Origin of the sequence: Rhodanobacter sp. ANJX3 (genome assembly GCF_014200755.1) — a bacterium.
Classification (GTDB): domain Bacteria; phylum Pseudomonadota; class Gammaproteobacteria; order Xanthomonadales; family Rhodanobacteraceae; genus Rhodanobacter.
In genome coordinates this window covers 742,425-796,848 of sequence record NZ_JACHCM010000002.1, presented here as the reverse complement: position 1 = coordinate 796,848, position 54,424 = coordinate 742,425, and the positions used below count along the sequence as shown (strand labels likewise).

At 63.4% G+C, this 54,424-nt stretch carries 60 protein-coding genes and 1 riboswitch (2 of these 61 only partly in view); of the genes, 30 read left to right on the top strand and 30 right to left on the bottom strand.

The genetic code is table 11. The features are described 5' to 3' along the window. Positions 1–218, bottom strand: the 5' portion of a protein-coding gene (crcB, locus tag HDE76_RS08310; protein WP_184506596.1) for a fluoride efflux transporter CrcB. The gene continues 169 nt to the left of window position 1, outside the view; 218 of the gene's 387 nt are visible here — the first part of the coding sequence; the start codon lies at positions 216–218; its stop codon lies off the left edge, out of view. Positions 219–292: 74 nt separating this feature from the next. Continuing rightward, positions 293–415: riboswitch (Fluoride riboswitch) on the bottom strand. Between the two features lie 113 nt (positions 416–528). Here crcB and HDE76_RS08305 point away from each other — a divergent pair. Beyond that, positions 529–1,797 carry a multidrug effflux MFS transporter gene (locus HDE76_RS08305; protein ID WP_184506594.1) on the top strand — a complete coding sequence of 423 codons (1,269 nt, stop codon included), beginning with the start codon at positions 529–531 and terminating at the stop codon, positions 1,795–1,797. A 54-nt stretch (positions 1,798–1,851) separates the two neighbouring features. On the opposite strand, the gene HDE76_RS08300 is transcribed toward HDE76_RS08305, so the two are convergent. The 6 genes from HDE76_RS08300 to HDE76_RS08275 form a co-directional block, all read right to left on the bottom strand. Then, positions 1,852–3,633 carry a DUF885 domain-containing protein gene (locus HDE76_RS08300; RefSeq protein ID WP_221262332.1) on the bottom strand — a complete coding sequence of 594 codons (1,782 nt, stop codon included), beginning with the start codon at positions 3,631–3,633 and terminating at the stop codon, positions 1,852–1,854. Between the two features lie 110 nt (positions 3,634–3,743). Further along, the gene (locus tag HDE76_RS08295; RefSeq protein ID WP_255481481.1) at positions 3,744–4,259 is read right to left on the bottom strand and encodes a hypothetical protein; all 516 of its coding nucleotides are present in this window, start codon (positions 4,257–4,259) and stop codon (positions 3,744–3,746) included. Positions 4,260–4,315: 56 nt separating this feature from the next. Then, positions 4,316–4,600, bottom strand: a complete 285-nt coding sequence (minE, locus tag HDE76_RS08290) for a cell division topological specificity factor MinE (RefSeq protein ID WP_179477337.1) — start codon at positions 4,598–4,600, stop codon at positions 4,316–4,318. 5 nt (positions 4,601–4,605) lie between these two features. Next, positions 4,606–5,421 carry a septum site-determining protein MinD gene (gene minD / locus HDE76_RS08285; RefSeq protein ID WP_179477336.1) on the bottom strand — a complete coding sequence of 272 codons (816 nt, stop codon included), beginning with the start codon at positions 5,419–5,421 and terminating at the stop codon, positions 4,606–4,608. 73 nt (positions 5,422–5,494) lie between these two features. Then, positions 5,495–6,289: a septum site-determining protein MinC gene (minC, locus tag HDE76_RS08280; protein WP_184506590.1), complete on the bottom strand. Its 795-nt coding sequence runs from the start codon at positions 6,287–6,289 to the stop codon at positions 5,495–5,497. Next, positions 6,289–6,915, bottom strand: a complete 627-nt coding sequence (locus HDE76_RS08275) for a GNAT family N-acetyltransferase (protein WP_179477334.1) — start codon at positions 6,913–6,915, stop codon at positions 6,289–6,291. Before HDE76_RS08275 ends, minC begins: the two co-directional genes overlap by 1 nt. A 215-nt stretch (positions 6,916–7,130) precedes the next feature. On the opposite strand from HDE76_RS08275, the gene HDE76_RS08270 reads away from it, so the two are divergent. The 7 genes from HDE76_RS08270 (at position 7,131) to HDE76_RS08240 (ending at position 15,740) form a co-directional block, all read left to right on the top strand. Further along, positions 7,131–8,354, top strand: a complete 1,224-nt coding sequence (locus tag HDE76_RS08270) for a sensor histidine kinase (protein ID WP_184506588.1) — start codon at positions 7,131–7,133, stop codon at positions 8,352–8,354. Between the two features lie 154 nt (positions 8,355–8,508). Then, positions 8,509–9,150, top strand: a complete 642-nt coding sequence (locus tag HDE76_RS08265) for a response regulator transcription factor (protein WP_179477332.1) — start codon at positions 8,509–8,511, stop codon at positions 9,148–9,150. Between the two features lie 437 nt (positions 9,151–9,587). Then, positions 9,588–10,940, top strand: coding sequence for a polyketide cyclase (locus HDE76_RS08260; RefSeq protein ID WP_179477331.1), 1,353 nt, complete (start codon positions 9,588–9,590; stop codon positions 10,938–10,940). Positions 10,941–11,174: 234 nt separating this feature from the next. After that, positions 11,175–12,134, top strand: coding sequence for an ABC transporter ATP-binding protein (locus tag HDE76_RS08255; protein WP_184506586.1), 960 nt, complete (start codon positions 11,175–11,177; stop codon positions 12,132–12,134). Next, positions 12,131–12,865, top strand: a complete 735-nt coding sequence (locus tag HDE76_RS08250; RefSeq protein WP_184506583.1) for an ABC transporter permease subunit — start codon at positions 12,131–12,133, stop codon at positions 12,863–12,865. The genes HDE76_RS08255 and HDE76_RS08250 overlap by 4 nt, the downstream gene beginning before the upstream one ends. A 3-nt stretch (positions 12,866–12,868) precedes the next feature. Further along, complete coding sequence (locus HDE76_RS08245) at positions 12,869–14,836, top strand: Gldg family protein (RefSeq protein ID WP_184506581.1); 1,968 nt, start codon at positions 12,869–12,871, stop codon at positions 14,834–14,836. Between the two features lie 28 nt (positions 14,837–14,864). Further along, entirely contained in the window at positions 14,865–15,740 is an 876-nt protein-coding gene (locus HDE76_RS08240) for a cytochrome c oxidase assembly protein (protein ID WP_184506580.1), read from the top strand. A gap of 11 nt (positions 15,741–15,751) precedes the next feature. Here the strand turns inward: HDE76_RS08240 and HDE76_RS08235 are convergent, their stop codons facing one another. Together HDE76_RS08235 and HDE76_RS08230 are read right to left on the bottom strand one after the other, a co-directional pair. Further along, entirely contained in the window at positions 15,752–16,204 is a 453-nt protein-coding gene (locus HDE76_RS08235; protein WP_179477326.1) for a copper chaperone PCu(A)C, read from the bottom strand. After that, on the bottom strand, positions 16,201–16,815 hold the full coding sequence (locus HDE76_RS08230; RefSeq protein WP_184506578.1) for an SCO family protein: 615 nt from the start codon (positions 16,813–16,815) through the stop codon (positions 16,201–16,203). Before HDE76_RS08230 ends, HDE76_RS08235 begins: the two co-directional genes overlap by 4 nt. Positions 16,816–16,897: 82 nt before the next feature. Here HDE76_RS08230 and HDE76_RS08225 point away from each other — a divergent pair, with 82 nt between their 5' ends. Both HDE76_RS08225 and HDE76_RS08220 read left to right on the top strand, forming a co-directional pair. Further along, positions 16,898–17,275 carry a DUF423 domain-containing protein gene (locus tag HDE76_RS08225; protein WP_179477324.1) on the top strand — a complete coding sequence of 126 codons (378 nt, stop codon included), beginning with the start codon at positions 16,898–16,900 and terminating at the stop codon, positions 17,273–17,275. Positions 17,276–17,339: 64 nt separating this feature from the next. Beyond that, positions 17,340–17,726, top strand: a complete 387-nt coding sequence (locus tag HDE76_RS08220; RefSeq protein ID WP_179477323.1) for a hypothetical protein — start codon at positions 17,340–17,342, stop codon at positions 17,724–17,726. A gap of 7 nt (positions 17,727–17,733) precedes the next feature. Here HDE76_RS08220 and HDE76_RS08215 read toward each other — a convergent pair whose 3' ends face one another. The 5 genes from HDE76_RS08215 to HDE76_RS08195 all read right to left on the bottom strand — a co-directional run bounded on the left by HDE76_RS08215 (position 17,734) and on the right by HDE76_RS08195 (position 20,385). Continuing rightward, the gene (locus tag HDE76_RS08215) at positions 17,734–18,519 is read right to left on the bottom strand and encodes a CPBP family glutamic-type intramembrane protease (RefSeq protein ID WP_184506576.1); all 786 of its coding nucleotides are present in this window, start codon (positions 18,517–18,519) and stop codon (positions 17,734–17,736) included. 11 nt (positions 18,520–18,530) lie between these two features. Next, positions 18,531–18,821, bottom strand: coding sequence for a DUF3887 domain-containing protein (locus tag HDE76_RS08210; protein WP_184506574.1), 291 nt, complete (start codon positions 18,819–18,821; stop codon positions 18,531–18,533). A gap of 151 nt (positions 18,822–18,972) precedes the next feature. Further along, the gene (locus HDE76_RS08205) at positions 18,973–19,161 is read right to left on the bottom strand and encodes an Arc family DNA binding domain-containing protein (protein ID WP_179477320.1); all 189 of its coding nucleotides are present in this window, start codon (positions 19,159–19,161) and stop codon (positions 18,973–18,975) included. Then, entirely contained in the window at positions 19,151–19,504 is a 354-nt protein-coding gene (locus HDE76_RS08200; protein WP_184506572.1) for a hypothetical protein, read from the bottom strand. Before HDE76_RS08200 ends, HDE76_RS08205 begins: the two co-directional genes overlap by 11 nt. 11 nt (positions 19,505–19,515) lie before the next feature. Continuing rightward, complete coding sequence (locus HDE76_RS08195) at positions 19,516–20,385, bottom strand: SPFH domain-containing protein (protein ID WP_179477318.1); 870 nt, start codon at positions 20,383–20,385, stop codon at positions 19,516–19,518. Positions 20,386–20,558: 173 nt separating this feature from the next. Here HDE76_RS08195 and purT point away from each other — a divergent pair, with 173 nt between their 5' ends. Both purT and HDE76_RS08185 read left to right on the top strand, forming a co-directional pair. Next, positions 20,559–21,740, top strand: a complete 1,182-nt coding sequence (purT, locus tag HDE76_RS08190) for a formate-dependent phosphoribosylglycinamide formyltransferase (protein ID WP_184506570.1) — start codon at positions 20,559–20,561, stop codon at positions 21,738–21,740. An 84-nt stretch (positions 21,741–21,824) separates the two neighbouring features. Continuing rightward, complete coding sequence (locus HDE76_RS08185; protein ID WP_184506568.1) at positions 21,825–23,345, top strand: FMN-binding glutamate synthase family protein; 1,521 nt, start codon at positions 21,825–21,827, stop codon at positions 23,343–23,345. 89 nt (positions 23,346–23,434) lie between these two features. Here HDE76_RS08185 and HDE76_RS08180 read toward each other — a convergent pair whose 3' ends face one another. The 4 genes from HDE76_RS08180 to HDE76_RS08165 form a co-directional block, all read right to left on the bottom strand. Next, a complete protein-coding gene (locus tag HDE76_RS08180) occupies positions 23,435–24,148 on the bottom strand; it encodes an arginyltransferase (protein WP_184506566.1) in 714 nt (237 codons plus the stop codon). Between the two features lie 74 nt (positions 24,149–24,222). Then, on the bottom strand, positions 24,223–24,615 hold the full coding sequence (locus tag HDE76_RS08175; RefSeq protein WP_179477314.1) for a hypothetical protein: 393 nt from the start codon (positions 24,613–24,615) through the stop codon (positions 24,223–24,225). Positions 24,616–24,627: 12 nt separating this feature from the next. Beyond that, positions 24,628–25,494 carry an acyl-CoA thioesterase II gene (gene tesB / locus HDE76_RS08170; RefSeq protein ID WP_179477313.1) on the bottom strand — a complete coding sequence of 289 codons (867 nt, stop codon included), beginning with the start codon at positions 25,492–25,494 and terminating at the stop codon, positions 24,628–24,630. An 82-nt stretch (positions 25,495–25,576) separates the two neighbouring features. Next, positions 25,577–26,131, bottom strand: a complete 555-nt coding sequence (locus tag HDE76_RS08165) for an N-acetylmuramoyl-L-alanine amidase (protein ID WP_184506564.1) — start codon at positions 26,129–26,131, stop codon at positions 25,577–25,579. A gap of 72 nt (positions 26,132–26,203) precedes the next feature. On the opposite strand from HDE76_RS08165, the gene HDE76_RS08160 reads away from it, so the two are divergent. From HDE76_RS08160 to egtD, 5 genes are all read left to right on the top strand, one after another. Beyond that, positions 26,204–26,731, top strand: coding sequence for an alpha/beta hydrolase (locus HDE76_RS08160; protein ID WP_184506562.1), 528 nt, complete (start codon positions 26,204–26,206; stop codon positions 26,729–26,731). After that, the gene (gene rlmKL, locus HDE76_RS08155; protein ID WP_184506560.1) at positions 26,728–28,914 is read left to right on the top strand and encodes a bifunctional 23S rRNA (guanine(2069)-N(7))-methyltransferase RlmK/23S rRNA (guanine(2445)-N(2))-methyltransferase RlmL; all 2,187 of its coding nucleotides are present in this window, start codon (positions 26,728–26,730) and stop codon (positions 28,912–28,914) included. The genes HDE76_RS08160 and rlmKL overlap by 4 nt, the downstream gene beginning before the upstream one ends. 86 nt (positions 28,915–29,000) lie before the next feature. After that, the gene (locus HDE76_RS08150) at positions 29,001–29,393 is read left to right on the top strand and encodes a hypothetical protein (RefSeq protein WP_184506558.1); all 393 of its coding nucleotides are present in this window, start codon (positions 29,001–29,003) and stop codon (positions 29,391–29,393) included. 246 nt (positions 29,394–29,639) lie between these two features. Next, positions 29,640–30,890: an ergothioneine biosynthesis protein EgtB gene (gene egtB / locus HDE76_RS08145; RefSeq protein ID WP_184506556.1), complete on the top strand. Its 1,251-nt coding sequence runs from the start codon at positions 29,640–29,642 to the stop codon at positions 30,888–30,890. Next, positions 30,887–31,873 (top strand): L-histidine N(alpha)-methyltransferase, encoded by a 987-nt coding sequence (gene egtD / locus HDE76_RS08140; protein WP_184506554.1) that lies wholly within the window; start codon positions 30,887–30,889, stop codon positions 31,871–31,873. The genes egtB and egtD overlap by 4 nt, the downstream gene beginning before the upstream one ends. A gap of 97 nt (positions 31,874–31,970) precedes the next feature. Here the strand turns inward: egtD and HDE76_RS08135 are convergent, their stop codons facing one another. The 5 genes from HDE76_RS08135 to HDE76_RS08115 form a co-directional block, all read right to left on the bottom strand. Next, on the bottom strand, positions 31,971–32,654 hold the full coding sequence (locus tag HDE76_RS08135; protein WP_184506552.1) for an SH3 domain-containing protein: 684 nt from the start codon (positions 32,652–32,654) through the stop codon (positions 31,971–31,973). Positions 32,655–32,837: 183 nt separating this feature from the next. Further along, positions 32,838–34,349: a peptidase S10 gene (locus HDE76_RS08130; RefSeq protein WP_184506551.1), complete on the bottom strand. Its 1,512-nt coding sequence runs from the start codon at positions 34,347–34,349 to the stop codon at positions 32,838–32,840. Between the two features lie 198 nt (positions 34,350–34,547). After that, the gene (locus HDE76_RS08125) at positions 34,548–35,399 is read right to left on the bottom strand and encodes an SH3 domain-containing protein (RefSeq protein WP_184506549.1); all 852 of its coding nucleotides are present in this window, start codon (positions 35,397–35,399) and stop codon (positions 34,548–34,550) included. Positions 35,400–35,513: 114 nt separating this feature from the next. Further along, entirely contained in the window at positions 35,514–36,128 is a 615-nt protein-coding gene (msrB, locus tag HDE76_RS08120) for a peptide-methionine (R)-S-oxide reductase MsrB (RefSeq protein ID WP_184506547.1), read from the bottom strand. 105 nt (positions 36,129–36,233) lie between these two features. Then, entirely contained in the window at positions 36,234–37,955 is a 1,722-nt protein-coding gene (locus tag HDE76_RS08115; protein WP_184506545.1) for a cytochrome c biogenesis protein DipZ, read from the bottom strand. A gap of 185 nt (positions 37,956–38,140) precedes the next feature. Here HDE76_RS08115 and HDE76_RS08110 point away from each other — a divergent pair, with 185 nt between their 5' ends. After that, the gene (locus HDE76_RS08110) at positions 38,141–38,806 is read left to right on the top strand and encodes a sigma-70 family RNA polymerase sigma factor (RefSeq protein WP_343205678.1); all 666 of its coding nucleotides are present in this window, start codon (positions 38,141–38,143) and stop codon (positions 38,804–38,806) included. Positions 38,807–38,811: 5 nt separating this feature from the next. Continuing rightward, entirely contained in the window at positions 38,812–39,495 is a 684-nt protein-coding gene (locus HDE76_RS08105) for an NrsF family protein (protein WP_179477561.1), read from the top strand. A 51-nt stretch (positions 39,496–39,546) separates the two neighbouring features. Here the strand turns inward: HDE76_RS08105 and HDE76_RS08100 are convergent, their stop codons facing one another. Then, entirely contained in the window at positions 39,547–40,029 is a 483-nt protein-coding gene (locus HDE76_RS08100; protein ID WP_184506544.1) for a YajQ family cyclic di-GMP-binding protein, read from the bottom strand. 153 nt (positions 40,030–40,182) lie between these two features. On the opposite strand from HDE76_RS08100, the gene HDE76_RS08095 reads away from it, so the two are divergent. Continuing rightward, a complete protein-coding gene (locus HDE76_RS08095) occupies positions 40,183–41,361 on the top strand; it encodes an NAD(P)/FAD-dependent oxidoreductase (protein ID WP_343205680.1) in 1,179 nt (392 codons plus the stop codon). 83 nt (positions 41,362–41,444) lie between these two features. Next, positions 41,445–42,329, top strand: coding sequence for an NAD(P)-dependent oxidoreductase (locus HDE76_RS08090; RefSeq protein WP_179477299.1), 885 nt, complete (start codon positions 41,445–41,447; stop codon positions 42,327–42,329). A gap of 51 nt (positions 42,330–42,380) precedes the next feature. On the opposite strand, the gene HDE76_RS08085 is transcribed toward HDE76_RS08090, so the two are convergent. Beyond that, the gene (locus HDE76_RS08085) at positions 42,381–43,265 is read right to left on the bottom strand and encodes a PhzF family phenazine biosynthesis protein (RefSeq protein ID WP_184506540.1); all 885 of its coding nucleotides are present in this window, start codon (positions 43,263–43,265) and stop codon (positions 42,381–42,383) included. A gap of 167 nt (positions 43,266–43,432) precedes the next feature. On the opposite strand from HDE76_RS08085, the gene HDE76_RS08080 reads away from it, so the two are divergent. Beyond that, positions 43,433–44,038, top strand: coding sequence for a rhomboid family intramembrane serine protease (locus HDE76_RS08080; RefSeq protein WP_179477297.1), 606 nt, complete (start codon positions 43,433–43,435; stop codon positions 44,036–44,038). 130 nt (positions 44,039–44,168) lie between these two features. On the opposite strand, the gene HDE76_RS20745 is transcribed toward HDE76_RS08080, so the two are convergent. Further along, on the bottom strand, positions 44,169–44,657 hold the full coding sequence (locus HDE76_RS20745) for a hypothetical protein (protein ID WP_255481478.1): 489 nt from the start codon (positions 44,655–44,657) through the stop codon (positions 44,169–44,171). Between the two features lie 4 nt (positions 44,658–44,661). Between HDE76_RS20745 and HDE76_RS20740 the strand changes: the two genes are divergently transcribed. From HDE76_RS20740 to pncB, 5 genes are all read left to right on the top strand, one after another. Continuing rightward, positions 44,662–44,934, top strand: coding sequence for a hypothetical protein (locus HDE76_RS20740; protein WP_255481477.1), 273 nt, complete (start codon positions 44,662–44,664; stop codon positions 44,932–44,934). Between the two features lie 155 nt (positions 44,935–45,089). Beyond that, positions 45,090–45,509: a hypothetical protein gene (locus tag HDE76_RS08070; RefSeq protein WP_184506538.1), complete on the top strand. Its 420-nt coding sequence runs from the start codon at positions 45,090–45,092 to the stop codon at positions 45,507–45,509. Positions 45,510–45,605: 96 nt separating this feature from the next. Then, positions 45,606–46,619 carry an aminopeptidase gene (locus tag HDE76_RS08065; protein WP_184506537.1) on the top strand — a complete coding sequence of 338 codons (1,014 nt, stop codon included), beginning with the start codon at positions 45,606–45,608 and terminating at the stop codon, positions 46,617–46,619. 83 nt (positions 46,620–46,702) lie between these two features. Beyond that, positions 46,703–47,083: a thioredoxin family protein gene (locus tag HDE76_RS08060; protein ID WP_184506535.1), complete on the top strand. Its 381-nt coding sequence runs from the start codon at positions 46,703–46,705 to the stop codon at positions 47,081–47,083. Positions 47,084–47,628: 545 nt separating this feature from the next. Next, positions 47,629–48,816: a nicotinate phosphoribosyltransferase gene (gene pncB / locus HDE76_RS08055; RefSeq protein ID WP_184506533.1), complete on the top strand. Its 1,188-nt coding sequence runs from the start codon at positions 47,629–47,631 to the stop codon at positions 48,814–48,816. Between the two features lie 24 nt (positions 48,817–48,840). Here pncB and HDE76_RS08050 read toward each other — a convergent pair whose 3' ends face one another. The 3 genes from HDE76_RS08050 to HDE76_RS08040 form a co-directional block, all read right to left on the bottom strand. Next, the gene (locus HDE76_RS08050) at positions 48,841–49,644 is read right to left on the bottom strand and encodes a MetQ/NlpA family ABC transporter substrate-binding protein (protein ID WP_184506531.1); all 804 of its coding nucleotides are present in this window, start codon (positions 49,642–49,644) and stop codon (positions 48,841–48,843) included. Positions 49,645–49,714: 70 nt separating this feature from the next. Next, positions 49,715–50,416 carry a methionine ABC transporter permease gene (locus tag HDE76_RS08045; RefSeq protein WP_179477292.1) on the bottom strand — a complete coding sequence of 234 codons (702 nt, stop codon included), beginning with the start codon at positions 50,414–50,416 and terminating at the stop codon, positions 49,715–49,717. Next, positions 50,413–51,423 carry a methionine ABC transporter ATP-binding protein gene (locus tag HDE76_RS08040; protein WP_179477291.1) on the bottom strand — a complete coding sequence of 337 codons (1,011 nt, stop codon included), beginning with the start codon at positions 51,421–51,423 and terminating at the stop codon, positions 50,413–50,415. The genes HDE76_RS08045 and HDE76_RS08040 overlap by 4 nt, the downstream gene beginning before the upstream one ends. Positions 51,424–51,525: 102 nt before the next feature. Between HDE76_RS08040 and HDE76_RS08035 the strand changes: the two genes are divergently transcribed. After that, entirely contained in the window at positions 51,526–52,011 is a 486-nt protein-coding gene (locus tag HDE76_RS08035; RefSeq protein WP_179477290.1) for a glutathione peroxidase, read from the top strand. Between the two features lie 35 nt (positions 52,012–52,046). On the opposite strand, the gene dacB is transcribed toward HDE76_RS08035, so the two are convergent. After that, positions 52,047–53,588 (bottom strand): D-alanyl-D-alanine carboxypeptidase/D-alanyl-D-alanine-endopeptidase, encoded by a 1,542-nt coding sequence (gene dacB / locus HDE76_RS08030; RefSeq protein ID WP_184506529.1) that lies wholly within the window; start codon positions 53,586–53,588, stop codon positions 52,047–52,049. 118 nt (positions 53,589–53,706) lie between these two features. Here dacB and HDE76_RS08025 point away from each other — a divergent pair, with 118 nt between their 5' ends. Further along, positions 53,707–54,189: a peptidylprolyl isomerase gene (locus tag HDE76_RS08025; RefSeq protein ID WP_179477288.1), complete on the top strand. Its 483-nt coding sequence runs from the start codon at positions 53,707–53,709 to the stop codon at positions 54,187–54,189. Positions 54,190–54,222: 33 nt separating this feature from the next. Then, positions 54,223–54,424, top strand: the beginning of a protein-coding gene (locus tag HDE76_RS08020) for an NAD(P)/FAD-dependent oxidoreductase (protein WP_184506526.1). It continues 983 nt past the right edge of the window; only the first 202 of its 1,185 coding nucleotides appear in the window; it begins with the start codon at positions 54,223–54,225; the stop codon falls past the right edge of the window.

Here is a 54,424-nt window from a genome sequence, read left to right as displayed (position 1 = left end):
CCGGTCATCACGAACAGCCGCACGGCGACTGGCAGCGCCTGGAATTGATCGAGTACACCCAGCATGCAGCCCATGATCAGGGCGCCGATAAGATTCGCCGCCAGCGTGCCGGGCGGCAAGGTGGGGAATAGCTGATTGAGAAAGCTGCCCAGAACCCAGCGCAGCCAGCAGCCGAGGGCGCCGCCCACGCCGACTGCAACAAATCCGGTGAACCCCATGACGCGTCTCCTGACAAAAAAAGCCAAAGTGTCCGGTTGCCGCGATCACAGGCACGCCTGCGCCGCCGGAAACCGGTGGTGCAGGCATCATCAACCTCGTCGCTGCCCTTGTTCGCCAAGGATCGGGCGTGAGGTGGTTCGTTCTGCCGCTGCCCGAGGCGGACCAGAACGGGAGGTATGCCATCTCCCGGGATCGATGCCTTGATCCGTTCCTTATCCTAGTCGATTTGGGCAGCGCCTCGTCAAGCGAGTTGGCCGCCAGGGCTCGATATACTGGGCGCTGTTTTCCCTGCGCGCGGCCCCTTTCGCCATGAACTCTACCCATCGCACCGTGCGACGTAGCCTGCCGTGGCTGCTTGCCGCGCTGTCGATGATCGGCCCATTCTCGATCGACGCGGTGTTTCCGGCCTTTCCGCTGATCGGCGCGCATTTCCGGGTGAATGATGCAGCGCTGCAGCAGCTGATCAGCGTGTATCTGGTCATGTACGCGTCGATGAGCCTGTTTCACGGCGCCATTTCCGACGCGATCGGCCGCAAGCCGGTGATCGCTACCGGCATGCTGGTGTATGCGTTCGCCTCGGCCGGCGCGGCGATGTCCACATCGTTTCCCATGCTGCTGGCCTGTCGCGGCCTGCAGGGCATGTGCGCCGGCGCGGGACTGGTGGTGGGACGCGCGCTCATCCGTGACAGCCTCGAAGGCGCCGACGCGCAGCGGCTGATGTCGCGGGTGATGATGATTTTCGGCGTGGCGCCGGTGATCGCGCCGATGATCGGCGCCCTGCTGCTGACCTTCGACGGCTGGCATGGCATCTTCTGGGTGCTGACCGTGTTTACGGCGCTGCTGTCGCTGGCGCTGTTGCTGCTGCTGGAAGAGACCCATCCGCCCTCGCGGCGCACGTCGTTTTCGCCCAAGACGTTGCTAGCCGGCTACGCCTCCTTCAGCCGCGATCGCGCGTTCTGGCCGCTGCTGATTTCCAGTTCGGTCAATTTCGCCGCGCTGTTTCTGTACATTTCGTCGGCGCCGCGGATCGTGCGCGAGCTGCTGCATCTTTCGGCGGCGGGATTCCCCTGGCTGTTCATGCCGGTGGTCTTCGGGCTGGTCGGTGGCGCCTGGCTGTCGGGGCGCATGGCCGAACGGCGCAGCGCGCGTTTTACGGTCAACCTGGGCTATGCCGCGATGCTGTCGGCGTGCGCATTGCATCTCGCGTTTGCGCTGGTGTTCCCTGCGCCAAAACTGCCGTGGTCGATGCTGCCACTGACCCTGGAAGGCATCGGCGTGCAGCTGGCGTTTCCGACCCTGACCCTGCTGTTGCTGGACCGCTTTTCGAGCCAGCGCGGCGGCATTTCGTCGGTGCAGGCCTTTGCCAGCCTGATACTTTGCAGCGTTGTAGCCGGCGTGCTCTCGCCGATGCTCTCCGGCAGCATGCTGCCGCTGGCCTTGGGGGCATCGGCGCTGAGCGTCGCCGGCATGCTGTCGTGGTGGTGGTATGGAAGCATCAGCAGACGTTTGGCCGGACCTCCGCTGGCAACCGCGGACGCGAGCGTCACCCTGCAGGCGGAAATCGCCGAGCCGATGTAAGCGGCCGGCGCGCGGGGCGGAAGTCCGGCCCTACCTCCGGCACAATGGCGAACGTCAGAGCGTCGGCGACGTGTCGTGCAGCATCGCCTCGCGCACGATGGCGATCGGCGCGAAACCCTGCTGCATGAAGCGGTCGTGGAACTGCTGCAGGTTGAAGTTCTTGCCTTCTTTGGCGGCAACATCCTGGCGCAGCTTCAGGATCTGCAGCTTGCCCAGGGTGTAGTAGAGATACGTCGGGTCGGAGGTGCCGCGCTTGGTTTCCACTTCGCCGACGGCGCGCGACTGGTAGCCCTGCTTGACGAAGAAATCGACCGCCTGATCCATCGTCATCTGGCCGGTATGCAGCTTGATGCCGACGACGAAGCGGGCGTTGCGCAGCAGCGCATCCTGCAACTGGCCCAGGCGCAACAGCAGCTGCTGACGCTTGTGGTTCGGATAGACATACGCGGCCAGGCCTTCATCGAGCATCATCTGTTCGCAGTAATGTGCCCAGCCTTCCACGTTGGTGGTGGCGCCCAGCAGCTTGCGCGTGCGGTCGTCCAACTTGTGCATCCACAGAAACTGGATGTAGTGGCCCGGATAGGCCTCGTGCGTGGCGACGGCAGAGATTACCGGATAGCTGAACTGCGCCATGAACTCCTTCGTACGCTGCGCGCTCCAGTCGGGCTCGGGCAGGGTGACGTTGAAATAGGCTTCCTTGGCCACGGTTTCGTAAGGTCCGGGCGTGTCCATCGAGGCGAAGGTCGTCGCGCGCATGAAGGGCGGGGTTTCCTCCACGATCGGGCGCACGTCGGAGGGAATGGTGATGATCTGCTTGAGCTCGATAAAGCCGATCAGCTTGTCGAACGTGCCGCGGAAAGTATCGAGGATCTTGTCCGCGGCCGGATAGTCCGAGCCCAGCTCGGCCAGCACCTGCTGCGGCGTCTTGCTGGGGTCGAGCTGCTTGGCGACGTCGGCGAACGCCTGCTGGTTCTGTTTCATATTGGCCATGTCGATGGCGAGTAGCTGATCCAACGGGATGTCGACCATCTCGTCGTACTTGAGCTTGTCGCGGAACGCCGCAGCGCCAATGCGGAAGTCGCCGTGCGAGCGCGGCAGCAAGTCGGTCTTCAGCCAGCTTTGATAATCCTGCAGCGACTGGATCACTGCGGCATTGCTGTCGGCGAACTGTTTTTTCAGCGCCGAGTCGCTGACGTCGGTGAAGGCCGATGGCACGTCTTTCTGGAAGAACTGCACCAGGCCGGGCAACTGCTGCAGCGCGATCTGTGTGTAGATCAGCGGCGGGTTGTCCAGATTTTTTCGCGCTTCGGCGAGCACGGCGGGCATCAGCTTTTCGCGGGCGACCAGATCGCGCAGGCGCGTTTCCGGCGGCGCAAACTTGCGCTCCATCAGGGTGAAGGCGCTGTTGGTGATGCCACTGGAATAGACGTCCGGATTTTTCTGCCACGGTTTTATCGTTCGCAGCGTCAGCAGGGTGCTGCGGATATTGTTCAACACCAGCTCGCGGTCGCCGCGCACGCGCTCGCCGAGTTTCGAGGCGTCCACCGCAGCCACTTTCGCCTGCCACTGCTGCAGCGTTTTGATATTGGCGTCGACGCCAGCGCGCGAATAATCCTCCAGCTTGGTGTCGAAGTCGTGCAGGCCGTCTGCGGTGGCCATGGTCGGGTTGGTGGGAAAGTAGTAACTATCGAAATAGCTGTCGGACAGACGAGTGAACGCCTGGTCGGCGGCCGCCGAGGACAATGCCGCGGCGGGCGTGGTCTGCGCTGCCGCGACGCTATTTCCAAAGGCCGCGACGGCAAGCGCGCCGACGAGCGCGTACGAAAGTCTGTTCATCATTTCTTTCCCCGGACAAATGCGCTAATCAGCGCAGTGACAAAATCAGCGTCCAACATTAGCAGCTCGCGGGTCGCCTTTTGTATTCCGACGGTTGCCGAGGCTGCTGCTCAGCAGGGTAGGCCGCGTTCGGCGAGAAAATCGCGCGCGTTGCCCGCATCGTGTTCGAACCACGCGCGCGTCGAGCCCAGCCGGAATGAGTAGCCCCAAGCATCCATATCGGCCATCAGTCGTTCACGCCCGACGCCGGGCAGGCGGTCGGCCAGCACGATCTGCAGATAGCAGGTGGCGTCTTCTTCCTCGATCGAATCGGTGGCGTCGGTATGGACGTCTGGACGTCTTTCGGGAGATAAGACGATCAGATGTCCCGCTTCGTGCAGCAGCGAGTGCACTGGCGTGTCGTCGCGGGCATAGACCGTGGTGCCGATGATGCCGGCTTCCTCGTCGCCCCAGAAGCTGCCGGGGATCGGCGTGCCGTCGGCCACGCGTTCAAGCGTCAGGCCAAAGCTGGCGAGCAGGGCCGCGGGCGCGTCGAAGCCAAGCTGACCCAGCCGCAGTACAGTATTGGCCGGATCGCCTTCGATCAGCTGGCCCGTCGACGGGCTGGCATGAATTTGAGGATGCATGAGGTTTTTCAGATCAGACCGCTGGCCAGATATCCGCGCTCCGGCAACGCGTGGGTTCAGCCGGCCGCCGTGTCGCTCTTCGCCGGCGCCTTGCCGTCCGGCAACGCCACGGAAAGCTCGAGAATTTCGTGGCCGCTGTCCTGCTCCAGCTTGATGCTGATCGCCTCGATATCGACGTGGACGTATTTCTTGATCACCTCGAGCAGCTCGCTACGCATCATCGGCAGATAGTCGGGCGCACCGCGGTTGGAGCGTTCCTGCGCCACGATGATGCGCAGACGTTCGCGGGCCACGTTGGCGGTGGGTTCGCCCTTGCGCTTCAGGAAATCCAGAATGCCCATCGTGATCAACCTCCGAATACGCGCTGGAGAAAGCCTTTCTTCGGCACGTCGATAAAGCGCAGCGGCCGCTCTTCGCCAAGGATGCGCGCTACCGTGTCGCTATAGGCCTGGCCGGCCAGCGAGTTGGAGTCCACGATCACCGGAATGCCGTTGTTCGACGCGGTCAGCACGTTTTCCGATTCCGGAATCACGCCGACCACGCTGATGCCGAGAATCTCCTCCACGTCCTTGACGCTGAGCATCTCGCCGATGGCGACGCGGGCCGGGTTGTAGCGGGTCAGCAGCAGGTGCTGGGTCACCGGCTTTTCGCCGCGCTCGGCACGACGCGTCTTGCTGGCGAGTAGGCCGAGGATACGGTCGGAGTCGCGCACCGAGGATACTTCCGGGTTGACCACCACCACCGCGTGATCGGCGAAATACATCGCCAGATGCGCGCCCTTTTCGATGCCGGCCGGGGAGTCGCACACGACGTAGTCGAAGCCGTCTTCGGACAGGCCTTCGAGCACTTTCTCGACGCCTTCCTGGGTCAGCGCGTCCTTGTCGCGGGTCTGGCTGGCGGCCAGCACGAACAGGTTTTCGTGGCGCTTGTCCTTGATCAGCGACTGCTTGAGCGTGGCTTCGCCGTGCACGACGTTGACGAAGTCGTACACCACGCGCCGCTCGCAGCCCATGATCAGGTCGAGGTTGCGCAGGCCGACGTCGAAGTCGATGACGGCGACTTTCTTGCCCGCCATGGCTAGGCCGGTGGCGAGGGAGGCGCTGGTGGTCGTCTTGCCGACGCCGCCTTTGCCGGAAGTGACGACGATAATCTCAGCAGTCAATGGCTCATCTCCGGAATATTTTTATAGTTTGTTGTTGGCGTTAGTTTGCGGTCGGGGCATCGCACCCGGTTTGTCACAGTTTGGCGATCAGCAGCTTTTCACCGTCGAGCCAGCATTGCACGGACTGGCCCTTGAGGTCGTCAGGAATTTGTTCAAAGACCCGATATTGCCCGGCAATCGCCACCAGCTCGGCACGAAAGTCCGAGATGTAGATGCGTGCTTTCTCGTCGCCCTGCGCGCCGGCCATGGCGCGGCCGCGCAGACTGCCGTAGATGTGGATATGGCCGTCGGCGATGACCTCGGCGCCGTTGGCGACCGCGCCGGTGACGATCAGGTCGCGGTCGCGCGCGTAAATCTGCTGGCCGGAGCGTACCGCGCCCAGGTGATGCTGGGCGCCGATCGACGTGCCGGCGGCCGACGCCGACAGAATCGGCTCGCGCAGATCCGGTTCGGCCGGGGCGGACTCTCGCGATTTCGCCTTGCCGCTGGGTGCCGGCTCGTCAGCCGGCGCCGGGCCGCCTGCGGCCGGTTCGTAGGCTGCGCGAAATTTGGCGATCAGTGGCAGGCCCATGCGTTTGGCCAGCGCTTCGGTCTCGCTGGTGCCGTAAGCCAGGCCGACCGGCAGCATGCCGGCAGTACGCACCGCTTCGAGCAGGGCGTCGACAGCGCCGTCGTCGGGCAGATTGAGCAGGTGGCTGAGGTCCAGCACCACGGCGGCGCGTGCGAACATCGCCGGCGCGGCCCGAACTCGGCGCTCCAGCTCCTCGCACAGGGCAGCCGCATCGACGCGGCGCACGCGCACGCAGGCTATGCCGACCTGACCGAAACGCAGGTCGCAGGCGTCGGACGTTTCCGCTTTGGCGTTCATCAGCGGGGCTCTCCGGACGATGATTTGGCAAGGTGTGAAAGATCGATGGGGGACATCAGGCGCGGGCTTTCGGCCAGCCACGGCACGTCGGGCAGGCCGCCGTGGTCGAGCCAGGTTTCGCGCACATAGGTGTAACTGGGCAGGTCCTTGGCCAGCAAGCTGACCTGCGGACCGTCCTCGCCCATGCGCTGCTGGCCGACTTCCTGAAAACCGTAGGTGCCGTGGAACAGCACGACCACGTCGTCGCGCGGCTCCAGAAACACTTCGCAGGTCATCAGTGGCACGCGCACTTCGGCGTAGCTGTTGACGTCGGAATAGAAGATGCGGCCCAGGCCGTGGCGACGGTAGGCGTTGGCGATGACGATGCGGTCGATATAGACGAACTGCGGGTAATGCGCGGCAAACCAGCGGTAGTTGGTGCTTTCGTAATCGCCACCCTCGCGCAGGGCGATGACGAAGCCGGCCAGATTGCCGTCGATCTCCGCCACGCGGAAATATTCGGCGTGATCGTGGAAGTAGCGCAGGCGGCTGGCGTCCAGGGCGAGGATGGAGCGACCGGCGGTGTTGTTGAGTGCCAGTACGGCGTCCAGGTCGTGCTCGTGCACGTCGCGGATGGCAAGAGCCATGCGTTGCTCCGCAATGATGGGGTCGATAACGAGGTCGGTTCCGCGCCTCGTGCAAGCCGCCATTATGGCATGCGGATGCGGGCCTTACATCCCGCGCCGCGGCAGCGATCCGCCAAGGTGGACGCTTCTCGCGTCGTGATGCGGTGATATTTTACGTGCTAGGGCATGACTTTTTGCGCATTGCGCAAAACCGCATCACGTCCAATGATGCCGGCATGCGCTGGCCTTTTTTCAACCACACCCGACTGCTTCGCTACGCGGGTTTTTTTACCTATCTGTCGGTGGGTACGCCGCTGATCACGAACTGGGCGACCGAGCGGCTGAATCAGCTGCAGCGGCCGAATTTTGCGCTGCTGCTGTGGACACTGTGCTATCTCGTCTTCGGGCTGATGTACTGGCTGCTCACCAGCAACCTCGGCTCGCGTCGGCATCCCGTGCTGAAACTGCTCGGCCTGACCCTGATGACGGCGGTGGCGGTGGCGGTGGGCTGGTACAGCCACAGCGGCCTGTCGGCGATGCTGATGGTGGTGGCCTCGCTGGTGCTGCCCTGGCTGCTGCCGTTCTGGCTGGGCGTGTCCTGGCTGGTGCTGCAGCAGCTGAGCCTGGTGGCGATCTTCGTCACCTTTCCCGAATACGACCACAGCATCGCGCTGAGCCTGCTGCAGGCGAGCATCTATTTAGGTATTTCGGTCCTGGTGTTCGTCACTTCCACCGTGGCCAGCCAGCAGGCGGAGCAGCGCGACGTGCAGCGGCGGCTCAATTCCGAGCTGCGCGCCACCCGCGCGCTGCTGGCCGAATCCAGCCGCATCGCCGAGCGCATGCGCATCGCCCGCGACCTGCACGATCTTATCGGGCACCACCTCACCGCGCTGAGCCTGAATCTGGAAGTGGCCAGCCACCTCAGCAACGAGGCGGCCGGTGCGCATGTGCGCAAGGCGCAGAGCACGGCCAAGCATCTGCTGGCCGACGTGCGCGAGGCGGTCAGCGAGCTGCGCCAGGACGATGCCATCGATCTGACCCAGGCGCTGCGCAGCCTCACCGACGGCGTGCCGGGCCTGAGTATCCATGTCGCCATGCCGCCGCGTTTCAGCATGGAAGACCCCCGGCGCGCGCAGGTGCTGCTGCGCTGTGCCCAGGAAATCATCACCAATGCCGCCAAGCACGCCGCCGCGCGCAACCTGTGGCTCAATTTTGCCTACGCCGATGCCAGCCTGCTCGGGCTGCACGCGCGCGACGACGGTCGTGGCGCCGAGCAGATCGAGCCGGGCAACGGCCTTTCGGGCATGCGCGAGAGGCTGGCCGAATTCGGCGGCAGTCTGACTCTGGAAACCGGCATGAGCCAGGGTTTCGCGCTGACCATACGGCTGCCGCTGGGCGAGCACAGCGCGCTGGCGCACGCGCCGACCCGCTTCGAGCCGCCGGCGTTGAGCGTGTCGTGACCGCCGGCCTCGGTGGTCGTGCAAGAATGGGCACTGTCGGCTGGGGCAGGGTCGCCGCACGCGTTGCGTCTATCGAGCATCGGTCCACTCGTTGTATGGCGGGCTGCTTTCGCCGAGCTCATGACTGTCTGAAACGTTTGTCCGAGGATTCGCGATGATTTCCGTTTGTCTCGTCGACGACCAGAATCTGGTGCGCCAAGGCGTGCGTTCGCTGCTCGATCTTTCCGAAGATATTCGGGTGATCGCCGAGTGCGCCGACGGCGCCCAGGCGGTAGTGGATATTCCGCGTATCAAGCCCGACGTGGTACTGCTGGATCTGCGTATGCCCAATATGAGCGGGCTCGAGGTGCTGCAGGCGCTGTCGGCGCGTAACGAGCTGCCGCCCACGATCATCCTGACCACCTTCGACGACGATCAGCTGGTGCTGCAGGGGCTCAAGGCCGGCGCGCGCGGTTATCTGCTGAAGGATGTGTCGCTGGAACAGCTGGTCGAGGCGGTGCGCACGGTGGCCGGCGGCGGCTCGCTGGTGGCGCCGATGGTGACGCAGCGGCTGATGGCCGGCGTGTCGCGCATGCATAACCAGTTCACCAGCCTGGAGCAGCCCGATCCGCTGACCGAGCGCGAGACCGAGATTCTGCGCCTGCTGTCCGGTGGCTACAGCAACAAGGAAATCGCCAACTCGCTGAAAGTGGCCGAAGGCACGGTCAAGAACCACGTCTCCAACATCCTTTCCAAGCTGGGCGTGCGCGACCGCACCCGCGCGGTGCTGAAGGCGCTGGAACTGGGCATCGTCTAAGAGCCTGTTCAAAGTCTCCACGTAGCTCGCGCCGGGAGCTGTTTGCCCGCCATCCGGCGTCATCACTCGGTCGTGGACGGACGTCCACTCCCTCGTTCTTCCTTGGCCTGCGTGCAAACAGCTCCCGGTGCGGGCCACGCGGAGACTTTGAACAGGCTCTAAGTTTTTGCGTCGGTGAACAGCTCCGCTTTTGACCGGGATTTTGTTGCGACGCGACGAAATTTGCGCTGGGTCGACGAGGTGGGCACGGGCGCTGCAGCTGGGTTTGCGCGTTTTGTCGAGCCCGGGAAAACGTCGTGGCGTTCAAGCGCGCGAGCAAGTAACATCCGTAAGCTCGGCATGTGCCGGACCTCGTCGTCACTGTGGCCCAACGGGTGCTACAGCCGGCAACCCCTCTTTAGTTAGGTATGGCGTAGAGACGCTCGGAGAACTCTGGAATGATGCGCGCCCTTGAATTTCTTGTAGCCCTGGTCATCGTCGCCGTACTCGGTGTGCTGGCTGCGGTGGTCATGCCAGGTAGTGGTCATATCGACCGCTCGCTGGTTATCGGCAAGGACATGCGTCAGGTCTACGACGTGCTCGACAACTTCCACCGCTTCCCGGATTACTCGGTACTGCACACCTACGATCCGCAGATGGAGTTCAAGTTCTCCGGCAAGGCCTACGGCCCCGGTTCGGAAGTCAGCTGGGAGAGCGCCGATCCGAAAGTCGGCAACGGCGGCCTGACCATTGCCAGCGCCACCCCGAACTTCGACAAGATCGACAGCAACACCAAGGACGCGTCCATTGTCTGGAACGTCGACAACAGCTGGCGCGGTCTGGACAAGCACTTCACCCTCGATCTGCACCGCCAGGGCAACCGTGGCCAGCTGACCGACGTGAAGTGGTCGTACGACGTGAAGTACGGTTGGAACCTGATCAACCGCATGGCCAACCTCTACATCCACGGCGATCCCGACTCGTTCATCCAGTTCAGTCTGAACAACCTGCAGAACGTGCTGGCGGCGGTGCCGAACATCGACTACAGCAAGCTGATTCCGTTCATTGCGCAGACCCAACAGGCGCCTGTGCTGCTCGTTTCCACCCAGATTGCCCGCAAGGACGGTCTGGACGGCCTGGATGACGCCACCAAGAAGGCCATCGGCCAGATTCAGGCCGCGGCCAAGAAGCTCGGCGTCAACGTCACCGGCCCGCGCGTGCTGATCACCACCAACTACGGCGATGAGACATTTACCTTCGACATTGCGATGGCGATCGACTCCAGTACGCTGACCGTCGCCGGCCAGAGCCAGCAGCTCACCGCCGCCACGACACCTTCGCTGGACGCGCCGGCCGCATCGAGCACGGCCGCGGCGCCGGCTACGGACAACGCCGCTCCCGGCAGCCGCGACCGCTTCGGTCGCCTCGTGATCGACGGCAACGTGCGCGCCGAACTGGCGTTCGGCGGCTCCGCGCTCAAGGGCGTCTGGAACGGCACCTTCGCCGGCGTGCCGCAGGTGCGCGACATGCTGAAGGCGTACGCTCAGACGCACGGTTACAAGTTCGACGACGTCGTCAATCGTTCGTACGACATCCTGGTCACGCCTGAAGTGAAGGACGCCGGCGGTAACGTCACCACCTATGCCAAGTACGAGGTCTACCTGCCGGTGACCAACGCGCCGCAGCAGACGCCGGAGCAGGAAGCCGGCATGCAGCCGCCGTCGCCGGATAGCGATTCCCCGGCTGCCGCCGCTCCGGCTGCTGCCGGCACCGCCGCCGCTCCCGCGCAGGCAGCCAGCGTCGGCAAGTAAGGCCGCCGCGGTCGATCATCGAAAGGCTCTTCCGCTCAGGGAGAGCCTTTTGTTTTTATCGACGGGCCTATCGGGGATTGGCGGCCGCCGGCAACGCGGTCCGATGCTGAGGCCTCTTACGCCACATGGCCGTGGCCATGATTGAAACCGGCGGCGTTGAAGCGGCTCATGGCGCGCCGCTGATCGTTATCACGGGCATGCGATGATTCGCTTAGCACCTCTTTTTTCGCGGATATGATCGAAACCGACCAGCTCACCCGATGCTATGGCCACTTGACCGCCGTCGATGCGCTGAGCATTCGCGTCGAGCCCGGCCAGGTGCTGGGCCTGCTCGGTCCCAATGGCGCCGGCAAGTCCACCGCCATGCGCATGATTGCCGGCTTCCTGATTCCCACCTCGGGCACCGCCCGCGTGTGTGGCTACGACGTGGCTCGCGAGCCGCTGAAGGCCAAGCGCGCGCTCGGCTATCTGCCCGAAGGTGCGCCAAGCTATGGCGAAATGACGGTGCGCGAGTTCCTGCAGTTCATCGTGCGCATGCGCGGACTGAAGGCGGATGCCGCGTACCGCCGGTTTGACGAGGTAGTGCAGCGGCTGCAGTTGGAGGACGTACTCGGGCTGTGCATCGATACGTTGTCCAAAGGCCTGCGGCGGCGCGTGGGTCTGGCCCAGGCGATCCTGCACGATCCGCCGGTGCTGATGCTGGACGAGCCCACCGACGGCCTCGACCCGAATCAGAAGCATGCGGTGCGTCAGCTGATCGACACGATGGCGCGCGAGCGCACGATTCTGATTTCCACGCATCTGCTGGAAGAAGTGCATGCGCTGTGCAATCGCGTGGTGATCATCGCCCGCGGCAAGCTGCTGGCTGACGCCACGCCGGCCGAGCTGGAGCAGCGCTCGCGCTATCACGGCGCGGTGTCGTTCAGTGCACCGGGCAGCGGCATGTCGCAGGAAATGCTTGGCCGCCTGCCGCAGGTGGCCTCGATCGAGGTCGATCCGCTGGATGGGCGCATCACGGTGTTTCCTAAAGTCGGCGAACGCATTCTGGAGCCGGTGGAAAGGCTGCTGCGCGAGCAGGGTCTGGAGGTGTCGGAGATCCAGCTGGAGCGTGGCCGCCTGGATGAAGTGTTCCGTCAGATCACCACGCAGGAAACCGACGGCGCACGCGACGCGGTAGCCGGAGTGAACGCATGAGTCCGATCGCCGCCGTGATGCGGCGCGAGCTGCGCAGCTATTTCGTCACGCCCGTAGCGTACGTGTTTCTGGTGATTTTTCTGGTGCTGGCGGGCACGCTCACCTTCTACGCCGGCGACTTCTACGAGCGCGAACAGGCCGACCTGCAGCCGTTCTTTGTGATGCATCCGTGGCTATACCTGATCCTGGTACCGGCGATCACCATGCGCATGTGGGCGGAGGAAGCCAAGGGCGGCACGCTGGAGCTGTTGCTGACCCTGCCGTTGACATTGTGGCAGGCCATGCTGGGCAAGTTTCTGGCGGCGTGGCTATTTATCGGGCTGGCGCTGGGGCTGACTTTTCCGATCTGGATCACCGTCGATTATCTGGGCGCCCCCGACAACGGCGTGATCGCCGCCGGCTATCTGGGCAGCTGGCTGATGGCTGGTACCTTCATTGCCATCGGCGCCTGCCTGTCGGCGCTGACGCGCAGCCAGGTGGTGGCGTTCATCCTCACCGCGCTGGTCTGCGTACTGTTGATACTGGCCGGGCAGCCGCAGGTGCTGGACTTTTTTCAGGGCGCGCTGCCGCGCAAGCTGGTGCACGCCATCGCGCATCTGAGCATGCTGCAGCATTTCGATGCGATCTCGCGCGGCGTGCTCGATGTGCGTGACCTGCTGTATTTCCTGATCAGCATGATCGGCTGGCTGATCGCCGGCGTGCTGCTGCTCGACCTGAAGCGGACGCGCTGAGCCATGGTCGAATCGCCCTCCATTCGCCAGCGTTTGCGCCATGCGTTTTCGACACTGCTGCGGCCAAGTCGGCGCACCGTGTTGTACGGCCTGCTGATCGTGCTGATGCTGATTTTTGCGTCGCTGATCGTCACGACCAGCCGTTGGCTGCGTGCCTCGCGCATCGATCTCACCACCGACCAGCTGTACACCCTCACCCCTGGCGCGCTGCACATCATCGATACGCTGCAGCGTCCGCTGAAAATCACCCTGTATTTTTCCGACCACGCGGCACGCGATCTGCCGCAGCTGCGCAGCTACGAGCAGCGCGTCAGCGAAATGCTGCAGGAAATGGTGGCGCGTTCGCACGGGCGTATACAGCTGCAGATCGTCGACCCGGTGCCTTACTCCGACGACGAGGCCAGCGCGGAAGGCAGTGGCCTCACCGCGGCCAGCGGCGGCACCAACGGCGAGCGGATGTTTTTCGGCCTCGCCGGCACCGCGGTGGCCGCCACCAACGACGGCGCGCCTGCAGATGCCGCGGCAGCGGATGGCGATGCAACCGAAGATCGGCCGGTGGAGCGGGCGTTGTCGATCCCGTTTTTCGATCCGGCCCGCGAGGCGTTTCTCGAATACGACGTGGCCAAGCTGCTGTATGAGCTGAACCAGACCAGCAAGCCGGAGATCGGCGTGATCAGCTTGCTGCCGATCGACGGTAACCCCGTACTGGGCGAGCAGCCGTGGGCGGTGCTGCAGCAGCTCGGGCAGCTGTTCGATGTCAAAAGACTGGATGCGGACAAGCTCAAGCAGGTCGATGAAAAGATCAAGGTATTGCTGCTGATCCAGCCGCGCCACCTGTCGGCCGACGCGCAGTATGCGATCGACCAGTACGTGCTCCGCGGCGGGCATCTGGCGGTTTTTGTGGATCCTGACGCCGAACTTGACACCGGCACCGATGCATCCAGCTTGGTTGGCGGCGGCCAGCCCGATCAGAGCTCGGATCTGCCGCGCCTGTTCGCGGCGTGGGGTGTGCTTTTCGATCCGACAAAGGTCGTGCTGGACCGCGCGCGCATGCTGTCGATCGAGCAGGGCGGCAATAGCTTCAATCATCCGGCCATGCTCGGGCTGGGCTCGCAGGAGCTCAACCGCAACGATGTCATCACCGCCAGCCTGCAGCGCATCGACGTATCCAATGCCGGTCATTTCGATCTGGCGCCGAATGCGCGCACGCGCCTGATTCCGCTGTTCCAGAGCAGCGCCGAAGCCGAACTGGTGTCGACCCAGCGGGTGATGGCGGCAAGCAACGATCCGACCCAGCTGCTGCAGGGCTACAAGCCGGACAATGCGCACTACGTACTGGCGGCGCGGCTGCGCGGCCCGTTCGATTCGGCGTTTCCCGAACGCGCCGGTAAGGCGGGGCATCTTTCGGTGTCCGTGCCGAATGCCGAGGTGGTGTTGGTGGCCGATACCGACATGCTGAGCGACCGGCTGTGGGTCGAGCCGCAGAATATTCTGGGTCAAACGATGCTGAGGGTGTTCGCCAACAACGGCGATTTCGTCACCAACCTGGTCGACAATCTCAGCGGATCGTCGGCGCTGCTTTCGATACGCGGGCGTTCGACCTCGCAGCGGCCGTTTACCCGCGTGCAGGCGCTGCGCAACGTGGCCGATCAGAAGTTTCTGCAGAAAGAGCACGAGCTGGAACAGCAGCTGGCCGAGACGCGTCGCCGCCTGGAAGAGCTGCAGCCGGCCAAGAGCAGCCAGCCCAGCACCGCCAGTACCGAGCAGCGGCGCGAGATCGAGCAGTTCCGGCAGCGTCAGCTGGCCATCAACAAGGAGCTGCGCGACGTGCAGCACCAGCTCAACGCGGAGATCGACCGGCTGGGCTTCCGCCTGAAGTTCATCAATATCGTGCTGGTGCCGATACTGGTGATTGCGTTTGGACTGCTATACGGCTGGCGTCGATCCCGGCGCAGTCGCGAGCGCCGCTGATGGCGCCGACCTTGGGCCAGGTGCTTGAGTGATCGCCACGCTGCTGAAATGGGTGGTGCCGTGGGAGTTTTCGTGGGTTTTTCTCGCGGTTTTTCTCGCCACCTGCGTGCTGTACGTGCGCGGCAGCCGTCGGCTGACGGTGAGCTTCAGCCGGCAGCTGGTGTTCTGGATCGGCATGGCGATCATCTACCTGTCGCTGCAGACGTATCTGGACTATTACGCCGAGCACGAGTTCTTCATGCACCGCATCCAGCAGGTGCTGCTGCATCATCTGGCGCCGCTGCTGATCGTCACGGCGTATCCGGCCAGCGTGCTGCGCGCCGGTCTGCCGCTGGCGTTTCGCGTACGTGTGCTGCGGCCGCTGCAGCGATCGTGGCCGTGGCGCTTGGTGATGGGCGTGCTGCTGAATCCGGCGGTGGCGACGGTGATGTTCATCGGCTTCATCCTGATCTGGCTGATCCCGTCGCTGCAGACCACGGCCATGCTGGACTGGCGCGTGTACCGTTTCATGAACTGGACGATGCTGATCAGCGGCTTCGCCTACTGGTCGCTGGTGCTCGACCACCGGCCGCATCCGCCCGGCCGCATGATCGCCGGGCTGCGCGTGCTGTCGCCGGCGATCACCATGACGCCGCAGATTCTGGCCGGCGCCATCGTCACGTTTTCGAAAACCGACCTTTATCCCATCTTCGAAATCTGCGGGCGCGCGTTTACCTTCAACGTGCTGACCGGTCAGCTGATCGGCGGCGTGATCACCTGGGTGCCGGCAGCGCTGATCGAATCCATCGGCGGACTGATGGCCCTGCGACAGTGGCTGTGGCTGTCGCGCCACGGCCGCCTGCCGCGCCGCGTACCTCGGCAGGCGATCGTTCGCTCATCCAGCGGCACCGTATTGAACAAGTAATCCGGAAGGCTTTAGCTACCGGCATCCACCGCATTGGCGGGGCGGGCCACGAAATCGGTAACCAGCGTGCTGCCATCGGCGAATTTCAAGTTCATGCGAACCGTGTCGCCGGGCTTCACCGGATGCGTCGACTTCATCAGCATGAGGTGGTAGCCGGCCGGCGCCAGTGTGGCTGTGCCGTGCGCCGGTACGGTCACCGAGTCGACCATGGCCATGCGGCTCATGCCGCCCTCGCTGGAACTTTGGTGCAACATCACGTCGGCGTAAGCGTCGCTACTGGCGCCTTTCAGGGCGACCGGCTGATCGCCGCTATTTTCCAGCGTGACATACGCGCCGGCGGGCAGCTCGCCCGGCAGCACGCGCAGCCATGCGTGGCTGGCTCGAACGTGTTCGGCCTCAGTGGCCTGGGCAGCGCCGGTCAGCAGCAATCCGGTCACGAGAAACAGCAGTGCCTGTGGCTTCATGATGGGTTTCCGTTGTCGAGCAGCAGGTGCAGATCGTGCACCAGATCATCCTGGGAGTCGGCCGGTGTGGCCAGCACGCGCGCCGCGCCCTTGCTGTCGAAGACGTACATGGCCGAGCTGTGGCTGACTTCGTAATTGCCGTCCTTGCCGTCCGGCTCGCGCGTATACGCCGAGCGATAGCGCTTGCTCAGCGCTTCGATGTCGCGCGGATCACCGGTCAGGCCGACGGCGCGTGGGTCGAACGCATTCACGTAGGCATGCATCACGGGCGGCGTGTCGCGCGTCGGATCGACGCTGACGAACAAGATCCGTGCCTTGTCCGCCAGCGGCCCCAGCCGCTGCATCACCACGTGCAACTGCGCCATGGTCAGCGGGCAGACGTCGGGGCAGTGGGTGTAGCCGAAATACAGCACCACGACCTTGCCGCGATAATCCGTGCCGGTGACCGGCTTGCCGTGATCGTCGGTGAGCTTGAAATCGAGGTCGGGCATGTGGCCGCTGACGTCGGTCAGCCGGAACGGCAGCTTCTCGTCGCGATGACATCCCACCAGCGTCCCCAGCGCGAGCAGAAGGAAGAGCAGGGCGAGGTGCTTGGGATGAAGGAGCTTCATGCGAGAATCCAGACGGTTCATCCCATCAAGCATACGACACCGGCCCCGAGTCGGCGTTGATCCATTCGAAAGGCCGCTCATCATGCGTCAGCTCGTCAGTACCCGAACCGCCCTGCTGGCTGGAACGGCGGGCGCCAGCGCGGTATTGCTCGGTGCCTTCGGTGCGCATGCGCTGCAGAAGGTGCTCGACGCACACAGCCTCGAGCTGTGGCATACGGCGGTGAACTATCACGTCTGGCACGCGCTGGCGCTGGCTCTTGCGGTAGGCCTGGGCGCGGGCCGCAGTCGACGGGTGGCGATCATGGCCTTCGCTCTCGGCATCGTGTTGTTCAGCGGCAGCATCTACGCACTCGCCTTGGGCGCGCCGCGCTGGACCGGGATCATCACGCCGTTCGGCGGCCTGGCTTTCATCATCGGCTGGATGGCGCTCGGACTGTCGTTGCGCTGGCGTCGCGACTGACGCCGAAGCCGGTGTCAACCGGCTGCGTCATCCCCGTGTCATGCAGCGGCGTCAGCATGCCGCTATGGACATGCTCACCCGCTCGCGCATTTTAGCCTGGATTCTGGCTCCGGCCTCGCTGGCAGCGCTCGTCGTCGTGGTGATGAGCGGCTTCGGTCTGAATCACGCGGCGCCGCTGGCCGGCGTGACACCGGCCACGCCGACGACGCTGGTTCATTGGCACGATGCCAGCCGCGACTGGCTGCTTGTCGGCGACGGCGCGAGCGACCGGTTGAGCATCTACAACGCCATCGACGGTAGTCTGGTACGGCGCGTTGCCGTGCGGCACGGCCTCAACGACGCCAACGCACTCGCCCAGCGCGACGGTCGCCTGTTCGTTGTCGGCGATGATGGAAAGCTCGGTGAATTGAGCTTGCCGCAGCTGCAGATGGTCGCCGCCAACCGGCCCTGAATCGTCCCTACAGGCTGCCGGCCAGGGGCCACGCCACGTGCAGTACAAGGTCGGCACCGAAGTGCGCAAGCATCGCGTGTTCTAGTCCCCATTTCCAGAACAGCCCACCGGTGACGGCGCCTACCAGCGCGTTCAGCAGAATGATCCGCGAGATGGGCAAAAACGCGGGCTTCATGCCCGCGACAAACGCCGCCGGCAGATGGCCTGCGCCGAACAGCAGCGCCGCCAGCGCGATCGCAGCGACGAACGTCCACGGTCGGGCTCTTCGCCGATTGAGTCGTGCCAGCAGCCATACGAATAGGCTGGCGAGGAATAGCCGGCATTCCACCTCTTCCACGAAGCCGCCATAAAACGATGCCAGCGCACCGCGCCATGCCCAGCCCAGCGACGGTGCTGCCGCTGTGGCCGCAGGGTGAGGCAGCAGCCGGCTGATGGCGATGACGAGCCATCCCGCCAGCATGCCCAGCGCGAGGCCGATGAACCAGTGCGGTCGCGCTGCGGGATCGCGCGGTTGGCGATAAACCCAGGCACGCAGCCATGGTGCATCCAGTCCGTACCGCGTTCCCAGAACCAGGCCGATCCAGCCCAGCAGCAGGCACAGCACGCCGGACTGCGCCGATTGCAGCAGCATCACGATCCACCAGGGTTGCCGCAGCATGGCGAATTTCAGCGGCATCATCGCGAGCAGGTAGGGAAACAGCAGCAGGGTTGCGATAACGCCGGCGACGCCGAAACACAGGGCAAGTTTCAGGTGCGGCCCGCGTCCTGGCATTGGCTGCGATAGTTCAGACATGGTCGTAGCGATTACGGCTGCAGAAACACGTGGAAGCCCGAAATCTGGCCAGCGGGCGTACAGACCACCACGGCGTTGGCGACCTTGTCGCCGAAATGCAGCGGTGTCACCACGATGTCGTTGCCGTCTTTTTGCACGAGCCGGGCGTTATCGCGGGCGCCGAGGGCGCCCCACCGTTCCGGAAGTTTTTCCCAAAAACTTTGCAGCCTTTCCGGGGTGAGTACCTTCATTTTTGTGTCGAAGTCGGCGCCAGCGGCGGCGTATTGGCCGTGATCGAGATCGTCCAGCAGCTTGCTGGACATGGCTTTGCAATCAGCCGCCTGGGCGGAGAGTGCGCTTGCGGCTGAAAGAAAAAAGAGTGTCGCGACAAGCCATGGGCGATGTTTCATCGAAAGCTCCTTTTGAATGCATCAGATTCAGGCGAATGCTCAGTTTTTTGGCGTCGCGGGTAGATCAGCCGGCCTCTTCGTCGGTATCGGACGGCTTGCCGCCCTTCATTCGCCCCGCCTTGCGCAGCGCTTCCCGCAGCACGTATTCGATCTGCGCATTGACGCTGCGCAACTCGTCGTCAGACCACTGCTGCATGGCCTTCAGCACATCGGCGCCGATGCGCAGCGGATAGGCTTTTTTCTCAGCGGCCATGCGTTCGCTTGGTTTCCCGCAGGTGCAGCAGCATGAAGAGCATTAGCAGCACTAGAGCGCAGAGTCCGCCGATAAAGATTACGTGGGCCAGATTGTTGCTGGCTTGGTCGTAGCCGCCCTGATAGCGGAACACGGCGAATCCGAACATCCATGTCGCCATCGCAAAAAAGACATTGCCTATATCCCGGCCGGCGCGCCGGCGTTTTGCCTCATCGACTTTGTTCCAGTCGACGACGCCATGCACCAGCCCCTGCGGGCCGCGAGTGCGAATCGTCCAGCCCACGACCGCCACTACGGCGGCGGTGAACAGATGGATCAGCAGTTCGGAAAGTGGTGTGGACATGGCGGAACTCCTCAGCCGCTGTAGAGCGAGCCGGTATTCACCACTGGCTGGGTGCCGCGCTCACCGCACAGCACCACGAGAAGATTGCTGACCATCGACGCCTTGCGCTCCTCGTCGAGTTGCACCACGCCGCGTTTGGAGAGCTGATCGAGCGCCATCTCGACCATGCTCACCGCGCCCTCGACGATCTGCGTGCGTGCCGCGATGATGGCGCCGGCTTGCTGCCGCTGCAGCATGGCCTGGGCAATTTCCTGCGCGTAGGCGAGGTGGCTGATGCGCGCCTCGACCACTTGCACGCCGGCCTTGCCTAACCGGGTCTGGATTTCGTCGCGCAGGTGCGAGTTGATCACCTCACCGTGGCTGCGCAGCGAGGCCTTGCTGTCGTCATGCGCATCGTAGGGATAACTCTGCGCCATCTGCCGCAGCGCTGATTCGCTCTGAATATGCACATAGTTTTCGTAATCGTCGACGCAGAACACCGCTTCGGCGGTATCGACCACCTGCCAGACAACGATCGCGCCGATCTCGATCGGATTGCCGTCGCTGTCGTTGACCTTCAGCTTGCCGCTTTCGAAGTTGCGCACGCGCAGCGACACGCGCTGCTTGCTGTAGAACGGATTGGTCCAGCGCAAGCCCTCCAGGCGTACCGTGCCGGCGTACTTGCCGAATAGTTGCAGTACCTGCCCCTCGTTCGGCGCCACCTGGAAAAAGCCCTTCGCCAGAAACACGGCGGTGGCGACCATCGGCGCGGCAATGGCAGGAAGCCATAGCGGCAGGCCGTTATTGGCATGGGTGACGATGCCAAATCCCATAGCCAGAAGCGCCACGCAGACGACGATAAGTGGAATGCCGGCGATCGAAAAACCCTTGCGTTCGTTCATGAGTACAAGCCCTCCCTTGGTGAGAAAATTAGATATCAAAGTGATATCTATCTGCAAGTGCCTCTAGCGATGGTCATCGGGCAAGGCTCGACCGCAAGGGGCCGCTACGGCCACACCATCGGCCGATCGCCGTGGCCTCGCTTTACAATGCCGGTTTGCCCCCGGAGCACCCGATGAAACCGTTCGGCACCCCTCATTCCCCTCATGCGTTTCGCGTGCTTTTGCTGGGTTCCGGCGAGCTGGGTAAGGAAGTCGCCATCGAGTTGCAGCGTTTTGCGGTCGAGGTAATCGCGGTCGATCGCTACGCCAACGCCCCGGCGATGCAGATCGCCCACCGCAGCCACGTCATCGACATGCTCGACGGCGACGCGCTGCGCGCGCTGATCGAGCGGGAGCGGCCCGATCTGGTGGTGCCGGAGATCGAGGCGATCCATACGCCGACCCTGATCGCGATGGAAAAGGACGGCTTGCACGTGATTCCCACCGCGCGTGCTGCGTGGCTGACGATGGATCGCGAAGGTATCCGCCGGCTCGCTGCCGAAGAGCTGAAGCTGCCGACCTCGCCGTATCGTTTTTGCGACGACGAACGACAATATCGCGACGCCGTGGCGTCCATCGGTCTGCCGTTCGTGATCAAGCCGGTGATGAGTTCCTCGGGCAAGGGCCAGAGCGTGGTCAAGCGCGAGGACCAGCTGCAGGCGGCGTGGGATTACGCGCAGTCCGGTGGCCGCGCCGGCAAGGGGCGCGCCATCGTCGAGGGCTTTGTGGCCTTCGATTACGAGATCACCTTGCTCACCGTCCGCCACAAGGCGGGCGTGAGTTTCTGTGCACCGATCGGCCATCGCCAGGAAGACGGCGATTACCGCGAATCGTGGCAACCGCAGGCGATGAGCGATATTGCGCTGGCCGAGGCGCAGCGTCAGGCCGAAGCGATCACCGGCGCGCTGGGCGGCTGGGGCGTGTTCGGCGTGGAGTTTTTCGTCAAGGGCGATGCGGTGATTTTTTCCGAAGTCAGCCCGCGGCCGCACGATACGGGACTGGTGACGCTGATCTCGCAGGATCTGTCCGAATTTGCGCTGCACGCGCGCGCCATTCTCGGTTTGCCGATTCCGTTGATTCACCAGGCAGGGCCATCGGCGTCGTGCGCGGTGCTGGTGGAAGGCGATGGCGAAGCGCCGCGTTATCACGGGGTGGCCGAAGCGTTGGCCGAGCCAGACACGCAGCTGCGCATCTTCGGCAAGCCGACCGTCAAGGGTCGCCGCCGTATGGGCGTGACGCTGGCACGCGCCGAAACGGTGGAGGCGGCGATAGCGAAGGCCAAGCGCGCGGCCGGCTGCCTGCGCATCGAGCTGTAATCTAGACGTTGCATCGATCGGGTTCCACACGAAACGACAAATCTCCGCGTCGTTCGCACGACGCCAACTTGATAAGGGACGGCTATGCAATCGACGGGCTTCGCACACTGGCTGATCGTGGTGGTGGAGATCGGCGCGGCCATCGCGCTGATCGTTCTGGCGCTGGGCGTGCTGGTCATCGCGTCGATGTGGTTTATCGACAGGAACCAGAAGGCCAACTCGGTGTTGCGCAATTTTCCGGTAGTCGGCCACTTCCGCTACTGGTTTCTGCATCTGGGCGAGTTCTTTCGCCAATACCTGTATTCCAGCGACCGCGAGGAAATGCCGTTCAATCGGGCTGAACGCACCTGGGTTTATCGCGCGGCCAAGAATGTGGAGAACACGGCGGCGTTCGGCTCCAGCCGCGACCTTCGCGCCGAAGGCGTGCCGTTTTTCGTCAACGCGCCGTTTCCCGATCTCGGCCAGGAGCATATCGAACCGGTGCCGGTGACGATCGGTCCGTACGCGCGTGAGCCTTACAGCCATTCGGCGTTTTTCAATATCTCAGCGATGAGCTTCGGTGCGCTGTCGGCGCCGGCCGTGCGGGCGCTGTCGCGCGGCGCGGCCAAGGCCGGCATCTGGATGGATACCGGCGAGGGTGGCCTGGCGCCTTACCACCTCGAAGGCGGCTGCGATATCGTGTTCGAGATCGGCACCGCGAAATATGGCGTGCGCACGCCCGACGGCGAACTCGACGACGCCAAGCTGCTGGCGATCTGCGCGCACAAGCAGGTGAAGATGGTCAGCATCAAGCTCGGGCAGGGCGCCAAGCCGGGCATGGGTGGGTTGCTGCCCGGGGCCAAGGTCACCCCGGAGATCGCCGAGATTCGCGGCATTCCGGTCGGCAAGGATTCGCAGAGCCCGAATCGCCATCTGGACATCGGCAACATCTATCAGCTGCTGGACAAGATCACGCACATCCGCGAGCTGACCGGCAAGCCGGTCGGGTTCAAGGCGGTGTTCGGTGGCGTGGAGTGGATCGTGGATCTTTGCGACGAAGTGAAAAAGCGCGGCATTCAGAGCGCGCCGGATTTCATCATCGTCGACGGCTCCGAAGGCGGCACCGGCGCGGCGCCGCAGACGCTGATGGAAGGCGTGGGCCTGCCGCTGCACGAGGCGCTGCCGGCCGTACTCGATGTGCTGATCAGCAAGGGCCTGCGTGAGCGCGTCAAGGTGATCTGCTCGGGCAAATGCATTACCGCCTATGACGTGGCGTGGGCGCTATCGCTCGGCGCGGATTTCGTCAACTCGGCGCGCGGCTTCATGCTGGCGCTGGGCTGCATCCAGTCGCTGCAGTGCAACCGCAATAGCTGCCCTACCGGCATCACGACACAGAATCCGAAACTGCAGCGCGGTCTGGTGGTCGCCGACAAGAGCGAGCGCGTCTATCACTATGCCGACAACGTGATGCACGAGGTCGGCATCATTGCGCACAGCTGTGGCGTCAGCGAGCCGCGCCAGCTCAACCGCAGCCACTGCCGCGTGGTTGGTAATGACGGTTTGTCCGTGCCGCTGGAAAAGCTCTACCCCTATCCGAAAGTGGACAGACTGCCGGAAAACGCGTGATTTGTAGGTTGGGATGAGCGTATGCAAATCCCAACATGACGAGCGACGAAATTGGGATTCGCTGCGCTCATCCCAACCCACGAAAGCGCCTACGAAGGCGTCATTGCCACCCAGCTGCCGCTCTTGCGAATCTCCAGCGGCTGAAAGCGACGCTTGTAGTCCATCTTCGGATGGCCGTCTATCCAGAAGCCCAGGTAGAGCCACGGTATGCCGCGGCGGCGAGCCAGTTCGATCTGCTGCAGGATGGCGAAGGTGCCGAGGCTGCGTGCCGATTCGGTGGGATCGAAAAACGTATAGACAGCCGACATCCCGTTGAGGCAGACGTCGGTCACGGCGATACCGAGCAGGCGTTCGGCCTGGCGAATTTCCAGAAACAGCGTGGGGCTCCACGGCGCGGTGAGGAAGCGGCGGAAGTCGCTGGCTTCGGCGTCGTCCATGCCGCCACCGGAGTGGCGGCTACGCAGGTAGGTTTCGTACAGCGCATGCCGCTCGCGGTTGTAGCCGGGTATGCATTCGATAATGCTGAGGTCGGCATTGCGCTTGAGGCAGCGTCGCTGCGAGCGATCGGGCTGGAAATCTTCCACGTTCACGCGGCACGGCGTGCAGGACTGGCACTGCGGGCACTGCGGGAAATACAGGTGGCCACCGGCGCGGCGAAAGCCTTGTTCCAGCGCCGGGCCGTAAAGCTTGTCCAGCTGCGGCGCGGCCGGATCGACCACCAGATTCTGCGCCGTGCGATCGGCGTAGTAGCCGCACGCGTGGGGCAACGTCTGGAACAGTCGGATGGTGGGCTCGGCGCGCATGTGTCGATTCTATGCCTGCGCGACCGCGCGAAACCATGTGGCATAACCACATGCGGCATAAAGCCAGGCTGCCGCTAGATGATATGCATATACCGCAGTACCACCATGGCGCAGGCCGCGACCACGGCAATCATCACGATGCGGCGCACGCGCACCACGGTACCGCGGCGCCGATAGGTAGGCGACGGGTTGCGAACGGCAGCCAGCTCGTCGGCATGGCGAATCACCGGTTCGATCCCGATGCTGCGCAGCAGCTCGCGTGCGCGGGTGTAGTCGTCGGCGCGGACGATCCACACCTGCGGCCAGGTTTCGCGGTCATCCGTGCGCTCGGAGTAGCTGAAACGCTGATAGCTCGGCCGGTTCCAGTTGGAACGGTTGGTGACCCTGGCTTCGATGGCGTGCTCGTTCATCAGAGCGACCACGCGGTCGATGTTCTCTTGTCGCTGGGAGGTATAGATCTGGCGCATGCTTGCAGTGTATCAACCGCCGCGCAGACGAATCAGGCCTTCCTGCGCGGTGGAAGCTACCAGCCGGCCGTCGCGGCTGAAGATCTGGCCGCGGGCAAAGCCGCGTGCGCCCTGCGCGGTGGGGCTGTCGAAGGAATACAGCAGCCACTCGTCCGCCCGAAACGGGCGATGAAACCACAGCGCATGGTCGAGGCTGGCCATCTGCACGTTGTGCGTGTAGTACGAAATCCCGTGCGGCAGCGTGGCGGTACCGATCAGATTGAAGTCCGACGCGTACGCCAGCAGCGCCCGATGCAGCGCCGGCGTGTCGTCGACCGGTGCGGCGACGCGGAACCAGATGTGCTGGATCGGCGGCCGTTTTACCGGATTCAATCGGTCCTGTGGCCACACGTGCCGAAATTCGATCGGCGAGTCCACGCCCAGCCAACGCTGCAGCTTGACGGGCAGCTTGGCCAGCTGATCGGCGCTCAGCGGCTGCATCGGCTCGATATCCTCCGGTGCAGGCACGTCGGGCATGGAGGACTGGTGCTCGAAGCTTTTCTCCGGAATCTGAAACGAGATCGAGCCGTTGAGAATCGGCTGGCCGTGCTGGATCGCCACCACGCGGCGCGACGAGAAGCTGCCGCCGTCGCGGGTGCGTTCCACGCTGTAGACGATCGGCGCGTCGATATCGCCAGCGCGCAGGAAATACGCGTGCAGCGAGTGCGCCTCGCGGCTCGGATCGACCGTGTTCTGCGCGGCGGCCAGCGCCTGTCCCAATACCTGGCCGCCGAACACGAATTGCGTGCCGATGTCGCGACTCTGGCCGCGAAACAGGTTGTCTTCAAGCCGCTCGAGATGCAGCAGGTCGACCAGTTCGGCGACGTGATTTTCCAGCATGGGGGCAACTCGTGGCGGGTGAAGTGCGGCAATTATAGCGGCAGCCGCCGGTTCGCCTTCGACGAGCGCGCGAATCTGGCAGCTAAAGTGACCGGGTCAGCCCGCTTTCGCGTGCCACGTCGGGCCAGGGAAACAGCGGGCCGGGATCGAGCTTGCGCGACACCTCCTTGGAAGCGTCGTCGCTGGCGGGCAGGCGGGCGGTATCGAGATCCTCGTGCCCGGCGATGTTGCGCAGATTCGGATGCTCGAGACGCAGCTGCCGGAGCAGGGCGATCAGCGCGGTGATCTGCGCGTCGGTGTAAGGTTCGGTCATGATTTGGTGGCGCGAATCCCACCAATGCGGATAACGCCCCAGATTCACCAGTTCGATGCCGATCGAGTTCGGATTGTGCCCGCGCACATGGTTGGCCACGCGGGTGGTGGGCACGTAGCGGTAAATGCCGCCGTCGCGATCGATGTAGTAGTGGCCGCAGTTGCCGGTGCCGTTGTCATGCAGCGGCCGTTCGCCATATTCGCGGGCGGTGGCCAGATCGGGCAGTTCGGTGCAGTGGATGACCACGGTGTCCACCGCGCCGGCATCGCGTTCGGGCAGGCGGTCGATGTACGGCAGCGGCTGATCGTGAATGGTCGGCGTCATGCGTCAAGTCTCGCTGGAAACGCCGCCTGTTACCATGTGCAACTCGCTTATCGCAGTTTCCATGGAGTCGCCATGCGCGGCCAGATCATTCTTTCGCACGGACTCAACGCCGATCCGAGCGCTACCAAGGTCAGCCTGCTGGCGGCGCAGGCCGAGGCTCAGGGCTGGCAGACGCAGCGGCCGGATTATCGCGACGACGACGCGCGCGGGGTTGTTGGCTGCGTGTCCCCACGTATCGCCCGCCTGCGCGCCACGATCGAAGCGCTGCCTACGCCACCGTTGCTGGTCGGCTCCAGCATGGGTGCGTTCGTGTCCGGGCTGGCTTCGCTCGACGTGCCGGTGCTCGGGCTTCTGCTGTTGGCCACGCCTAGCGCGATTCCCGGCTATGCGCGGGCGTTCGACCTGCGCAGCGGTGTGCCGACGATGCTGATCCACGGCTGGCGCGACGATGTTTGCCAGCCGGCCGGTGTGCAATTATTTGCTGCGCAGCGCCGTCTGCCGCTGCTGATGCTGGACGACGATCACCGCCTGGGCGCCAGCATGGACGCCATCGGGCTGCAGTTTCAGCGCTTGCTCGATCAGCTGGCGACCGCCGCATGAGCCACTATTTCGCGACATGTCCGAAGGGGCTGGAATATCTGCTGCGCGACGAACTGATTGCGATGGGCGCGCTCGACGTGCGCGAGGCGCTGGCCGGCGCGCATTTTTCAGGCACGCTGGAAACCGCCTATCGCGCCTGCCTGTGGTCGCGACTGGCCAGCCGGATACTTTTGCCGCTGGCGGATTTTGATGCCGCCGATGACGATGCGCTTTATCGCGGCGTGCAGTCGATCGACTGGAGCACGCATCTGGCCGCGCACGGCACGCTGTCGGTCGATGCCGGCACCGCGCTGAGCAAGCTCACCCACAGCCAGTTCATCGCGCAGCGGGTCAAGGATGCCGTGGTCGATCAGTTCCGCCAGCGCGACGGCAATCGGCCGGGTGTGGATACCGATGAGCCGGATATCCGCATCAATCTTCGCCTGCGCCGCGACCGCGCCACCGTGTCGCTCGATCTCGCCGGCACACCGCTGCATCGCCGCGGCTGGCGCGAAGTGCAGGGCGAAGCGCCGCTGAAGGAAAACCTCGCCGCCGCGATGCTGATGCGTGCGCGCTGGCCGGAGGTCTACGCTGCTGGCGGCGCGCTGCTCGATCCGATGTGCGGCTCGGGCACGCTGCTGATTGAAGCCGCGCTGATGGCGGCCGACGTGGCCCCGGGTTTGCGTCGCGAATATTTCGGCTTTCTTGGCTGGCAGCAGCACGATATCGCGCTGTGGCGCGGACTGTTGACCGAAGCGAACGAACGCGCCGAAAAGGGCCTGCGCGAATTGCGCAGCGCGTTCTTCGGCAGCGATGCCGACCCGCGCATGGTGCAGACATCCAAACGCAACGCGCAGGAAGCCGGCGTGGCCGGGTTCTTTACCCTGGATCGGCAGGAGGTGTCGCACACCGCGCCGCCGCCGGGCGTCGACTACGGCCTGGTCATCACCAATCCGCCGTACGGCGGGCGCCTGGGCGAACGTGCCGAAATGCCGCTGCTGTACCGCGCGCTCGGCGACGCGCTGCGCGCGCGCTTCACCGGCTGGCGTGCTGCCGTGCTGGCGGGCGATGTGGAGCTGGGTCGAGCCATGCAGCTGCACGCCGACAAGCGCTACACGCTGTACAACGGCGCACTGGAGACGGTGCTGCTGACGTTCGATCTGGGCAAACGCGATGAAGCGCCGCGCGAGCCCAAGCCGCTGTCGGCTGGCGCGCAGATGCTGAAGAATCGCCTGGAAAAGAACGTCAAGCATCTGCGCAAGCGACTGACGCGCGAGGGCGTGCACTGCTGGCGCGCCTACGATCAGGATCTGCCTGAATACGCTGCGGCCATCGATGTCTACGGCGACACGCACGGCGACGACCATCTGCATATTCAGGAATACCGCGCGCCGGCCGACGTGCCGCCGGATGTCGCACGACTGCGCATGCGCGAGATCGCCCGCGTGGCCGGCGAGGTGCTCAGCGTGCCGCGCGAGCGCATCGCCCTGAAAACCCGCGAACGCGGCAAGGGCGGCTCGAAGTATGGCCAGCTCGATCAGCGCAACGAGTTCATCGAGGTGGAAGAAAATGGCCTGAAATTTCTGGTCAATCTCACCGATTACCTCGATACGGGCTTGTTTCTCGACCACCGGCTGGTGCGTGGCAAGGTGCGCGAGCTGGCCGAGGGTAAATGTTTCCTCAACCTGTTTGCGTATACCGCCACGGCAAGCGTGCATGCGGCGGCAGGCGGTGCGCTGGAAACCACCAGCGTGGATTTGTCGGCGACCTATCTGGAGTGGGCGTCGCGCAATCTCGCACTCAACGGATTCAGCGGTTCCAGCCATCGGTTGATGCAGTTCGATGCGCTGGAATTCCTGCAGCGCGATCGCGGGCATTACGGGCTGATCTTTGTCGATCCGCCGACGTTCTCCAACTCCAAGCGGGCGGAAGACTTCGACGTACAGCGCGATCACGTCAAGCTGCTCGATGCCTGCAACGAGCGGCTCACGCGGGACGGCGTGATCGTGTTTTCCAACAACTTTCGCCGCTTCAAACTCGACCGGGAAGGGCTGGAGCAGCGCTTCGTGATCGAGGACTGGACGGTGCCCAGCATCCCGTTCGATTTCGCCCGCCGCGCCGATATTCACGGCTGCTGGCTGCTGCGTCGTCGCGCCGCTGACCCTGGGGTAAATCCATGGGATTCGGCCCGGATTAAAAAGTAAACGCTTCAGTTCACATTAAGCCCCGGAAGCCGAGCATAAGCATCGTACAGAGGGCCGAAAAAGGCCCGTACATACGGAGAACTGCCATGAGCATCAAACGTTTCAGTAATGCGAGCAAGATGTTGGCCCTCGGCCTTGCTGTAACCGCGGCGGTCGCCATGCCGCTTAGCGCATCGGCACGCGGCTGGGGCGGATACGGTGGCGGTTACGGCGGATACCACGGCGGTTACGGTGGATACCACCGGGGCGGTTACTGGAGCGGCGGCCGCTGGATCGGTGGTGCCATCGTCGCTGGTGTCGTTGGCGGTCTCGTTTACAGTGCGACGCGTCCTGCCCCTGTTTACTACAACTACGGCCCGCCGGTCGTGTACACGCAGCCCACCGTTGTGTACCAGAGCGCTCCCGTCGTAACACGTACGGTAACGACTTACAGCGCGCCTACTCAGTATGTCCGTGACGACGGCTACTACGGCAACTGATCCGATCAAAAGCCTTTAGACCAAGCGATACGGAAGCCCGGCTCGATGCCGGGCTTCTTGCTTTTGTGCAGCGTGCCAATGTGGTGCACGACCTATCGGCGACTTTTGAAGGCTAGTCCGCCATAGGCAGATCACAAGATTTCAACGTCGCCCCCGGCATGCTTGCGTCCATGTTTTTCAGCCATCCTCCGCGCCGCGTCGTTGTCATAGCCACCGCGCCGAGGGTCAGAGCGAAGGATGGTTGCCATGGCTAGCGAAAGTTTTCTGTTTTCTGCGTCGACCGCGTCCCGCTTCGACCGGGTTCGTCGCACGACGGTCGAACTGGTCGCGGGCCTGACCGCCGAAGACCTGTTGGTGCAATCCATGCCGGATGCCAGTCCCGGCAAATGGCATCTTGCTCACACCACGTGGTTTTTCGAGCATTTCGTGCTCGGCAGCAATCCATCTTATAAGCCGCGCGACCCTGCCTGGCATTTCCTGTTCAATTCTTACTACCAGTCGATCGGGCCGATGCACGCGCGGCCGCACCGCGGGCTGATATCGCGCCCTTCGCTGCAGGAAGTGTTCGCCTTTCGCGAGCGGGTGGATGCGGACGTGATGGCGCTGCTGTCCAACGATCCGAATGCGGAACTTGTGGAGTTGGTCGAGCTGGGTCTGCATCATGAACAACAGCATCAGGAGCTGCTGCTCACCGATATCAAGCATGCGCTTTGGTGCAATCCTTTGATGCCTGCGTATCACGAGCGCAAGCGTGGCGCGGTGGCCTCTGCATTCGTTCCGCTGCGCTTTGTAGCAGGACGCGAGGGCATCGTCGAAACCGGCCACCGCGGCGAGGGCTTCGCCTTCGACAATGAAACGCCTCGTCACCGTACGCTGCTGCAGCCGCATGCGCTGGCCAACCGGCTGGTAACCAACGCCGAATACCTCGCCTTTGTCAGAGAAGGTGGCTACCGAGAGCCCGGTCTGTGGTTGTCCGATGGCTGGTCCACCTTGCAACGCGAGGGTTGGCAGCGACCGATGTACTGGCAGGACGATCTGGCCAGTGAATTCACGCTGGCGGGTGTGCAGGCCATTGAGCCGAACGACCCGGTGTCGCATCTGAGTTATTTCGAAGCCGAGGCGTTTGCGCGCTGGGCCGGTTCGCGACTGCCGACCGAGGCCGAATGGGAGTCTGGCGCGCGCGGTCTGCCGGTTGCGGGCAACTTGCAGGACGAAAAACTTTTTCATCCTGCCGCCGCCACGGCCGGCGACGGCCTGCTGCAGATGTACGGCGACGTTTGGGAATGGACGGCGTCGCCCTACATCAGCTATCCGGGTTTTCAGCCCTTGCCCGGCTCGCTGGGCGAGTACAACGGCAAATTCATGAGTGGACAATGGATTCTGCGCGGAGGCTCCTGTGCCACACCGCGTGATCATGTTCGCGCTACCTATCGCAACTTTTTTCCACCCCACGCCCGCTGGCAGTTTGCCGGGCTACGATTGGGACAAGATCAATGAACGCGCAAGTCTCGGGTATCCATGACGACGACCGTCGTCCACCGTCCAGCGAATTGCTGGAAATCGCTCAGCGCGGATTGTCGCTGAAGCCGAAGCGTCTGCCGTCGTGGCTGTTTTACGATGAGCGCGGCTCGGCGCTGTTCGACGAAATCTGCGAGCAGCCGGAGTATTACCTCACGCGCAGCGAGATTGCGCTGATGGACGAACACGCCGGCAGCATCGCCGATACGCTGGGCAGCGACGTTCGCCTGGTGGAGTACGGCAGCGGCAATGCGCGCAAGACGCGCATGCTGTTGCAGCATCTACACGAACCGGTGGCCTATGTGCCGGTGGAAATTTCGGCCGAGCCGCTGCGCGAGAGCGTGGATCGACTTGCCGCCGAATTTCCCGCGCTGCCGGTGCAGCCGCTCGGCGCCGATTTCACCAAGCCGCTGCGTCTGCCGATTCCGCCGCGCGCGCCGCGTCGTACGGTGCTGTACTTTCCGGGTTCGACAATCGGCAATTTCGATAACCGCGCCGCTGCGGTTCTGCTGCGCAAGATGCGCAACGAGATGGGCGATGCCGGCGGTATCCTGATCGGTGTCGATCTGAAAAAAGACCCCATGGTCATCGAGGCAGCCTACAACGACGCCGCGGGCGTGACTGCGGCCTTTACGCTCAACATGCTCACGCGGCTGAATCGCGACGTCGGCAGCGACTTCGACCTATCGGCTTTTCGCCACCGCGCGCACTACAACCCCATGGCCGGCCGTATCGAAACGCATATCGTCAGCAGTAAGGCGCAGCAGGTGAAGCTGGGCAAGAGCAGTGTGGCCTTCCGCGAGGATGAGGCGATCCACGTCGAGTACAGCTGCAAGTATTCGCTGGCGGATTTCGAGGCGCTGGCGGCGAAGGCCGGCCTGGCGGTGCTGCGTGTGTGGACCGACGCGCAGAAAATGTTCAGCGTGCAGTATCTCGTACGTGCCAGTACGGTCGCGCGCTGAACTACGTTTGCTTGCTGAAAGCGGCACAGGCTGTCGGCATTATCGATCCGCTTGAAGTCATCCAAAAAAATCCGCCCCAAGGGCGGATTTTTTTATGTCAGTTGCCGTTGTCGGCTGGCCGCTGTTGTCCGGGGGCGGGGCGGTTATTGCCCGGGCCGGAACCCGGACGTCGATTGCCACCGGGATTGCCCTGACCGGGTCGCGAGGGCCGGTTGCCGTTGTTCGGGTTGCCTTGACCGGGACGGCCCGCACCGCCGCCCGGTTGTGGACGTACGGGAGGGCGATTGCCTGCGGGTGGACGCGTTGGGCGCGAGGGCGGGCGGTGCTGCACCGGCGGCCGCGGCGGCGGGCGTTGAATCGGCCGAGGTGGTGGACGGTGCGGAACCGGTCGGGCGTACCAGCGGCTGCGGTCGCGGTAGAACGGCCGGTTCCGATAGTAGCTGTCCCAGTAGCTGCCTATCACGAAGCTGACGATCGGTATGCCGATCTGTGCGCCGTAGGCCGGCACCAGCACGCGCTGATTCTGATAGTTGTATTGCAGATAGTTGCCGGCGATCCAGCCGCGGTTGCCGAAGGCGACGACATCGCACCATTCCCAGCCATCCGTGCATCCTTGGATGGCCAGTTGAGTGCCCACGGGAATCGTGGCGATCAGCGGATAACTGGTATCCGGCCCTGCACGAAGATTGACATTGGCGGTGGCGAACCCATCGGCAGCGTGGGCGAACACCGGCGCGGCGAGAAGTAACGCGGTCAGCCAAGCGAGAACCGGATGCTTCATGACATCAATCTCCGTCGGTGAGGTCGAGCGAATATGCCAGCAGGCGATCCAGCCAGTGGGTTTATCGCCGGTCGCAAGACAGTGTTCCTGTTCCAGCTGTAGCGCAAGAGGCGAGCAAACCTCTTGGTGTGATACTCCCCTGAGCGAGCGCGGAGGACACAGCTGCCCCCGCGCTTGGTGCGCCTATTTACTGCCGTACAGCGCTTTCACGTCTTGGCTCAGTGCCGACTGGCTGTCTTCGCGCGCGTAGAACATGTGGCCGCCGGCGTATTCCTTCACCTGCACGCGGGTCGGATCACCCATGGCCGGCATCTGATCGACCGCGAGTATCGACACCATGAACGGGCAGGAGAGATCGTCCCAGCCGTGGGCGATCAGCACGCGCAGGCCGGGATCGTTCGCCACCGCCTCGCGCAGCTGCGACACCGAGCCCTGATTTGCATCGTCGTCCTCATGCCACAGCTTGTTCACGTCATAGCTCAGCGCGTTGTAGCGACCGTCGTATTTCCAGCCGACCGTCTGCGTGACGAAGTTGACCATCGCCGTGGTGGTCGGCGCGATGATGCCGTTGAGGATCGGATCGCCGGTTTCCTGATGCGGCGCATACGGGAACGGGTCCCACGCGGTGACGTTGGAGTCGTAGCGGCTGCCGAGTTTGCCCTGGGCGCGGTAGACCTCGCGCAGATAGGCCTGCGTTTCGAGGCGCCCGCCGGAGCGCTTCACGAACAGCGGATCGAGTCCGGTCAGTTCGGTGACTTTCTGGATCATCCGTTCGGTGGCCTGCGGATCGGAGCGGCCTTTCATCAAGGTAGTGGCGTAATCGCCGCGGGTGTATTCGATGATCGGCGCCATGGTTTCGGGCGTCAGCCGGTGCTCGCGTTCGAGATAAGCGGCGGCGATCGATGGCAGCGTCTGCATCCACGGCAGAGGCGACACGTTCTCGTCGTTGGACGCTGCGGCGTCGAGATACGGCGACAGCAGCACCAGACCGTTCATCGCCACGCCGAGCTGGGTCTGCAGATAGTCGGTGATGCGCGGGCCGCGGAAGCCGCCGTAACTTTCGCCCACCAAATATTTGCGCGAGGTCATGCGGCCGTTCTTGACCAGCCAGTCGTAGACGATGCGCGACAGGTATTTGATGTCGTTGCCGGTGCTGTAGAACTGCTTGGTGGCTTCCTTGTCATCCACCAGCGCGCGGCTGTAGCCGGTGCCGATCGGATCGATGAAGACCAGATCGGTAAAGCCCAGCCAGGTGCCGGGATTGTCGTGCAAGGTGGTGGGTGCCGAAGGGGTGTCGCCCTCCACGCCGAAGTTGACCTTCTTCGGTCCGATCGCGCCGAAATTGAGGTAGACCGACGATGCGCCTGGGCCACCGTTGACCGCGAACGTCACGGGCCGATCCTTGCCGCCCATGGTGTAGGCGGTGAACACCACCTCGCCGGTGATGGTTCCCTTTTCGTCGCGCACGGGCAGCGAGCCCACGGTCACCGTGTACTTGAGCGAGCGGCCATTCACGCTTGTGCTCTGCGAGACGTGTGCGTCGGCGGGCAGCGGCGGCAGGTGGAAACCATTGCCGGCACTGCCTTCATCGGTTGGCGATTTGTCCGACGTGTGACCATCGGCAGCGATAGCCGACCCGTTGAAGCCGGCCAGCACGAGTGCCGCGAGCACGGCAGATTGCAAAAGCTTGCGCACGAGTTCGTTTCCCATCGATCAAAGGCACAAGACTAGCTGCCCGATGCTCGGCGGGAGTGTGCATAAAGGCATGGTCGGGACGTTTGCCCGACGTGCCATCGAGCTGCGCTCGACCGCTGACCGCACACGGCAGAACGGGACGATTCGCATCGTCCCGTTCCTGGTCATTGCTGATGTGAATCGGGGGGTGACGCTCGATCAATGACCGTTGTCGTCATGATGGTTGTCGTCACGATGATCGTTGTCACGGTGCCCATCGCCGTGAGCGACGGCGTGCGCCTGTGACGGTGACGGCTGCGGTCGGCCCTGACCGCCTTGCATGGGTTGGCCGGGCGCCGGTTGCCCGACCGGCGCCTGACCCTGACCTTGTCCCTGATACTGATGCCGATACTGGTCTGGACGTTGTTGCTGGCCCTGCTGCGGCTGGCCTGGACGTTGATCCTGACCCTGCTGCGGTGGGCGCTGCCCCGGATATCCGGGGCTTAGCGGCCTCAGATGGTCCGGTCGCTGATCGCCTGAATAGCCGGGCCTCGGCTGACCATCGTAGTTGCCATGGTTCGGCCCATGCCATGGGCCGACACCGCCGGGGCCGCCCGGCCGGCCGGGATAGGGGCCGCGCGGCGGTGGCGGTGGCGGGCGCCGCACGTAAGGCCGGTTGTACCAGTTGCCACGGTCGCCGTAGAACGGACGGCTGCGGTAATAGCGATCCCAGTATGTGCCGATGCTGAAGGCCACGATGGGAATGCCGATTTGCGCGCCGTAATCCGATAGCAGAACTGGCTGATCGCGGTACTCGTACTGGATATAGTTGCCGGCGATCCAGCCGCGGCTGCCATCATTTTCGTTGATCACATCGCACCACTCCCAGCCGTCGGTGCAACCCTGCACATCGACTTCGGTGCCGCTCGGTAGCTGATCGACCAGCGGATAGCTCGGGTCGGGCCCTGCGCGCAGGTTCACGTTGTCGACCACATAGCCTTCGGCGGCAAAGGCGCAGACGGGAGCCGCCAGGCACAGCGCAGCGAGAGAAGACCAAAGCTTGCGTTTCATCACGTCGATCTCCGGCGAAAAAAGAGCGCGCTCTTTATGTATCGAGCGCGCTCACTTTATAAGCGCTTTTTCGCAGCATCGCGTGGATTTCACGCCGTGGCTTTGGCTCGCCGTTCAGGCAGCTTTTCTCGGAACAAACCGCAGCGCCACGGCATTCATGCAGTAGCGCAGGCCGGTCGGCTTCGGGCCGTCGTCGAAAACATGGCCCAGATGGCTGTCGCAGTTGGCACAGCGAATTTCCACCCTGTCCATGCCGAACGTGCTGTCGTGTTTTTCGATCACGTTGATCTTGGCGATCGGTTGCCAGAAGCTCGGCCAGCCGGTGCCCGAGTCGAATTCGGTGGCGGCGTCGTACAGCGCCGTTGCGCAGCCGACACAGCGAAAAAGACCGGGTGTGGCGGGCTTTTCGTGATCGCCACTGAAGGCACGCTCGGTGCCGTCGCGACGCAGCACATCGAAGCTCGCTGGCGACAATCGCTGCTTCCACTGCGCATCGCTGAGGATCAGTCGGGGCACCGGGTGTGCCCCCAGATCTTTACCGTCGTCGGAAAAAACCTCGAGCAATACCTTGCCCGGTTTGCCGATCGGCATATTTTCAGCCACGGAGTCCGCCGCGAACAATCGTGGAAGGAAAAGACCGCCGCCGATGGCCAGCACGGCACCGCCGGTGACGGCAGCACGAATGAAGTGACGACGATCCGCCGCAAGTGTTTCATTGATACGTGACATGGAAACCTCCGTTGAATCAGATGCAGCAGAAACGATGCCGGTGGCGTGTTGTCATTTCACAGCGAACGCCGCAATACGAGCAGATCCACTGGCGATCACTCAGGGTCAGCCGAACGTGAAGGCATAGGCCTGCACGCCAGGGTCAAGAAATTCGATGTCGAACAGGCGCTCGCCGCTGCCGCCGGCCTGGCGCACCAGCTGGTAAAGCCGCTGCGCGTCGATCACGCCGTTGCCGTCGGCGTCGGTATCCATGCCGTGATCCGCACCCGGCGCCTTGCCGTCGATGTGTACGCGAAAGCGGATCGGTTTGCCGTCGGCCGCGGGGCCGAGCACCAGGTGCAGGTCGCGTCCGCGGAAGCGATAGACGACGTGCCCGCCAGCCTTGTCCAACTGCGCGTTTTCCGCGTGCACGGTCCAGCGCCCGTCGAGTGACCACTGGTTGCTGGTCAGCGTGTCGGGCGCGCGGTAATCCCAAGCGTCGTCGTGCGCGACCTTGCCGCCGGCGAAGTTCAGTGCCCGGGCGTAGCCGACGTAGGTTTCCGGCGATACCGTGGCGCTGCGCGATGCGGCCGCTTCGACACCTTGCTGCGTTCCGCTGACGTAGCCGCCAGGCAGGTTCTTCTGACCGGCTTCGGTCAGCAGACGGCGCAGCAGATCCTCGCTTTCCGCATAGCCGCCTTCGCCGAAGTGATGATGGCGAATCTGTCCTTCGGCATCGACGAAGTAATGCGCTGGCCAGTACTGGTTGTGGAAGCCTTGCCATATTGCATAGTTGTTATCCAGCGCGACCGGGTAGTCCACGCCCAGATCCTTTACTGCCTTTGCGACATTGGCTGGATCTTTCTCGAAGGCAAACTCGGGTGCGTGCACGCCGATCACCACCAGGCCGTGATCCTTGTACTTGTCGGCCCAGCCGCGCACATACGGCAGCGAGCGGATGCAGTTGATGCAGGAGTAAGTCCAGAAGTCGACCAGCACTACTTTGCCGCGCAGCGATTCGGTAGTCAGCGGTGGGCTGTTGATCCACTGCGTAGCACCGGCGAGCGACGGCATCTGGCCTTCCACCGGCAGCGCGGCGCCGGCCTGCGGCACGGACTCGGGCGCCTGCGGCGGACTCACCGCATTGATCAGCTTCTGCTCGATGCCGCCGGTACTGGTCAGCGAAACGCGGGTCAGCCACCCCGTATCGACGCCCAGCGCAATGGCGGCGACACCGGCCAGCACCAGCACGCCGAGCCCGCGGCGTACCCATTCGCCGGTACCGAGCGAGCGCTTCATCAGCGCAAACACCTTGCCGCCGATCAGCAGCGCCACACCAAGCGATGTGGCGGCACCTAGGGCGTAGATCAGCAACAAGAGGGTGGTCTGCACGCTGGCGCCGTTCAGTGCCGCCGCGGTCAGCAGCAGGCCCAGAATCGGCCCGGCACACGGCGCCCACAGCAGGCCTGTCGCTACGCCTAGGCCAGCCGCCGACCAGATCGAATCCTCGTTACCCGACGAGCCTTGGGACAGCTTATTGCCCAGCGCCACAAACGGGCGAGTGATCCACTCCGCCAGGTGCGTCGACAGCAGGGTCAGGCCGAGAAACGCCAGTACCACCAGCGCAACGATACGGCCGTACTGGTTCGCGTGTACTGCCCAGCCGCCGCCCAGAGCCGCCAGCGTGGCGACCGCCGCAAAGGTAATGGCCATGCCCAGCAGCATGGGCAGGCCGTTGCGCGCGAATGGTCGATCCGAGCGGGCAAACACAAATGGCAGCACCGGCAGGATGCAGGGGCTGAGGATGGTCAGCACGCCGCCAAGAAACGCGAGGATCAGAATAATCATGTACGCATCATTGGATTCAGGAGGTTCCACAGACTATTCGTCGACAGCGGCGTCGCGGTTACCAGGAAGCGGCAAAGCGTTTCACGGAATTCGTGAGTTATCTGCTGACGAGTTCTACTTACGGGGTAACCCCAGCCACAGATGCGGCGAAAGCACTCCAGAAGATGCATCTATTCGGAGTGATCGTGCCGCACAGCTTGACCGCCAACGCCTTCATGGGTCTAGATAGCGCTCTTTTCCCGTGGGCGAGCGTTACCCGAACCGTGCAGGCTGAAGCCGTATCCGCTAGCGCCAATGAAACGCCCGACCAGCGTCGGGCGCGACTCATGTCGGCTGCCCAGTCGGGCGACCGGCGTGCGTACGAGCGGGTACTGGCCGACTCGATCCTGCTGATTCGCATGGCGGCGCGGCGACAGGGCGTCGCTACGGATCGTCTGGATGACGTGGTGCAGGAGACGTTGATCACGGTCAATCGCGTGCGCCACACCTACGACCCCTCGCGGTCGTATGACGCCTGGCTGACCGCGATCGCCAATCGCCGCGCTATCGATGCGCTGCGCAGCCGCGGCCGGCGCGACAGTCGCGAGCTTCATGACGACATGGCTTTCGACAACCATGCCGATATCGACGATGCCAGTGCGGCGACTGAGCAGATGCAGCGGGCGCAGCGCCTGCGCGAGGCTATCGCCGAGCTGCCGCCGGGTCAGCGCGAAGCCGTCGAGCAGATGGGTCTGCACGAACGTTCACTGAGCGAAGCGGCCGAATTGACTGGCCGCAATACCGGCGCATTGAAGGTCAATCTGCATCGCGCGCTGAAGGCGTTGCGCGAACGTTTCAACGGAGAGCCGTGATCGCCATGTCCGACCCGCGACCTCAACCCGCATCGGCGTCCAGTGAGCGATCCTACGAATCGCTGATCGGACGCCTCAGCACGGAACTGGTGCCGGTGCGCCGGCTGCCGCCGCCGTCGCTGCGCACCCTGGGTTGGCTGCTTGTGGTCGCGGCCATCGCCGCGGTGTTGCTGATGCATTACGGCGTTGCCGGCATGGCGCAGCGCTTTGCCGGTACACCGGATCTTGCCTGGGCCGGCGTCGGCGCCGTGCTCACCGCGATCAGCGCAGCCTGGGCTGCCTTTGCGTTGAGCGTGCCCGGCCGACGCGCGGCCTGGGCATGGTTGCCGCTGCCCGGCGCGCTGCTGTGGATCGGTGCCAGCGGGCTGGGTTGTCTGCGTCAGGTCATAGCCCCGGGTACGCAGATATCGACGATGCATCAATCGGCGGACTGCCTGGTTTTCATCGTCGGATTCTCGATACCGCTGTCCGCGCTGATGGTCGTGTTGCTGCGCCGTGCCTATCCGCTGCGCCCGGTGCTCACCGCCGTGCTGGTGGGGCTGGCCAGTGCCGCCGCGTCGGCGAGCCTGCTGGAAATCTGCCATGCCTACGACGCGGCAGCGACCGATCTGCTGACGCATGCCGCAGCGGTCGCGTTGGTCGTTGCAGTCAATATGGCGATGGGTGGGCGGCTGCTGTCGAAAGCCTGATTTTCGCGTCTCTCGCAGGGCACGCAAGGCGCGGGCTCGGAGAGCGCAGACTCAGTCGCGGAAGTTGTCGAACTGCAGCGGCAGATCGACTTCCGCCTTGCGCAAGAGGGCCATCGCGGTCTGCAGATCGTCGCGCTTCTTGCCGCTGACGCGCAGCTTGTCGCCGTTGATCTGCGCCTCGACCTTGAGCTTGGCTTCCTTCATCGAGGCGATCAGCTTTTTCGCGATCGGCTGTTCGATGCCCTGTTTGACGGTGATTTTCTGTCGGGCGCCGGCCAGGTTGGTTTCGGCATCGGCCACATCCAATGCACGCACGTCGATCTTTCGCGCTGCCAGCCGGCCGCGCAGGATATCCATCATCTGATTGAGCTGGAACTTGCTCGCGCCGATTTGCGTGATCACGAAATCGTCCAGCTCGAATCGGGCATCGGTACCCTTGAAGTCGAAGCGCGTGGTGAGTTCGCGGTTGGCCTGATCGACGGCATTGGTGAGTTCGTGCTTGTCGACTTCGGAAATGACGTCAAAGGAGGGCATGGCAATAACTCTCGTGGATCGGTGAACCAGTGTAAGCGATGCCGGACTGGCCGGCTGATGGATAATGCCGCATGACTAAGCGATTGAAACCGGCCCAGGCATCGTCGAAACGGGTCTATGCCATCACAGCCCAGGGCCTTTGACGTGGCCGCCATCGAAACTGACGTGCTGATTGTCGGCGCGGGCGCCGCCGGGCTGATGTGCGCCATCGCCGCGGGCCAGCGCGGGCGTAGGGTGCTGGTTGTCGATCACGCCAACCGCGTCGGCAAGAAGATCCTGATGTCGGGCGGCGGGCGCTGCAACTTCACCAACCTCGGCGTAACGCCGACGCAGTACCTGTCGGCCAATCCGCATTTCGCCAAGTCGGCGCTGGCGCGCTATACGCCGTGGGACTTCATCGCACTCGTGCAGAAGCACGGCATCGCCTATCACGAGAAGGAGCTGGGCCAGCTGTTCTGCGACGACTCCTCCAAGCAGATCGTGCGCATGCTGCTGGACGAATGCGAAGCGGCCGGCGTGACGATCGAAACCAGCTGCGATGTAAAACGCGTGCGCAAGAACGACGGCGGTTTCAGCGTGACCACCGCGCGTGGCGAGGTGCAGGCCGAATCGCTGGTGGTGGCCTGCGGCGGCCTGTCGATTCCCAGCATGGGTGCCAGCGGTTTCGGTTACGAACTGGCGCGCCAGTTCGGTCACGAGGTGTTGGCCACGCGCGCAGGCCTAGTGCCGTTGACGCTGAGCGGAAAGCACCAGGAGCACTACCAGGATTTGGCCGGCGTTGCGTTGCCGGCCGTGGAAACAAAGGTCGGCAGGCAGTCGTTTCGTGCCGGGCTGCTGTTTACCCATCGCGGTATCAGCGGTCCGTCGATTCTGCAAATTTCCTCGTACTGGCAGCCGGGCGACGATCTACGCCTCGATCTGCTGCCGGATATCGAGGCCGGTGCTTGGCTGGTTGAGCAACGCGCGGTGCGGCCGTTGGCTGAACTGAAAACCGTGCTGGGCGACTTGATGCCCAAGCGGCTGGCGCAGCGACTATGCGAGCGGTGGTTCGAGAGTCGGCCGATGCGTCAGTACCGCGAGGCCGAGCTGAGCCAGATCGGCGATCAGCTCAAGGCCTGGCCGATCACGGCCAGCGGCACCGAAGGCTATCGCACTGCCGAGGTCACCCTGGGCGGCGTCGACACCCGCGGCCTTTCGTCCAGCACGATGCAGTCCAAGCATGTGCCAGGCCTGTATTTCATCGGCGAGGTGGTCGACGTTACCGGCTGGCTGGGCGGCTACAACTTCCAGTGGGCGTGGGCCTCGGGGCAGGCGGCGGGCGAGGTGGCCTGAGAGCCTGCGTACCGCCGCTTTCGCATGATCTGAACATCGCACCTGCTCCACTTTGCCGTTGCAATGACAATGAGGAAGCATGCATGAAGGTTGGATTCATAGGTCTCGGCGCCATGGGCGCGGCGATGGCCAGCAATCTGTTGGCCGCCGGTCATACGGTAACCGTGTGGAACCGCTCCGAATCGGCCGCCGCGCCGCTGGTGTCGCTGGGTGCCAAGCTGGCGCGCACGGCCGACCGCGCCGCGCAGGGCGAAGTGCTTTGCAGCATGCTGGCCAACGACAAGGCGGTGCGTGAAACGATTCTGGACAGCGGCCTGCTCGACGCGATGGACCCCGGCACCGTGCACGTGAACCACTCGACTATTTCCGTGGCGCTCGCCAAGGAGTTGGCCGAGGAACATGCCAAGCGCGGGCTTGAATATATCGCGGCTCCGGTATTCGGTCGCCCCGACGTCGCTGCCGCCGGCAAACTCAATATCCTGGTCGCCGGCAAAGCATCGGCGGTGGAGAAGGCACGGCCGCTACTCGAAGCCATGTCGGCCAAACTGTGGCCGATGGGCGATGCGCCCGAGCGCGCCAACGTGGTGAAGATTGCCGGCAACTTCATGCTGGCGACAGCGATCGAAAGCATGGCCGAGGCGTCCGCGCTCACTCGCGCCTATGACATCAGCGCCGCCGACTTCCTCGACGTGATGACCAACACGCTGTTTGCCTCGCCGGCCTATCAGGGCTACGGCAAGCTGATTGCCGAGGAGCGTTTCAAACCGGCGGGCATGAAGCTACCGCTGGGATTGAAGGATGTCGAGCTGGCCTTGACCGCTGGCGGCAGTGCGCACGTGCCGTTGCCGCTGGCCGGCGTGGTTCGCGACAGCCTGCTCGAAGCACTGGCTGCCGGCGACGAAGACGTCGACTGGTCGGCGCTGGCGCTGGTGTCGGCGCGCCGCGCCCATCTGGAAGATCGCAAGTAGAGCGCGATAACCGAAGCCTGCGATGGAGTCAGGCGCCAGTCGAGTTCTGCTTCAATCGCCCAGTGTCCAATTCACGGTTCCCTCGATGATGGTGGCCGTGCGGCCGCCGATCCACACCGCATCGCCCTCGATCGAGGCGACAAGCCGGGCATCGTGGCCCATCTCGCGACCCTGGCTGATCACGTAGCCGCGCGCCAGCTTGCCGTTCGGTTCGACTTCCGCGAGATAGGCCGCGATGCAGCCATTGGCCGCGCCTGAGGCGGGATCTTCGACGATACCGGCACCGGCGGCGAGTGCGCGGACAACGAGTTGATACTCGCTGCTCGTGCTGCGCGCAAACGCACACACGCCCATGCTGTTGGTGGCTCTGGCCAATTCGCCAATGGCCGCATGATCGGGCTTCCATGCGCGAATGCCGGCTTCGTCCGAAATTTCGACCAGCCACCAACGACGGCCCCCTTCCACCAGGGCGGGCGGCAGCCTGCCCGGCCGGATACCAGCGAGCGCGCGAGCCAACAACGGATGCGCGTCATGACTGCTTGGCACCACCAGCTGGGGTGGCGACAGCAGCGACAGCTCGCGCTCGGCGCCGTTGCCGTGCACGCGAATCGGCAGCGTGCCGGCGCCGCACTCCTGCCACAGCTGGCCATCGCGCGGTTCGACCAGGCCGCACTCCAGCGCTGCGTGTGCGCTACCGATGCTGGGGTGGCCGGCAAACGGGATTTCCTTGTGCGGTGTAAATATGCGCACACGGTAGCTGGCCTTGGGATCCTCCGGCGGCAGCAGGAACGTTGTTTCGACAAGATTGGTCCAGCGCGCAAAGCGCTGCATGTCCTGCGCACTCCAGTCCTTGGCGTCGAGCACGACGCCAAGGTGATTGCCGCCGCCGAGGCTGGCGGTAAATACGTCGAGATGCATGTAGCGGAACGAAGTCATGGTGATCCTTGCTGATCAATCGCGCGGCGATATTTTCGACTGTGGTTGTTTTCGATAGGAGACCGTGTCGAGTCAGCGGGCTTGCGCGCGAAAGCTGCCCGCCATGTCGACAAGATGCGGCGGTAGCGCGAAGATGTCACGCTTTGCCATCTCTTGCGGAATCGTCCATGCCGGTCACTTTTATTATTATCGCCATCACCGGCATCGTGTCGTTCATGGCTTTCAAGAACAGCCGGCTGATGAACGATCTGATCCTGTGGCCGCCGGCGATCACCAGGCAGCGCGAGTACCACCGGCTGGTGACCTACGGCCTGGTGCATGCGGACTTCGGCCATCTGTTCTTCAATATGCTGACGCTGTATTTCTTCGGTCAGGTGATGGAAGGGTTCTTTGCGGGACACCTGGGCGGCTTCGGTTTTGCGCTGTTCTATATCGGCGGTCTGGTGTTCTCGATTCTTCCGACCTACGTGAAGAATCGCAACAACGCCAGCTACCGCAGCCTCGGTGCGTCGGGCGCCGTCTCGGCCGTGTTGTTCTCTTTCATTCTTCTGGCGCCATGGCAGAAAATCATCGTCTTCGTCATACCGTTGCCGGCGATCATATACGCCGTGCTTTATACGGGCTACTCGATCTTCATGGATCGACGCGGGCAGGGCAACGTCAACCATAGTGCGCACCTGTGGGGTGCGGCCTACGGTGTGATCTTCACACTGCTTATGGACTCACGTGTGCTTCCTTACTTTCTCAATCAGTTGTCACACCCGTCGTTTTGATGACTGGTGCGCCCGATTTGTCGCGAAGGTGCTGGACGATGTCGTAGGGTCAGCCGTTAATATCCGAGCGATTCAAGGCGCGCATACTCGCTCTGCATAGAGCACCGTTTCATTGATCACTGCAGGAGAATCACCGCATGGCTATGAAAGGCAAGTCGGCAACGAAAAAATCCGCGACAGAAAAGGCACCGGCAAAAAAGACGGCCGCCAAGAAAACCTCGGCGAAAAAAACGGTAGCCAAGGCTGCGTCGCCCGCCAAGAAAACGGTCGCCAAGAAGGCGCCGGCTAAAAAGGCAGTGGCCAAAAAAGTCGCCGCGAAGAAAAAAGTCGCTGCAAAAAAGATCGTCGCCAAGAAAGCGCCGGCCAAAAAGGTCGCCGTCAAAAAAACCGCCGCAAAGAAGGTTGCGGCGAAGAAATCGGTTGCCAAAAAAGTCGTCGCCCAGAAGTCGGCGGCTCCGAAAGTCGGCAAAGTCGTTGCAAAAAAAGCGTCATCCAAGAAGACCGTCGCCAAGCCGGCCGTAAAAAAGTCTGCTGGCAAGACGGCGGCGGTCGTGCCGAAAAAGCCGCTAGCGACCAAGCCGGCCGTCAAGAAGGCGGCATCCTCGCCGAAGAAAATCAAAGCGGTGCCGCACAAGCTGCCGACCTTGCCCGAGCCGGAGATTCACCACATCAGCCCGGCCGAAGCGGTGGAGCATATTCAGGCGCTGCTGGAAGCCAAGCAGGAGCGCGTACGCCAGGGGCCAACTTGGCCTGGCGCGGTAACCACGCAGCCGTCGCCCGACACGCCCGATCCGCATGCGCCCATGCCGGCGGCGGGTGGCGGCTTGTCGAGCGAAGCGGCGTTCGGCCACGCCTTGGCGCATGAGCGAGGCGACCAGTCCAAGCGCAAAGGCTGAGGCGCCGCCCGAGCGCTTCAAACGTGAGCTTCTAGCATCGCGGCCGCATGGCTGGTGGGTAAATGCCCATCAGCCGTGTGTTTTTACCTCACGAGGCGTTCAAGCCCACAGGACTAACATCTGTCCATAGCTCCATCTGGAGTCGGAGACAGACGATGAAACGTATTCTTGCCCGCCTTGTTCTGCTCGCTGGAATCGTGGCTCTTTCAGGCTGCTACTACGATCCTGGCTACGGCTACGTTCGCAGCTCTAGTTACAACGGCGACGTGTACTACGGTCAGGCCGCACCGGTTTATCAGGGCGGCTACTACCCATACGATTACGGGTATTACAACAACGGCTATTACGGCTGTTGCGGTGTCGGCATCATCGGTGGCTGGTACGGCGGTTATGGCGGTCCGCGTTATTACGGCGGCGGTCGCGGTTATTATCCGGGCCGCTACGGTTACCGCGGCGGCCGCTGGTCGGGCCGGGGCCGGCCGGGCTACGGCGTTCATCCCGGCTACGGCGGCAGTCACGGTGGGGGGCATTATTCTTCGCACGGCGGAGGCAGTGGCAACCACGGCGGTCACTGAGACAGAACGCCTGGCCTGCGGCACAATCGCCGCATGGCTTGGCAAAAAGCATTTCCACGGTCGACCGGTATTCCAAGGCTCATCGTTCTCGCGACGATGGGCCTTTTGCTTGCGGCCTGTGCAAGCGTTCGATACTACGCGCAGGCCGTGCGCGGCCAGAGCGAGCTGGTGTTTCATCGTCGCAATATCGGTGCGATCCTCGCCGATCCGGCGACCGACCCCCGCCTCGCTGCGCGGCTGGTTCTGGCCGAGCAGGCGCGTCGCTTCGCTTCGCAGCACCTCGCGCTGCCCGACAATCGCAGCTACACGCGCTATGTGGATCTGCACCGCACATTCGCAGTGTGGAACGTTTTCGCCGCGCCGCGCTATTCGGTCGACCCCGTGTTGCACTGTTTCCCCATAGCCGGCTGCGTAGGCTATCGCGGCTATTTTTCCGAAGCCGACGCCAAGGCTGACGCCGATCGGTTGCGCCGGCAGGGCAACGACGTGGAGGTCGGTGGCGTCTCGGCCTACTCCACGTTGGGCTGGTTTGCCGATCCCATTCTCAGCAGCATGCTGCGCTGGGACGACGATGAGCTCGATAGCACGATCTTTCACGAGTTGGCGCATCAGCTGATCTACGTGAAGGACGACACCGCGTTCAACGAATCCTTCGCTACATTCGTGCAGGATCAGGGCCTGCGCGAGTGGCGCCAGTCGCGCGGGCTGCCTGCGAAAAATGGCCGCGACGAGGCCATGGAAAACGGTTTCACCACGCTGGTACTGGACTTGCGCGAACGCTTGAAAAGGCTTTACGCCAGCGACTTGGATCAACCGACGATGGAGGCGGGCAAGCAGCGCGAGATCGCTGCGTTCCGCGCACGTTACGCGCAATGGCGAGATCGCGACTGGCCAGGTAAGCATGGCTACGATGCCTGGGTGGCGGCGCCGATCAACAACGCACGGCTGGTGCCTTTCGGTTTGTACGATCAGTGGACACCGGCATTCGCGGCGCTGTTCAAACAGTCGCAGGGGCAGTGGTCGGCGTTTTATCGACGCGTGCGTGAGCTGTCGCGGCAGCCAAAGCGGCAGCGCGACGACCTGTTGGCTGCGTTGAATGGGCGCGCCTGAGTCGTTCCTGTCCGGTCGACCGCTTGGCTTTTCGGTACGCAGACCCATCTCGCTCCTTGATAGAGAAAGGTTGCCGAATGCCCATGTCCGATACCGCCGTGCCCGAGTTTTTTCATCGCTTTCCCATGAAAAAGGTGAGCGACGCTTCGCTGGATGACGTATTGCGCGAAGAGGGGGCACCGGTCGGCATTCTGTTTCTATGGGGGCGCGACTGCCCCAACTGCGATATCGCCAAGCGCGCCATGCTGCTGGCGCTGGATCGGTTCCAGTGGCCGCAGGTCCGATGGATGCACGACAACGTTTATGAAGACCCGACCATGGCTACGCGCTTTGGATTGCACGGCATCCCGGCTTTTATCGTCTTCCGTGGAGCCCGCAAGATCGGCCGGATTACCGAGTGGCCCGGCGCGCAACTCTTTGTTTCGGCGATCGAAAATCAGATAGCCATGGCCGAAACCGTTTGAAAGCCTGTCGCCTGGCTGAACGACGGACGGATGTATACGTTGAACTCACGCGAGCGTGGACACACTAAGCCTGTGAATCGCCGTGACGGCGACCAGAAGTGAGACAAAACATCGCTCACTGAGGGGCTGCTTTTCCTCCCCTGGACGCAGCCCGACAAGCCCCACCGGTCCTCCCCTGGCCAGTGGGGTTTTTTTTGCCCTGAATGTCTAAGAGTTTGTTCAAGTCTCCGCGTGGCCCGCGCCGGCAGCTGTTTGCACGCAGGAATGGGGCAAACAGACCCGGCCCTGCGGGTTGCCTCGCCGTGGCCGCCAGGCGGCAGCGCGCGGTTTACACCTTTTCGGTGCTTGACTTGCCAGCCAGGCAAGCGCTGCGCCACGCGCTGCCGCCTGGCGGCCACGGCGAGACAACGCGAGCTACGTGGCGACTTTGAACAGGCTCTAAGGAGACATGGTCGAAAGGCCGGGGCGCATTCGATGGACGACCGAAGCGCTGCGAGATGGATAATGAGCCACTGCTCCCACGCGCGCCTCCGGCCAAGTCACCGATGATCATCGAATCGCTGCTCGATACCGACCTCTACAAGTTTTCGATGATGCAGGTGGTGTTGCATCAATACCCGGCCGCACAGGTCGAGTATCGCTTCAAGTGCCGCAATCCGGGCATCGATCTGGTGCCGTATATCGACGACATCCGCACCGAGCTGACAGCGCTGTGCCAGCTGCGCTTCACGCCGGACGAGCTTTTGTATTTGCGCAGCTGGCGCTTTCTGAAAAGCGACTTCGTCGATTTTCTCGATCTGTTCCATCTGAACGAAAAGTACGTCGAGATCACGCCTTCGGCATCCGGCAACGGTGAAATCGAGATCCGCATTCGTGGACCGTGGCTGCACACGATTTTGTTCGAAGTGCCGCTGCTGGCCATCGTCAACGAAGTGTACTTTCGCCATGTCAGCGCTGGGCTGGAGCTGTCCGAAGGTCGTCGGCGGCTGCAGAAAAAGATCGCGCTGCTGCGCGATACGCCGGACTACGGCGGCTGCCGCATCGCCGATTACGGCACGCGGCGGCGTTACTCGCGCGCATGGCAGCGCGAGGTGGTGACCACGCTGCGCGACGGGCTGGGCACGCAGCTCACCGGCACGAGCAACGTGTTGCTGGCGCGCGACCTCGGGCTGACTCCGCTGGGCACGCTGGCCCATGAGTACCTGCAGGCGCATCAGGCGCTGGGACCGCGTCTGCGCGACTCGCAGGTCGCCGCGCTGGAAGCGTGGGCGAAGGAGTACCGCGGCGATCTGGGCATCGCGCTCTCGGACGTCTACGGCTTCAGCGCCTTTCTGCGCGATTTCGATATGTATTTCTGCAAGCTTTTTGACGGTACCCGACACGATTCCGGCGAACCCTTCGACTGGGGTGAGCGGATGCTGGCGCACTATCAGGCGAACCGGGTCGATCCGCGCAGCAAGGTGCTGGTATTCAGCGACGGACTGGATATTCCCAAGGTGATGCAGCTTTATGCCCACTTCCGTGGGCGCTGCCTGCTGGCATTCGGTGTCGGCACCAACCTCACCAACGACGTGGGGCCGACGCCGCTCAATATCGTCATCAAGATGACCCGCTGCAACGGTCAGCCGGTGGCCAAGCTCAGCGATTCGCCGGGCAAGGACATGTGCGACGACGAGGCTTACGTGACCTACCTGCGCCAGGTGTTCGAGATTCCGGCCAAGCCGGCGGTATAGGTCGGTCCTCCGGCGCGAGCGCGTTCAGAACGCTGGCAGTACGGCGCCGTGGTAGTGCTGCTCGATGAAGGTTTTGATCTCGGGGCTGGTCAATGCCTTGGCCAGCTTCTGCACACGCGGATCGTCCTTGTTGTCTTCGCGGCCAACGAGATAGTTCACATACGGTGAGTTTTTGTCTTCGATCAGCAGCGCGTCCTTGGTCGGATTCATGCCGGCAGCGAGCGCGTAGTTGGTATTGATCAGGGCCAGATCCACTTCGTCCAGCGTGCGCGGCAGCATCGCGGCTTCGAGCTCGCGAAACTTCAGATGCTTCGGATTGGCCGTGATGTCTTTCTCGGTAGCCATCTCGTCGTTCGGGTCTTTCAGCGTGATCAACCCGTGCTTGGCAAGCAGCAGCAGCGCGCGGCTGTTGTTGCTCGGGTCGTTGGGTAGGGTCACGCTGGCGCCGTCGGGCAGTTGATCGATGCTCTTGTACTTGCGCGAGTAGGCGCCGAACGGTTCGATGTGCACGCCGGTGACGATCACCAAGTGCGTGCCACGCTCGTGGTTGAACGCATCCAGATAGGGCTTGGTCTGAAAATAGTTCAGGTCGATGTTTTTCTCGGCCACCTGGGAGTTGGGCTGCACGTAGTCGGCAAACACCTTGATCTGCAGATCGACGCCTTCTTTCGCGAGTATCGGCTTGACCTGCTTGAGGATCTCCGCGTGCGGAATCGCCGTGGCGGCAACTGTCAGGGTGTTCGAATCACCCTCGACGCCACTGCCGCTATGGGCGGAGCAGCCTGCCAACGCAAGCAGTACGACGACAGCGGCGATGAGTTTTTTCATGACGGTTGGCTTTGTGCGGCGCACAAGAATAGCCGTCCATACCGCCAAATGCAAAACGGAAGAGTAGCGTTCAGCGCCGCCCGTAGTACGCCACGACGCGGTCGCCCAGCATTTGCAGCAGCTGTACCAGCACGATCAGCAGGGCCACGGTGACCAGCATGTAGTCGGACTTGTAGCTGAGATAGCCGTAGCGGTAGGCCAGATCGCCGAGTCCGCCCGAGCCGATCGCACCGCCCATCGCGGTGTAACCGACCAGCGCGATGGCCGTGACGGTCACGCCGGCCAGCAGGCCGCCGCGCGCTTCCGGCAGCAGCACATGTCGGACGATCTGCCACAGGCTGGCCCCCATCGCCTGACTGGCTTCGATCACGCCATGCTCGACCTCGCGCAGGGCCGTCTCGACCAGGCGTGCGAAGAACGGGGCGGCACCGATCACCAGCGGCGGAATGGCCCCACGAATGCCCAGCTTGGTGCCGACCAGAAAATAGGTCACCGGCATCAGCACGATCATCAGGATGATGAAGGGCACCGAGCGCAGGATATTCACCAGCAGCGACGCGATGGCATAGAGCTTTGGCATCGGGCGCAGCTGGCCGCGGCCGGTGAGATACAGCAGCACGCCCAGCGGCAGGCCGAGGATGATGGTGAGCAGCAGAGAACCGCCGAGCATCAGCAGCGTATCGATGCAGGCATGGCCGATTTCGCCCCAGTCGTCGATATTCGGGAACAGCGCCTGCAGAATCGGCGTGGCGTGGATCGCATGCGTTGTCATGGGCGCAACTCCTCTATCTCGATACCTGCTTTGCGCAGCGCGGACATCGCTGCGTCGATGCGCTCGCCCTGCATCGCCAGCGTGAGCTGGCCGTAAGGCATGTCTTTGATGCGGTCGATGCGTCCGGCGAGCAGGTTGAAATCGATACCGGTATCGCGCGCCACCTGGCCCAACACCGGCGTCCACGTGGCGTCGCCTCGAAAGCTCAGCCGCAGGATGCGCCCCGGCACGCGCGCAAAGGCGGCTTCGTCGCCGATGGTTTCCTCGGGCAGCGCCTCGTTGACGAAGCGTTTGGTGGTGGCGTGCTGCGGATGCAGAAAGACGTCGATCACGCTGCCGCGCTCCACAATCTCGCCCGCGTCCAGCACGGCAACGCGATCGCAGACCCGACGCACCACGTCCATCTCGTGCGTGATCAGCACGATGGTGAGCTTGAGTTCGCGATTGATCTCGGCCAGCAGATCCAGCACCGACGCCGTGGTCTGCGGATCGAGCGCGCTGGTGGCTTCGTCGCACAACAAAATCGACGGTCTATTGGCCAGCGCACGAGCAATGCCGACACGCTGCTTCTGGCCGCCGGAGAGCTGCGAGGGATATTTGTCGGCGTGATCGGTCAGACCGACCCGCGCCAGCAGCTCGTCCACGCGCTGGCGCAGAACGGCGGCGTCGCGTTCGCCGGCCAGGCGCATCGGAAAGGCCACATTGTCGGCCACGGTCTGTGAGGCGAGCAGATTGAAGTGCTGGAAAATCATGCCGATACGGCGGCGCTGTGCGCGCAGCGCCGGCTCGGCCAATGCGGTCATTTCGGTATCGCCGACGAAGATGGTGCCGCCACTGGGGCGTTCCAGCAGATTGATCAGCCGTATAAGCGTCGATTTGCCCGCGCCGGAGAGGCCGATGATGCCGAATACCTCGCCATCGGCCACTTCGAGGCTGAAAGGCTGCAGCGCCGGGATGTCGCGACCGTCGACGCGGTAGGACTTGTGCACATCAACGAAGCGGATCACGGCGTAACCTGGCTTTTGCGCTAAACCCGCATTCTATGCCACGGACGTCATCGGCGATGGCGTAGACTTCAGGCAGTTGACCCAACAGCAGGAGCGAGCCGTATGTCCAGCGTCTACGATTTCACCGTCCGCGATATCGATGGCCATGAGCGCTCGCTCGGCGAGTTTCGCGGGAAAACCCTGCTGATCGTCAACGTAGCTTCCAAGTGCGGGTTCACTCCGCAGTACAAGGGCTTGGAAAACCTCTGGCAGGATCAGCGCGACAAAGGGCTTGTTGTACTGGGCTTTCCCTGCGACCAGTTCGGTCATCAGGAGCCGGGCGACGCGGAAGAAATCAAGACGTTTTGCAGCACCCGCTACGACGTCACTTTCCCGATGTTCGCCAAGATCGAAGTCAATGGCGACCATGCCGACCCGCTTTATCAGTGGCTGAAAAGCGAAGGGAAGGGCATTCTCGGCAGCGAATCGGTCAAGTGGAACTTCACCAAGTTCCTCGTCGATGAAAACGGCCAGGTCGTGAAGCGCTATGCGCCGACCGATACGCCGGAAAAGATCGGTAAGGACACGCTGGCACGCCTGGGCGGTTAAAGGCGGTTCCCATATCGACGCAGCGCACGCCGAGGTCAGCTGCGCCCGTGGAAATTGGCCAGCAGCAGGGCGATAGCGTCGACATCGGCGCCGGCACTGGGCCCGTCGGCCGGCGGCTCGTAATTGTTGAGCATGATCGCGAAAGCCAGCCGCTCGCCGGCGGCGCTGGTCACGTACCCGACCAGGCAATGCACGTAGGTCATGCTGCCGGTCTTGGCATGGACGTTGTTTTCCGCCGCGGTGTAGCGCAGCTGGCCGGCGAGTGTGCCGTCGATGCCGGCAATCGGTAGCGCATCGCGCAGTTGCGCCGCATACGGTTGCGCCGCCAGGTAGGTCAGCAGCCGCACCATCGCCATGGGCGTGACCAAGTCACGCCGCGAGAGTCCGGTGCCTTCGTCGATCAGGCTGGTTGCCGGCGGCATGCCGATAGTGGCCAACAGCTGCTGCATCGCCTTCACCGACCATTGCTCGGTGCTGGCGAAGGGCACGATGCCGGTGGTCGCTTCCGTAGCCTGCTGATGGGCACCGACGCTGAGAAATAGATTTTGCAGGTAGAGGTTCTGCGAGCGCTTCAGCCCTCGCTGCAGTATGTCCATCAGCGGCGGCGAGCGAATTTCGGCCAGAACTTCCGCCCGTGAGACCAGAGCGGCATCGTCCTGTGGCCAGTGCAGCGCGCGCACCTGGCCGGCGATGGGAATGCCGCGGTCGGCCAGCGCCTTTCGCAGCTGTGCGCCGGCCACTAGCGCCGGGTCGGGCAGGGACAGCTTGAAGTGCTGCGGCGGCGTTTTCGCCGGGACGGTGCCAAAGGCGTAAAGCGCGTCGTCGCCCGGCGCGCGATACAGGTTGATATCGCCAGGCGTGCGCGACAGCGTGGTCGTCACCTGGCCGAGCAGCGACATTTTCGCGTCGACAGGATCAAAGCTGAGGCTCGCCGGAAGACCCGCGGCGGATGCCGGCGTGAGCGTGATATCGACGATATTCTCGCCCACGCTGAGGGCCGATGACGGCACCGCGAACCAGCTTTGCAGATCGCCCGCTTCCCAGCCCGAGCCGAAGGTCGGCCCGGTGAAGTAGCTGTCGTCGGCGATCAGATCACCGTGAACCTGCCGCACGCCGCGCCGATACAGCTGCTCGGCCAGCTGTGTCGCCCAGTCGGCGCTGCTGGCCGTACCCAGCGTCGGGTCGCCCATGCCGTACAGCACCAACGGACCGTTTAGGCGTCCATCATGGATCGTCTCGGTGGAGAGCAGGCGGGTCGGTATCTGATATGCAGTCCCCAGGGTCGACAGCGCCAGCGCGGCGGTAAAAAGCTTGGCGGTCGAAGCTGGCTGCATCAGCTGATCGGCGCGGTGAGCGTAAAGCGTCCGGCCGCTGTCCAGCGAAACGACCGAGATTCCCCAGCTAGCCGAGGCAAATCGGGGCAGGCTGATCTGGCTGTCGATCTGTGTCGCCAATGCAGCTTCGCTGGTCGTGCGTACCTGGGGCGTCGCAGCGGCTGCGGCCGCCGCGAGCCAGCAAGCGCAGGCCAGCAGGCCCGTGGCAAAAAGGCGTCGGCGCGGTTCTGGTGCAGGACTCATGATTCAGTATCGCCAATCCTGCGGCATCTTGCTCACGGCTATTTCGCCATGTTCTGGTAGCCTTCGGTCTTCGTGTCGGCACCTGGCCGGCGGACTCACACCTATTCGCGAGACTTTCATGCAAATTGCTCCCAACGCCGTCGCCGCCTTCCACTACACGCTTACCGACGATCAGGGCAAGGTCGTCGACAGCTCCGAGGGTCGCGAGCCGCTGACCTATCTGCACGGCACGGGGCAGATCGTGCCCGGCCTGGAGAAGCAGATGGAAGGTCGCAAAGTGGGCGACAAGTTCAATGCCGACGTGTCGCCTGAAGAGGGCTACGGGGTGCATCACGACGAGCTGGTCCAGGAAGTGCCCAAAGAGGCCTTCCAGGGCGTCGAAGACATCCAGCCCGGGATGCAGTTTCAGGGCCGCGGCCCGCAGGGCGAAATCAACGTCACGGTGACCAAGGTCGAAGGCAATACGGTATTCATCGACGGCAACCACCCACTGGCGGGCCAGACGCTGCATTTCGCCATCGAAGTGACCGGCGTGCGTGCGGCTACAGCCGAAGAGCTCGAACATGGTCACGTTCACGGTGAGGGTGGCCATCACCACTAAGAGCATTGTGAACAGGCGCGCACTGCGGCCGTCATGCAGCGACGCCTGAACATTGCCATTATTGGTTACGGCGCGGCTGGACAGGCTGCGTCGTTGTTTTTGTCGGATCAAGGTCATGCGCTGAGCGTCTTCGAGCAGGCGTCGTCGCCCGGACCTGTGGGCGCCGGCTTCCTGCTGCAGCCGACCGGATTGCGGGTGCTGTCACGGCTCGGGCTGAGTTCACGGGCACTGGCTG

Bases quoted from the DNA above. Each gene is read 5' to 3' on its own strand.
- HDE76_RS08080 (WP_179477297.1), top strand. From the start codon at position 43,433: ATGCCGGTCACTTTTATTATTATCGCCATCACCGGCATCGTGTCGTTC.
- HDE76_RS08270 (WP_184506588.1), top strand. From the start codon at position 7,131: ATGCGCTGGCCTTTTTTCAACCACACCCGACTGCTTCGCTACGCGGGT.
- HDE76_RS08200 (WP_184506572.1), bottom strand. From the start codon at position 19,504: ATGTCCACACCACTTTCCGAACTGCTGATCCATCTGTTCACCGCCGCC.
- HDE76_RS08220 (WP_179477323.1), top strand. From the start codon at position 17,340: ATGGACATGCTCACCCGCTCGCGCATTTTAGCCTGGATTCTGGCTCCG.
- HDE76_RS08210 (WP_184506574.1), bottom strand. From the start codon at position 18,821: ATGTCCAGCAAGCTGCTGGACGATCTCGATCACGGCCAATACGCCGCC.
- pncB (WP_184506533.1), top strand. From the start codon at position 47,629: ATGATCATCGAATCGCTGCTCGATACCGACCTCTACAAGTTTTCGATG.
- minE (WP_179477337.1), bottom strand. From the start codon at position 4,600: ATGGGCATTCTGGATTTCCTGAAGCGCAAGGGCGAACCCACCGCCAAC.
- HDE76_RS08185 (WP_184506568.1), top strand. From the start codon at position 21,825: ATGCAATCGACGGGCTTCGCACACTGGCTGATCGTGGTGGTGGAGATC.
- HDE76_RS08135 (WP_184506552.1), bottom strand. From the start codon at position 32,654: ATGAAGCATCCGGTTCTCGCTTGGCTGACCGCGTTACTTCTCGCCGCG.
- HDE76_RS08175 (WP_179477314.1), bottom strand. From the start codon at position 24,615: ATGCGCCAGATCTATACCTCCCAGCGACAAGAGAACATCGACCGCGTG.
- HDE76_RS08150 (WP_184506558.1), top strand. From the start codon at position 29,001: ATGAGCATCAAACGTTTCAGTAATGCGAGCAAGATGTTGGCCCTCGGC.
- HDE76_RS08205 (WP_179477320.1), bottom strand. From the start codon at position 19,161: ATGGCCGCTGAGAAAAAAGCCTATCCGCTGCGCATCGGCGCCGATGTG.
- HDE76_RS08265 (WP_179477332.1), top strand. From the start codon at position 8,509: ATGATTTCCGTTTGTCTCGTCGACGACCAGAATCTGGTGCGCCAAGGC.
- HDE76_RS08070 (WP_184506538.1), top strand. From the start codon at position 45,090: ATGAAACGTATTCTTGCCCGCCTTGTTCTGCTCGCTGGAATCGTGGCT.
- HDE76_RS08235 (WP_179477326.1), bottom strand. From the start codon at position 16,204: ATGAAGCCACAGGCACTGCTGTTTCTCGTGACCGGATTGCTGCTGACC.
- dacB (WP_184506529.1), bottom strand. From the start codon at position 53,588: ATGAGTCCTGCACCAGAACCGCGCCGACGCCTTTTTGCCACGGGCCTG.
- HDE76_RS08305 (WP_184506594.1), top strand. From the start codon at position 529: ATGAACTCTACCCATCGCACCGTGCGACGTAGCCTGCCGTGGCTGCTT.
- HDE76_RS08035 (WP_179477290.1), top strand. From the start codon at position 51,526: ATGTCCAGCGTCTACGATTTCACCGTCCGCGATATCGATGGCCATGAG.
- HDE76_RS08255 (WP_184506586.1), top strand. From the start codon at position 11,175: ATGATCGAAACCGACCAGCTCACCCGATGCTATGGCCACTTGACCGCC.
- HDE76_RS08165 (WP_184506564.1), bottom strand. From the start codon at position 26,131: ATGACGCCGACCATTCACGATCAGCCGCTGCCGTACATCGACCGCCTG.
- HDE76_RS08250 (WP_184506583.1), top strand. From the start codon at position 12,131: ATGAGTCCGATCGCCGCCGTGATGCGGCGCGAGCTGCGCAGCTATTTC.
- HDE76_RS08295 (WP_255481481.1), bottom strand. From the start codon at position 4,259: ATGCATCCTCAAATTCATGCCAGCCCGTCGACGGGCCAGCTGATCGAA.
- HDE76_RS08065 (WP_184506537.1), top strand. From the start codon at position 45,606: ATGGGCCTTTTGCTTGCGGCCTGTGCAAGCGTTCGATACTACGCGCAG.
- HDE76_RS08195 (WP_179477318.1), bottom strand. From the start codon at position 20,385: ATGAACGAACGCAAGGGTTTTTCGATCGCCGGCATTCCACTTATCGTC.
- HDE76_RS08275 (WP_179477334.1), bottom strand. From the start codon at position 6,915: ATGGCTCTTGCCATCCGCGACGTGCACGAGCACGACCTGGACGCCGTA.
- msrB (WP_184506547.1), bottom strand. From the start codon at position 36,128: ATGTCACGTATCAATGAAACACTTGCGGCGGATCGTCGTCACTTCATT.
- egtB (WP_184506556.1), top strand. From the start codon at position 29,640: ATGGCTAGCGAAAGTTTTCTGTTTTCTGCGTCGACCGCGTCCCGCTTC.
- HDE76_RS08160 (WP_184506562.1), top strand. From the start codon at position 26,204: ATGCGCGGCCAGATCATTCTTTCGCACGGACTCAACGCCGATCCGAGC.
- HDE76_RS08050 (WP_184506531.1), bottom strand. From the start codon at position 49,644: ATGAAAAAACTCATCGCCGCTGTCGTCGTACTGCTTGCGTTGGCAGGC.
- HDE76_RS08260 (WP_179477331.1), top strand. From the start codon at position 9,588: ATGATGCGCGCCCTTGAATTTCTTGTAGCCCTGGTCATCGTCGCCGTA.
- HDE76_RS08230 (WP_184506578.1), bottom strand. From the start codon at position 16,815: ATGAAGCTCCTTCATCCCAAGCACCTCGCCCTGCTCTTCCTTCTGCTC.
- HDE76_RS08125 (WP_184506549.1), bottom strand. From the start codon at position 35,399: ATGAAACGCAAGCTTTGGTCTTCTCTCGCTGCGCTGTGCCTGGCGGCT.
- HDE76_RS08100 (WP_184506544.1), bottom strand. From the start codon at position 40,029: ATGCCCTCCTTTGACGTCATTTCCGAAGTCGACAAGCACGAACTCACC.
- HDE76_RS08060 (WP_184506535.1), top strand. From the start codon at position 46,703: ATGTCCGATACCGCCGTGCCCGAGTTTTTTCATCGCTTTCCCATGAAA.
- rlmKL (WP_184506560.1), top strand. From the start codon at position 26,728: ATGAGCCACTATTTCGCGACATGTCCGAAGGGGCTGGAATATCTGCTG.
- purT (WP_184506570.1), top strand. From the start codon at position 20,559: ATGAAACCGTTCGGCACCCCTCATTCCCCTCATGCGTTTCGCGTGCTT.
- tesB (WP_179477313.1), bottom strand. From the start codon at position 25,494: ATGCTGGAAAATCACGTCGCCGAACTGGTCGACCTGCTGCATCTCGAG.
- HDE76_RS08245 (WP_184506581.1), top strand. From the start codon at position 12,869: ATGGTCGAATCGCCCTCCATTCGCCAGCGTTTGCGCCATGCGTTTTCG.
- HDE76_RS08115 (WP_184506545.1), bottom strand. From the start codon at position 37,955: ATGATTATTCTGATCCTCGCGTTTCTTGGCGGCGTGCTGACCATCCTC.
- HDE76_RS08105 (WP_179477561.1), top strand. From the start codon at position 38,812: ATGTCCGACCCGCGACCTCAACCCGCATCGGCGTCCAGTGAGCGATCC.
- HDE76_RS08090 (WP_179477299.1), top strand. From the start codon at position 41,445: ATGAAGGTTGGATTCATAGGTCTCGGCGCCATGGGCGCGGCGATGGCC.
- HDE76_RS08025 (WP_179477288.1), top strand. From the start codon at position 53,707: ATGCAAATTGCTCCCAACGCCGTCGCCGCCTTCCACTACACGCTTACC.
- HDE76_RS08225 (WP_179477324.1), top strand. From the start codon at position 16,898: ATGCGTCAGCTCGTCAGTACCCGAACCGCCCTGCTGGCTGGAACGGCG.
- HDE76_RS08215 (WP_184506576.1), bottom strand. From the start codon at position 18,519: ATGTCTGAACTATCGCAGCCAATGCCAGGACGCGGGCCGCACCTGAAA.
- HDE76_RS08300 (WP_221262332.1), bottom strand. From the start codon at position 3,633: ATGAACAGACTTTCGTACGCGCTCGTCGGCGCGCTTGCCGTCGCGGCC.
- HDE76_RS08180 (WP_184506566.1), bottom strand. From the start codon at position 24,148: ATGCGCGCCGAGCCCACCATCCGACTGTTCCAGACGTTGCCCCACGCG.
- minC (WP_184506590.1), bottom strand. From the start codon at position 6,289: ATGAACGCCAAAGCGGAAACGTCCGACGCCTGCGACCTGCGTTTCGGT.
- HDE76_RS08045 (WP_179477292.1), bottom strand. From the start codon at position 50,416: ATGACAACGCATGCGATCCACGCCACGCCGATTCTGCAGGCGCTGTTC.
- HDE76_RS08085 (WP_184506540.1), bottom strand. From the start codon at position 43,265: ATGACTTCGTTCCGCTACATGCATCTCGACGTATTTACCGCCAGCCTC.
- egtD (WP_184506554.1), top strand. From the start codon at position 30,887: ATGAACGCGCAAGTCTCGGGTATCCATGACGACGACCGTCGTCCACCG.